The 57,671-nt window shown below is 48.1% G+C and carries 49 protein-coding genes and 1 pseudogene (2 of these 50 running past the window's edge); 25 read left to right on the top strand and 25 right to left on the bottom strand.

Annotation, left to right across the window (positions count from 1 at the left end; genetic code table 11):
* On the top strand, positions 1-504 hold the 3' portion of the coding sequence (locus ABWV76_RS05865) for a lipase family alpha/beta hydrolase (protein ID WP_353375517.1). 201 nt of this gene lie to the left of the window's left edge; only the last 504 of its 705 coding nucleotides appear in the window; its start codon lies beyond the left edge, outside the window; the stop codon is at positions 502-504.
* 37 nt (positions 505-541) lie between these two features.
* Positions 542-997 carry a phosphate-starvation-inducible PsiE family protein gene (locus ABWV76_RS05860; protein WP_020414208.1) on the top strand — a complete coding sequence of 152 codons (456 nt, stop codon included), beginning with the start codon at positions 542-544 and terminating at the stop codon, positions 995-997.
* Positions 998-1,089: 92 nt separating this feature from the next.
* Here the strand turns inward: ABWV76_RS05860 and ABWV76_RS05855 are convergent, their stop codons facing one another.
* The 6 genes from ABWV76_RS05855 to ABWV76_RS05830 all read right to left on the bottom strand — a co-directional run bounded on the left by ABWV76_RS05855 (position 1,090) and on the right by ABWV76_RS05830 (position 6,123).
* Complete coding sequence (locus tag ABWV76_RS05855; protein WP_020414207.1) at positions 1,090-1,851, bottom strand: TerC family protein; 762 nt, start codon at positions 1,849-1,851, stop codon at positions 1,090-1,092.
* A gap of 111 nt (positions 1,852-1,962) precedes the next feature.
* A complete protein-coding gene (locus tag ABWV76_RS05850) occupies positions 1,963-2,349 on the bottom strand; it encodes a SpoIIAA family protein (RefSeq protein WP_020414206.1) in 387 nt (128 codons plus the stop codon).
* 450 nt (positions 2,350-2,799) lie between these two features.
* Positions 2,800-3,108: a putative signal transducing protein gene (locus ABWV76_RS05845; RefSeq protein WP_026305182.1), complete on the bottom strand. Its 309-nt coding sequence runs from the start codon at positions 3,106-3,108 to the stop codon at positions 2,800-2,802.
* A gap of 71 nt (positions 3,109-3,179) precedes the next feature.
* On the bottom strand, positions 3,180-3,578 hold the full coding sequence (locus ABWV76_RS05840; RefSeq protein ID WP_020414204.1) for a hypothetical protein: 399 nt from the start codon (positions 3,576-3,578) through the stop codon (positions 3,180-3,182).
* 214 nt (positions 3,579-3,792) lie between these two features.
* Positions 3,793-5,301: an aldehyde dehydrogenase gene (locus ABWV76_RS05835; protein WP_020414203.1), complete on the bottom strand. Its 1,509-nt coding sequence runs from the start codon at positions 5,299-5,301 to the stop codon at positions 3,793-3,795.
* A 159-nt stretch (positions 5,302-5,460) separates the two neighbouring features.
* Positions 5,461-6,123, bottom strand: coding sequence for a fumarylacetoacetate hydrolase family protein (locus tag ABWV76_RS05830; RefSeq protein WP_020414202.1), 663 nt, complete (start codon positions 6,121-6,123; stop codon positions 5,461-5,463).
* Between the two features lie 160 nt (positions 6,124-6,283).
* Between ABWV76_RS05830 and serA the strand changes: the two genes are divergently transcribed.
* The 6 genes from serA (at position 6,284) to ABWV76_RS05800 (ending at position 10,512) form a co-directional block, all read left to right on the top strand.
* Positions 6,284-7,531, top strand: coding sequence for a phosphoglycerate dehydrogenase (gene serA, locus ABWV76_RS05825; protein WP_020414201.1), 1,248 nt, complete (start codon positions 6,284-6,286; stop codon positions 7,529-7,531).
* Between the two features lie 226 nt (positions 7,532-7,757).
* Complete coding sequence (gene rarD / locus ABWV76_RS05820; RefSeq protein WP_282952215.1) at positions 7,758-8,666, top strand: EamA family transporter RarD; 909 nt, start codon at positions 7,758-7,760, stop codon at positions 8,664-8,666.
* Between the two features lie 225 nt (positions 8,667-8,891).
* Positions 8,892-9,182, top strand: a complete 291-nt coding sequence (locus tag ABWV76_RS05815) for a hypothetical protein (RefSeq protein ID WP_353375516.1) — start codon at positions 8,892-8,894, stop codon at positions 9,180-9,182.
* A 49-nt stretch (positions 9,183-9,231) separates the two neighbouring features.
* A complete protein-coding gene (locus ABWV76_RS05810) occupies positions 9,232-9,315 on the top strand; it encodes a histidine kinase (protein ID WP_157533628.1) in 84 nt (27 codons plus the stop codon).
* A gap of 345 nt (positions 9,316-9,660) precedes the next feature.
* Complete coding sequence (locus ABWV76_RS05805; RefSeq protein ID WP_353375724.1) at positions 9,661-10,215, top strand: MBL fold metallo-hydrolase; 555 nt, start codon at positions 9,661-9,663, stop codon at positions 10,213-10,215.
* 108 nt (positions 10,216-10,323) lie between these two features.
* Positions 10,324-10,512, top strand: a complete 189-nt coding sequence (locus ABWV76_RS05800) for a hypothetical protein (RefSeq protein WP_353375515.1) — start codon at positions 10,324-10,326, stop codon at positions 10,510-10,512.
* A 260-nt stretch (positions 10,513-10,772) separates the two neighbouring features.
* On the opposite strand, the gene ABWV76_RS05795 is transcribed toward ABWV76_RS05800, so the two are convergent.
* The 5 genes from ABWV76_RS05795 to ABWV76_RS05775 all read right to left on the bottom strand — a co-directional run bounded on the left by ABWV76_RS05795 (position 10,773) and on the right by ABWV76_RS05775 (position 15,540).
* Positions 10,773-11,153, bottom strand: a complete 381-nt coding sequence (locus ABWV76_RS05795; RefSeq protein WP_020414195.1) for a VOC family protein — start codon at positions 11,151-11,153, stop codon at positions 10,773-10,775.
* Between the two features lie 323 nt (positions 11,154-11,476).
* On the bottom strand, positions 11,477-11,998 hold the full coding sequence (locus ABWV76_RS05790; protein ID WP_353375514.1) for a DUF4166 domain-containing protein: 522 nt from the start codon (positions 11,996-11,998) through the stop codon (positions 11,477-11,479).
* 120 nt (positions 11,999-12,118) lie between these two features.
* The gene (locus ABWV76_RS05785; RefSeq protein WP_020414193.1) at positions 12,119-13,099 is read right to left on the bottom strand and encodes an alpha/beta hydrolase; all 981 of its coding nucleotides are present in this window, start codon (positions 13,097-13,099) and stop codon (positions 12,119-12,121) included.
* A gap of 120 nt (positions 13,100-13,219) precedes the next feature.
* Positions 13,220-14,284 carry a class II fructose-bisphosphate aldolase gene (fba, locus tag ABWV76_RS05780; protein ID WP_020414192.1) on the bottom strand — a complete coding sequence of 355 codons (1,065 nt, stop codon included), beginning with the start codon at positions 14,282-14,284 and terminating at the stop codon, positions 13,220-13,222.
* A 92-nt stretch (positions 14,285-14,376) separates the two neighbouring features.
* Entirely contained in the window at positions 14,377-15,540 is a 1,164-nt protein-coding gene (locus tag ABWV76_RS05775) for a phosphoglycerate kinase (RefSeq protein WP_353375513.1), read from the bottom strand.
* 547 nt (positions 15,541-16,087) lie between these two features.
* Between ABWV76_RS05775 and ABWV76_RS05770 the strand changes: the two genes are divergently transcribed.
* From ABWV76_RS05770 to ABWV76_RS05755, 4 genes are all read left to right on the top strand, one after another.
* The gene (locus ABWV76_RS05770) at positions 16,088-16,486 is read left to right on the top strand and encodes a globin (RefSeq protein ID WP_353375512.1); all 399 of its coding nucleotides are present in this window, start codon (positions 16,088-16,090) and stop codon (positions 16,484-16,486) included.
* Between the two features lie 275 nt (positions 16,487-16,761).
* Positions 16,762-19,569 (top strand): M16 family metallopeptidase, encoded by a 2,808-nt coding sequence (locus ABWV76_RS05765; protein ID WP_353375511.1) that lies wholly within the window; start codon positions 16,762-16,764, stop codon positions 19,567-19,569.
* A 333-nt stretch (positions 19,570-19,902) separates the two neighbouring features.
* Complete coding sequence (locus ABWV76_RS05760; RefSeq protein WP_353375510.1) at positions 19,903-21,405, top strand: S8 family serine peptidase; 1,503 nt, start codon at positions 19,903-19,905, stop codon at positions 21,403-21,405.
* Positions 21,406-22,046: 641 nt separating this feature from the next.
* Positions 22,047-23,552: a S8 family serine peptidase gene (locus ABWV76_RS05755; RefSeq protein WP_353375509.1), complete on the top strand. Its 1,506-nt coding sequence runs from the start codon at positions 22,047-22,049 to the stop codon at positions 23,550-23,552.
* A 93-nt stretch (positions 23,553-23,645) separates the two neighbouring features.
* On the opposite strand, the gene ABWV76_RS05750 is transcribed toward ABWV76_RS05755, so the two are convergent.
* Complete coding sequence (locus tag ABWV76_RS05750) at positions 23,646-24,599, bottom strand: LysR family transcriptional regulator (RefSeq protein ID WP_353375508.1); 954 nt, start codon at positions 24,597-24,599, stop codon at positions 23,646-23,648.
* Between the two features lie 231 nt (positions 24,600-24,830).
* Here ABWV76_RS05750 and ABWV76_RS05745 point away from each other — a divergent pair, with 231 nt between their 5' ends.
* Positions 24,831-25,124: a putative quinol monooxygenase gene (locus tag ABWV76_RS05745; protein WP_353375507.1), complete on the top strand. Its 294-nt coding sequence runs from the start codon at positions 24,831-24,833 to the stop codon at positions 25,122-25,124.
* Positions 25,125-25,266: 142 nt separating this feature from the next.
* Here ABWV76_RS05745 and ABWV76_RS05740 read toward each other — a convergent pair whose 3' ends face one another.
* Positions 25,267-26,157, bottom strand: coding sequence for an SPFH domain-containing protein (locus tag ABWV76_RS05740; RefSeq protein WP_020414183.1), 891 nt, complete (start codon positions 26,155-26,157; stop codon positions 25,267-25,269).
* A 167-nt stretch (positions 26,158-26,324) separates the two neighbouring features.
* Here ABWV76_RS05740 and ABWV76_RS05735 point away from each other — a divergent pair, with 167 nt between their 5' ends.
* Complete coding sequence (locus ABWV76_RS05735; RefSeq protein WP_143730198.1) at positions 26,325-26,555, top strand: DUF350 domain-containing protein; 231 nt, start codon at positions 26,325-26,327, stop codon at positions 26,553-26,555.
* An 11-nt stretch (positions 26,556-26,566) separates the two neighbouring features.
* Positions 26,567-27,391 (top strand): transglutaminase domain-containing protein, encoded by an 825-nt coding sequence (locus ABWV76_RS05730; protein WP_020414181.1) that lies wholly within the window; start codon positions 26,567-26,569, stop codon positions 27,389-27,391.
* A gap of 75 nt (positions 27,392-27,466) precedes the next feature.
* On the opposite strand, the gene ABWV76_RS05725 is transcribed toward ABWV76_RS05730, so the two are convergent.
* Positions 27,467-29,860, bottom strand: a complete 2,394-nt coding sequence (locus ABWV76_RS05725) for a zinc-dependent metalloprotease (RefSeq protein ID WP_353375506.1) — start codon at positions 29,858-29,860, stop codon at positions 27,467-27,469.
* Between the two features lie 210 nt (positions 29,861-30,070).
* Between ABWV76_RS05725 and ABWV76_RS05720 the strand changes: the two genes are divergently transcribed.
* On the top strand, positions 30,071-30,841 hold the full coding sequence (locus tag ABWV76_RS05720; RefSeq protein ID WP_353375505.1) for a DUF2884 family protein: 771 nt from the start codon (positions 30,071-30,073) through the stop codon (positions 30,839-30,841).
* 678 nt (positions 30,842-31,519) lie between these two features.
* Here the strand turns inward: ABWV76_RS05720 and ABWV76_RS05715 are convergent.
* The 11 genes and pseudogenes from ABWV76_RS05715 to ABWV76_RS05665 all read right to left on the bottom strand — a co-directional run bounded on the left by ABWV76_RS05715 (position 31,520) and on the right by ABWV76_RS05665 (position 44,535).
* Positions 31,520-33,379 (bottom strand): VCBS domain-containing protein, encoded by a 1,860-nt coding sequence (locus tag ABWV76_RS05715; RefSeq protein WP_353375504.1) that lies wholly within the window; start codon positions 33,377-33,379, stop codon positions 31,520-31,522.
* A gap of 455 nt (positions 33,380-33,834) precedes the next feature.
* Positions 33,835-35,097 (bottom strand): CAP domain-containing protein, encoded by a 1,263-nt coding sequence (locus ABWV76_RS05710; protein WP_353375503.1) that lies wholly within the window; start codon positions 35,095-35,097, stop codon positions 33,835-33,837.
* A gap of 385 nt (positions 35,098-35,482) precedes the next feature.
* Positions 35,483-36,367 (bottom strand): alpha/beta fold hydrolase, encoded by an 885-nt coding sequence (locus ABWV76_RS05705; RefSeq protein WP_353375502.1) that lies wholly within the window; start codon positions 36,365-36,367, stop codon positions 35,483-35,485.
* A gap of 510 nt (positions 36,368-36,877) precedes the next feature.
* A pseudogene (locus ABWV76_RS05700) lies at positions 36,878-37,288 on the bottom strand (pyridoxal-dependent decarboxylase); the annotation flags it as partial.
* Between the two features lie 322 nt (positions 37,289-37,610).
* The gene (locus tag ABWV76_RS05695; RefSeq protein ID WP_353375501.1) at positions 37,611-38,234 is read right to left on the bottom strand and encodes a GDSL-type esterase/lipase family protein; all 624 of its coding nucleotides are present in this window, start codon (positions 38,232-38,234) and stop codon (positions 37,611-37,613) included.
* Positions 38,235-38,519: 285 nt separating this feature from the next.
* Positions 38,520-39,680, bottom strand: a complete 1,161-nt coding sequence (locus ABWV76_RS05690) for a DUF3570 domain-containing protein (protein ID WP_353375500.1) — start codon at positions 39,678-39,680, stop codon at positions 38,520-38,522.
* Positions 39,667-39,885: a DUF4266 domain-containing protein gene (locus tag ABWV76_RS05685; RefSeq protein WP_020414172.1), complete on the bottom strand. Its 219-nt coding sequence runs from the start codon at positions 39,883-39,885 to the stop codon at positions 39,667-39,669. The genes ABWV76_RS05690 and ABWV76_RS05685 overlap by 14 nt, the downstream gene beginning before the upstream one ends.
* Before the next feature lie 4 nt (positions 39,886-39,889).
* Positions 39,890-40,366 (bottom strand): TlpA family protein disulfide reductase, encoded by a 477-nt coding sequence (locus ABWV76_RS05680; protein ID WP_020414171.1) that lies wholly within the window; start codon positions 40,364-40,366, stop codon positions 39,890-39,892.
* Between the two features lie 33 nt (positions 40,367-40,399).
* A complete protein-coding gene (locus ABWV76_RS05675) occupies positions 40,400-41,053 on the bottom strand; it encodes an outer membrane beta-barrel domain-containing protein (RefSeq protein ID WP_020414170.1) in 654 nt (217 codons plus the stop codon).
* Complete coding sequence (locus tag ABWV76_RS05670; RefSeq protein WP_353375499.1) at positions 41,023-41,916, bottom strand: outer membrane beta-barrel protein; 894 nt, start codon at positions 41,914-41,916, stop codon at positions 41,023-41,025. The genes ABWV76_RS05675 and ABWV76_RS05670 overlap by 31 nt, the downstream gene beginning before the upstream one ends.
* Positions 41,917-41,919: 3 nt before the next feature.
* Positions 41,920-44,535 (bottom strand): HzsA-related protein, encoded by a 2,616-nt coding sequence (locus tag ABWV76_RS05665; protein ID WP_353375498.1) that lies wholly within the window; start codon positions 44,533-44,535, stop codon positions 41,920-41,922.
* A gap of 226 nt (positions 44,536-44,761) precedes the next feature.
* On the opposite strand from ABWV76_RS05665, the gene ABWV76_RS05660 reads away from it, so the two are divergent.
* From ABWV76_RS05660 to ABWV76_RS05620, 9 genes are all read left to right on the top strand, one after another.
* Positions 44,762-45,988 (top strand): hypothetical protein, encoded by a 1,227-nt coding sequence (locus ABWV76_RS05660; RefSeq protein ID WP_051089521.1) that lies wholly within the window; start codon positions 44,762-44,764, stop codon positions 45,986-45,988.
* Between the two features lie 5 nt (positions 45,989-45,993).
* On the top strand, positions 45,994-48,477 hold the full coding sequence (locus ABWV76_RS05655) for a LamG domain-containing protein (RefSeq protein ID WP_353375497.1): 2,484 nt from the start codon (positions 45,994-45,996) through the stop codon (positions 48,475-48,477).
* A gap of 157 nt (positions 48,478-48,634) precedes the next feature.
* Positions 48,635-50,206: a hypothetical protein gene (locus ABWV76_RS05650; RefSeq protein WP_020414165.1), complete on the top strand. Its 1,572-nt coding sequence runs from the start codon at positions 48,635-48,637 to the stop codon at positions 50,204-50,206.
* Between the two features lie 12 nt (positions 50,207-50,218).
* Positions 50,219-51,220: an FAD:protein FMN transferase gene (locus ABWV76_RS05645; RefSeq protein ID WP_353375496.1), complete on the top strand. Its 1,002-nt coding sequence runs from the start codon at positions 50,219-50,221 to the stop codon at positions 51,218-51,220.
* 111 nt (positions 51,221-51,331) lie between these two features.
* Complete coding sequence (locus tag ABWV76_RS05640; RefSeq protein WP_353375495.1) at positions 51,332-51,856, top strand: AraC family transcriptional regulator; 525 nt, start codon at positions 51,332-51,334, stop codon at positions 51,854-51,856.
* A gap of 6 nt (positions 51,857-51,862) precedes the next feature.
* The gene (locus tag ABWV76_RS05635) at positions 51,863-53,959 is read left to right on the top strand and encodes a hypothetical protein (protein WP_353375494.1); all 2,097 of its coding nucleotides are present in this window, start codon (positions 51,863-51,865) and stop codon (positions 53,957-53,959) included.
* Positions 53,952-56,819 carry a tetratricopeptide repeat protein gene (locus ABWV76_RS05630; protein ID WP_353375493.1) on the top strand — a complete coding sequence of 956 codons (2,868 nt, stop codon included), beginning with the start codon at positions 53,952-53,954 and terminating at the stop codon, positions 56,817-56,819. Before ABWV76_RS05635 ends, ABWV76_RS05630 begins: the two co-directional genes overlap by 8 nt.
* Positions 56,806-57,456 (top strand): tetratricopeptide repeat protein, encoded by a 651-nt coding sequence (locus ABWV76_RS05625; RefSeq protein ID WP_353375492.1) that lies wholly within the window; start codon positions 56,806-56,808, stop codon positions 57,454-57,456. Before ABWV76_RS05630 ends, ABWV76_RS05625 begins: the two co-directional genes overlap by 14 nt.
* On the top strand, positions 57,456-57,671 hold the 5' portion of the coding sequence (locus tag ABWV76_RS05620; RefSeq protein ID WP_020414159.1) for a hypothetical protein. The gene runs 63 nt beyond the window's last position; the window shows 216 of its 279 coding nt (coding positions 1-216); the start codon lies at positions 57,456-57,458; its stop codon lies beyond the right edge, outside the window. Before ABWV76_RS05625 ends, ABWV76_RS05620 begins: the two co-directional genes overlap by 1 nt.

Raw genomic sequence — 57,671 nt, 5'->3', positions numbered from 1 at the left:
GGATTCGACACCCATTACATTCACCTGCGTTATAACTCCGGCTGGCACGGTATGGAGCACCTTTCTTCACAGCTGATGGCGAAGATGGAAAAACTGGTAAAAAAAGGAGCTACCTGCACCTTGGTAGGATTCAGCATGGGAGGTATTGTTGCACGCTATTATCTTCAGTCGATGAATGGTATTGGCAGGGTACATAAATTTATTTCTATCGCTTCCCCTCATCATGGCAGCTATTGGGCCAATTTCCTACCCTACAAAGGTGGCAAGCAATTACGCGTCGGAAGTGAATTCCTGCGAGGGTTAAATCAGAGCATCCATATGCTGGAAACAACAGATCCAGTTTCCATCTGGACAAAATATGATGTCACCATTATGCCCCACAGTAGTGCCAAACTCGGAATAGGCACCTCCTATGAAGTCCCTGTAATTCTGCACCGATTAATGCCCATGAGCAGTAAGGTCATCTCGCTAATGAAGAAAGAGGTTATCAGCGGAATGGAATAACTTGTATTCCTCTGAACAATGACTGTGGGAGCCAGAGATGAGCGATCCAGAACAAAAACCTATTCGTCCGGAAAGTGCGATACATGGTTACTATCATAAGTTTGAGAGCCTGATCGCCCTAATCCTTACCTTTATTATTGTGATTATCATAATTGTCGCCATCAGCCGTCTGGCTTACTCGGTCTATTCCATGCTAATAGTAGGCATGAGAGACCCTCTGGATCACAAGGTATTCCAAACCATATTTGGCGAAATCATCACACTGCTGATCGCCCTTGAGTTTAGCCGTACGTTACAATATGTGGTCACACGTCAACAAAGCATTATTCAAACTACGGTTGTTGTATTGATTGCCATATTGGCACTTGCACGTAAATTTATAATCCTGGACCTGGATAAAGTCAGTGCTGGGGAGCTTTTAGGATTGGCTGCTGCAACTTTGGCTCTGGGGCTCACCTATCTGATATTAAAGGTCAGAAATAGAACTGTCTAAGGATCACTTGTCACTAAGAAATAGAAAATAAGCCAAGTCCTTTATCTTCTTGGCTTATTTTCCAATTTTTTAAGTGCTCACTTGAGAAATAATCACTGACTATCTTCACGCAGGGACTGGTGCAGTTTGACCGGTGGAGTCTGTCGCTCCTTTTTGCTCCGCAGACGTAAATTAAGCATTTCCACTGCCATGGAGAAGGCCATGGAAAAATAGATATAGCCCTTGGGCACATGCACATCAAAGCCCTCTACCACTAAGGTGAGCCCCACCATTATCAAGAATGCCAACGCCAGAATTTTTACCGTGGGATGGCGATCGACAAAGTCACCAATTGGTTTTGCCGCAATCAGCATAACAATTACCGCTAAGACAATAGCAATTGCCATAATGGAGATTTCATCCACCAGCCCCACCGCAGTAATTACTGAGTCGAGAGAGAAAACTATATCAAGTATTGCAATCTGTAGCAGGACCATACCAAAACCGGCTGTGCCCAAGCTTGACGCATCGGTTTCGGCACCCTCCAAGCTATTGTGTATTTCATGGGTGGCCTTACCAATCAAGAACAATCCACCCCCAACCAGAATGATGTCACGCCCGGAAATTTCCACTCCAAACGCACTAAATAGTGGCTCCACCAAGCCCATAATCCAGACAATAGAAAATAACAACCCCAGGCGGGTCACCATAGCAAGGGTCAGACCAATAAAACGGGCTGGTTCCCGCTGTTTGGGCGGTAAGCGCCCGACAAGAATGGAAATAAAAATAATATTGTCGATGCCCAATACGATTTCCAACGCTGCCAGTGTAGCCAGCGCAACCCAGGCCTCCGGGTTACTTACCCACTCGAACATGAAGCAATCCTTATTTGTGATTATTGTTGTTCTGCAGTAACACCCTGAGAAAATATTAAACTGCACTGCTCTACCTGAACACGCATTCTGCTGCGTGATGCAAAAGCTATTTTATTCCCCCTCACGTAACCAAGCCATGGCATCGGCTTCATTTTCAAAGACCTTGTATTCCCCTCCGATAAACCAGCTTCCTACCTTGCCTGCTACCTTCATCCAGCGCTTGTCTGAAATCACTGCAATTCGATTGAACTGGCGCCCATGGGCCATTCCCAGCTTGAAGTCATCCCAGGCGGCTCGCGGTTCCCAACCCTGTAACTCACTGGCATCCATTAAGCAATCGATTTTTGGATGCTCAACCCCCTCAAGAGCCGAGTTGAGCATCGGCACCATCGTCTGGTAATCCTCGTGGGTCAGCTTTCCGCGCGCTCGTAGGGTAAGAAAAAAATGGTTGCCGTTCTGCTCCAGACCAATCGAAATACCATGGGGTTGGTCACTCATAAGCTCCCCTTCTCTGCTTGGAGTCAATTTTTAAATTACCAGAGTCAAACCTAAGTAAATAATGGTAGTAGCCTCTAGAGACTGATTTCTTCATACCTCTTTTCCTGGAGATCCATTTCCAAGAGGGTCACAGAGTGATCTTGCTCCGATAAAACGGGCACGCCCCTCTCCGGCCTTCAAATTCTCTAAAACTAAGTCCATTAACGGTTATGATGACGAGAGTAAGCTTGCTATTGGCAGGCGTGGTACCGGAATTTTTTTGCTAATAAATCGGAGTGATACATGAATATCAATAACACCATTCATTTCTACCGTCCCTCACCTAGTTTACGCCCCTCCAATAAACCAAAGGCTTCACGATAGAGGTTAATCGCTCTCTCCAGATCGTCTGTATCAATATTGACTTGTACTACTTAGGTGAATCCATCTCCCGGCCCAAATTCCGACAATTCAACCCGCTACCGGTCGGGTCTTGCCACATTGCCAGCAATAATCGAATGCCGCACCATTTTCCTCCCCACACTGTGGACAAGGCCAGCTTGTTTGTTCTGCCTCTGCATCCTTTAATAGCTGGCATGCACGCTCGTAATCTCGATCCCGCTCCAACCAGAGTTCTGGCCAGGCCTGATTTGGTGCCAACTCCCCAGATGCCCCCTGGGCATATTCATTTTTCAGCTTTACTGGAATACCTGCCACCTCAAGCCGACTCTTAGCCAGCTCCACCAGCAGGCGATTTTCATGGGTATAAATTAATTTCATAACAGTAGAGGCCGCTAAAACGGCCCCCAGAGTAACCCCGCCAGACGGCTGAGCCAAATTAAAATAACCTGCTACTCCACAACTTCAAATGCACAGTTCACGACCTGACAGTACTCTTCGTGGGGCACAGTAATAATTTCCAAAACAGAGCCCAGGGAATTTAGAGCAGCCCTACCATTCACCAAAACCCGGCCAGAGCGACTGGCAATATACTCAAGCACAGTGCGCCCCCTGGCATTCCTGTATACCGCCAGGCGCTGGCCCTTTTCCACCACATCACCATGTCTAACGAATAATTGTACCCAGTCATTCGCACGGACACGCATGGGGCTGGAACCTGCTTGGTTCGCATATACCCGCTCAATACTGACTAGCCCCGTAACTTCTCCAGCGAGAGGGGCCTCCGCTGCCCATAAATGTGTCAGTCCGCTAACAGCCAGAATAACGATCAACAGGCAGACTCTTTTCAATACGATGCTCCTACACCTAGTTAACTCCACGGGCTCTGACCCACGCTATTACGCATGTCGTCAAAGCCTTTTTGAAAAGGACAATAATTTAGGTATAGCTGACTGGATAATTCACGCCAGAGTTAGCGTGGATGGGAAAAAGAAGAAATAAAAAAGGGCCGCAGTTAGTGGCCCTTTTCAAAATCTGTGCTACTGGAACCCTGCCAGATGGAACCTAGCCCAGATCAATCCAAGTGGATTTCAGTTCACAGTACTTATCCAACGCATGCAGCGATTTGTCACGGCCATTACCTGACTGCTTAAAACCGCCGAAGGGCACGGTGATATCCCCGCCAAAGTAATTGTTGACCCACACAGAGCCCGCATAGATCTCACGGGCCATACGATGGGCCCGGCCCAGGTTATTGGTCCAGATTCCCGCTGCCAGACCGTAAATGGAGTCATTAGCAATAGCGAGCGCTTCCTCTTCGCTCTCAAACTCAATAACCGACAAAACCGGCCCAAAGATTTCCTCGCGGGCGATCGTCATATCGCCGGTCACACCGCGGAATACGGTGGGCTCGTAATAATAACCACCGGCCACCTCGTCCACTGGTTTGCCGCCACATACCAGTTGGGCGCCCTGCTCCAAGCCTTTAGCGACATAAAATTCAACAGTATCAAACTGGCTGCGATCGATCAGTGCGCCCATTGCGGTATTTGGATCTTGAGGATGGCCAGGCTTAAAGCGTTCGGCGGCCTTACTCACTTTTTGAATGAACTCATCGGCGATGCTTTTTTCCACAAGCAGACGTGAGCCGGCGGTACAGGTTTCCCCCTGGTTGTAGAAAATAGCCAGCGCTGCAGCATCGGCAGCCTTATCCAGGTCTGCATCGGCGAAGACAATATTTGGGCTCTTTCCGCCCAGTTCCAAGAAAGTGCGCTTCAGGTTTGACTGACCGGAATACTCAGTGAGTGTCTTACCCACTTCAGTGGAACCAGTAAAGGTGAGGCAATCGATATCCATATGCAGGCCCAACGCCTTACCCAAGCTGCTGCCCGGCCCCGGCAACACATTCAGTACGCCATCAGGGAGACCCGCTTCCTTGGCCAGACAAGCCAATTTAATTGCAGTCAGCGGAGTATTGGAGGCCGGCTTCAGGATCACACTGTTACCGGTGGCCAGGGCTGGCCCCAACTTCCAAGCGGTCGTAGACAGTGGGAAATTCCAAGGCACAATTGCCGCCACCACCCCCAGGGGCATACGAGTTACCAGGCCAAGCTCGTCGGGGCCTGTGGGGGCGACTTCATCGTAGATCTTGTCGATAGCCTCACCACTCCAACGAATAGTGGTAGCTGCTCCGGGAACATCTACAGCTATGGTGTCGCCAATGGGTTTGCCTGCGTCCAGGCTTTCCAGCAAGGCAATTTCCAGCAAGTGCTCTTCGATCAATTCAGCGAAGCGCACCATGATTTTCTTGCGCTGCATCGGCGGCATTTTTGACCAGACACCGGAGCTAAACGCCTCGCGCGCCACACGCACCGCGTGGTCCGCATCTTCAGGGCCACAACTGGCTATCTGGGCAAGCTCTTCGCCATTAGCAGGGTTGTAGGTGGCACGGGTTTCACCGGAGAGGGCGTCTACATAATGCCCGTTGATAAAGGCTCGACCCTCGATCTTCAGTGAGGCCGCCAGGGCCTGCCATTCCTGCAGGTTTTCGGGGATTTTATTTTGCGCTGACATGGCACACCTCGTTTGGGACAGAAAATTTATCTGGGTTATATCGAAAATGTGATCACAAATCAAAGGTGATAATGGGCCTGGGGCCAGCCTTCCTTCAAATTGCGCTCACAGATCAGTGTGGTGAAGAGTAAAGCAGCTGAATGTAAGCAGCCTTTGGAGCTATGCCACCTGGGTTTCCACCTGCAGCCAGTCATCCTGTAACTGCATCATCAACTTGTCACCGTGCTGCAACTCACCAACTCCCGCGGGAGTACCAGTCAGAACGACATCGCCAGGTTCTAGGGTAAAGAAACTGCTGATATAGGCCACCAGATCGAGAATCGGAGTGAGCATATGCTCGGTCTTGCCCCGTTGGCGCAACTCACCATTTAGCCACAGGGAGTAACTGAGCTTGTCCCAATCCGGCAGCCAGTCCAGTTTTACAAATGGTGAAAGAGGACAGGAATTATCAAAGCCCTTGGCCTTCTCCCAGGGGTGTCCCGCCTTTTTGAGCGTCGCCTGCAAATCGCGCAGGGTTAGGTCCAATGAGAGGCCCAGCCCCGCGATTGCAGGCGATACTTCTACAGCATTGGCATTACACAACCTCTCACCAATCAGCAGCGACAACTCGCCTTCAAAATGACAGCTGCCACGCCCAACCGGCATATGAATAGGTTGGGTCATATCCACCGCTGCGGTAGCTGGCTTGATAAAAAGCAGCGGTTCATCTGGTACCGGATTATTGAGTTCTGCAGCGTGGTCTGCATAGTTACGCCCTATACAAACGATCTTTCCAAGCCGGAATGGGACATTGGTGCCACAGGTAAATTGGTGCTGATACATAAATAAACCAGATAGTTAGGATAGGTATTTCGAATAAAACGATATAACCAGCATGTGCTATGATCGCGCCTTCGCCTGTCTCCCGACACCCGAAGAAGTGACCCAACCGGAATAAACGCACCAGTTATTGCGTTACTCGCACTCAGTGAAGAGATAGTTTATGGCTCCGCACAATACCGATCAAAAAAAGTCCCTGCAAAAAGACAAAATTCGCATCCTGCTGCTGGAAGGCGTACATCAGTCGGCCATCGACCTGCTCGCCTCCCGTGGCTACACCAACGTGGAGTTCCTGAAAACTTCACTGCCCGAAGACCAGTTGGTTGAGAGGATCGCGGATGCCCACTTTATCGGTATTCGCTCGCGAACCCAGCTAACCCGTAAGGTACTGGAACACGCCTCCAAACTGATTGCGATCGGCTGCTTTTGTATCGGTACCAACCAAGTTGACTTAAAAGCGGCCACCGAGCTGGGTATCGCCGTATTTAATGCACCCTATTCCAACACCCGCAGTGTGGCAGAGCTGATCATCGCCGAGACGATCTTTATGCTACGCGGTATTCCAGAGAAAAATGCCATGTGCCATCGCGGCGGATGGCTCAAGTCCGCGGTTGGTTCCTTCGAAGCCCGTGGTAAAACCCTCGGGATTATCGGTTATGGTGCCATTGGCTCGCAGGTGTCGGTCATGGCAGAGGCCATCGGTATGCGAGTGAAATTTTATGATGTCGTCACCAAGTTGCCGTTGGGTAACGCCAGCCAGGTAGGCTCTTTGGGGGAATTGCTGCGCGAGTCCGATGTGGTTTCCCTGCATGTACCAGAGCTCCCTTCTACCAAAATGATGATGGGGGCTGCGCAAATCGCACAAATGAAGCCCGGCGCCATCCTGCTAAACGCCTCTCGCGGTACCGTGGTGGATATTGAAGCCCTGGCTGAAGCCCTCAACAGCAAGCACCTGGCCGGTGCCGCCATAGACGTATTCCCAGTAGAGCCCCGTGGCAATGACGATGAATTCCTCTCTCCGCTACGCGGTATCGACAATGCCCTGCTGACTCCCCACGTGGGCGGCTCCACCATGGAGGCCCAGGAGAATATCGGCACCGAGGTAGCGGAAAAGCTGGCACACTATTCCGATAACGGTACCACCACCAGCTCGGTCAACTTCCCTGAAGTGGCACTGCCGGGACATGTAGGCACTCACCGCCTACTGCATATTCATAAGAATGTGCCCGGTATAATGAGCGCGATCAACCAGGTATTTTCAGAGAATGCGATCAATATCTCCGCGCAGTTCCTGCAAACCAACGAAACCCTGGGCTACGTGGTTATCGACGTCGATGCAGAGTACTCCGACTTAGCCTTGGAAAAGCTGAAGAATATCCCCGGTACCCTGCGCTGCCGCGTACTCTTTTAACATCTGCCCCAGCCCCCACAGTTCCTGCGGGGGCTTGGTATCCGCATAGCTTGAGCCCGCCTACCACCTGTCTCTCAACGCCTTCAATTGACCGATAAAGGGATTGATCCCCACTGGCGGACACTTCTACAATAGAAGCCTCTATTCTGTTGGTTCGGCCTCTCACGAAACCCCTCGTGTATCCAGGTCTAACCCGATTTTTCGTTCTTCCACAGCAGGTGTCCCCTTGCGCAACAACGATACCGCCACTACCGGCTTGCTTGCCGGCATTGCCGCCTTTCTCATTTGGGGGCTGGCCCCAATTTACTTCAACCAGCTGCAAGGTATTCCCGCGGCTGAAATCCTCGCGCACCGCAGTATCTGGTCCCTTGCACTGGCGCTGCTGATTATGCTGCTGCTAGGCAAGCTTCCCGATCTCGTCCACACTCTGCGCGATGGTAAGAAAATGCGGGGGTTAGCTCTCACCACAGCGCTGATTAGCGGTAACTGGCTGGTATTTATCTGGGCCATTAACAATGGACACCTGCTGGAAAGCAGCCTCGGCTACTATATCAACCCCTTGATCAATATTGTCCTGGGTGTCTTATTCTTGGGAGAAAAATTGCGACGGCTGCAGTGGTTGGCGGTAGCGCTTGCAGCCATGGGGATTGTCCATGAGCTTTGGCAGTTCGGCCGCGTGCCGGTTATCGCCTTATTCCTGGCTGGATCTTTCGCCCTCTATGGCCTTGCACGTAAACGTGCACCGGTGGAGAGCCTTACCGGACTAGCTATAGAGACCCTGTATATGTTGCCGGTAGCGCTGATCTACCTGCTTTGGAGTGCCAGTCCCACCAGCAACCTGTTAAATAACGGCTGGGAACTGAATAGTCTGCTGTTGTTAGCCGGCCCCGTCACCCTGGTGCCACTGCTGCTTTTCACTATTGCAGCACGCAGGCTGAATCTTTCCACTGTGGGGTTCCTGCAATATATTGGGCCGTCACTAATGCTGGTGGTCGCCACCCAAATACTTGGTGAGCCATTTAGCGAGGGCAAGCTGACTACCTTTATGTTTGTGTGGCTGGGCCTTGCACTTTACTCAATTGACGCACTGGCACAGAGGCGCAAACTCCATTTACAGGGCAAGGCCACACTCTAGAGAGTGAGTGCGAGCAAGTTTCCCCACCGAAGTGTGTGAAAATGGCGGCTACCGATAAGGACTAAATGCCGCCATACAGCAAAGCCCAAACCTTTCGGCCTGCAAGCTGCCTCTACCGAGCCGGCAGCAATTACTCACTGTACTGACTGCGACGCTGGTCTGGACCCTATTGCTTGGACTCTACTGGGGAAGTACTTATGGAGAGGTACTTATGCGGAGTTACTGGTGCGTGCCAGCAGCTCGGCACTGGCAACACTCCTGTTTTTTACCTGTTGGAATACTGGCCAAAAAGTTACCCCAATCACTGGCCCGCTGGGCCATTCAGGTTATTGGAGTTTATCCATTCCCTTAGCCCTGCTCGCGGTCTATATAGGCACTACTGAGGAAGAGGCCCTCATTTTGGCAAAACCACAACCAGCATCTGAGGTTTCTTGTCATTATGGTGACCAGCAAGCTGTTTGCTCTCTGGATCGCCATGTCGGCCTTACTGCGCCAGCAGGATATAAAACTACGTGAACAAGCCAGGCAATTTGAACAAGAGAGGGGCGCCCTGGAGCGATAGACATTGGATAGCCGGTTGCGATTGTTACAATCCCAGGTAACACTGCACTTTCTTTTTAATACTCTCGCCAATATTCGCAAGCTATAAGAGTCAGCTTCTCCCCGGGTACCGGCACTGCTAGATAGCTTGATCAGCTATCTGCGCGCAACTATTCCACAACTGGATTCAATCAAGAGCGGTCCCTACTACAGACTTACTGGGCCCTTATGAAAATACGCATGCCCGATCGTCTGCAATTTTCCATAGTTAACGATAATAAGGTGCATCAACTACCCTGCCCGCCCCTGGCATTATTGACCCTAGTAGAAAAAGAATAAAAGATTTCTGAAGTGCTTACTTAAATACCGTTAGAGAATCTTGCGAATCCGCTGGATCCCAAACCATTCACACAGGTGCATCGCTCAGTGGTTAAGACACCCTGCCTGCCTGGCGGTGCGTAGCAGCGGCAAATTGTTCTTAATTGATGCAGGAGAAGGCGCCGCTGCTCGTATAGGGCAGTTAGATTTAAATCTCGCCCAAGTAGACCCCATATTTATCACCCACTGGCACTCCGATCATTTTGGTGGGCTTGCAATGGGAATCAATGAGTCCTGGTTTGTAGTAGCTAATTCACCTATTAATATATATGGCCCTTATGGTATCTATAATACTATGGAGGGCATCAGGAAAAGTTTTGGGCCCGATATATTATTCAGGTCATCCAATCGACAGGGAATTCTAGACCCCATATTAGCAGTCGCTACACCACATTTAGTAAACATTGCTGGGGAACAGACAGAAATTGTTCAGGATATTTGGCACCATGGAAATACTTACGTTTCGGTTTTCGCCGTACATCATGAACCGGTATTTCCCGCTTTCGGTTATGAAATCCGATTCGGCCCCTGCAAGGTAATTGTTACCGGGGATACCCATGTATTTGATACACTGGAATCAATCGAGCGCGATGCTGATCTTCTCATCTCCGAAGCGTTAAGTTATGAATAGTACATCAGTAAACTTAAGCAAACCGGGAATAATCGCAGGGCTCGCCTACGCTATGAGAAAGCCGATCAAATCATCCATTACCATTCTAATAAACTGGATATTGCCAAAATGGCAACTAAAACCGGGGTTAAATCCATCGCTCTCACCCACCTTATACCTCCCCCAGTGACCGAAGAAGATAAAAAGGGGTTTGTCACCGGTATGAGCAAATACTACTCTGGTCCAATCAGGGTAATGGATGATCTGGACGAAATAGTACTATCCGATAGTGGCCGCGGCCAAGGCAGAGTAGAGTAGAGTACCTTTCAGATGAAAATTAAATCAGGTCAACAAATGACGGAAATATACCGGTTACTATTATCTTATTTTATTCAGACCCTGAAGGTGAGCCCACAACTATCTTTAAAAATCCGGATGATAAGAGAGACTAAACCTGTAAATTCTAAACCAAGTAGAAGGGGGAGTTTCAGTCAATTTATTCACTTCGAAAATATCCATACTATAACCAACCGCTGCCATATTTAAGGTAAGCGATTGGTTATAACAGCTGGAAATTTTCATTCTACCCGATGGATCGCACAAATCTTGTTACCATCTGGGTCACGCAAGTAGGCAATATAAAGCTTTCCTGCCACCCCCTCTCTTACTCCCGGTGGATCCTCACAACGAACACCCCCATTTTCGAGCCCAGCCGAATGCCAAGCATCAGTCTGCTCAACACTAGTAGCAGTAAAACCTATAGTCCCGCCATTTGCATGACTAGCCGACTCACCATTGATCGGCTTGGAGATAGCAAAAACCCCAGTCTTAGTGAAATAAAAGCAACGCCCCTTCTCATCAATGATCCCAGGCTTATGGCCTAGTACTCCCAAAATTGCATCATAAAAAGCCTTGGCTTTCTGCATATCATTGGTACCAACCATAACATGACTAAACATTGCGCCCTCCTGTTTCTTACTAAGTGGCAAAGTCTTAGGCCGTATATATTTACAATTTATGTGCTGGGAAACAATAACCAAATCTACCGAAAAAACCTAACCCTTAAGTAGAATTGTCATTTATTTCTACCAATTAGCGGCCAACGCTTTATCCCTGTATATCGCCATCCACACCCCTAAATTTAGCTTCCTTGCATCTACTTAATTCAAGCGGCTAGAGGCAGAGTTATTACTCCCACCAGAACCAAACTGTAAAAAACATTTACTACCCTAATTTTTAACATCTTAAAATTATTAACGGACTAAATTTAACCCCTTGGAAATTAGACAGGAGAAAACTCCATACAACCACCATAAGCAAGGATTTTCCCTATAGCAAACATAGTCACCTTCACATTGAAATAATATTTCCCATCAAGCTCATACTCCACAGCAAATATTCTGGGACTAATTATTTTTGGCAGTGGAATACCAAAAATTCTTGTTTTTATAAATTCATAGGCCAATGTCCCACCTATCTCTACAGGGTAGAAATACATCCGTAAAGGCCCCATCTGTTCAACCAGCAAGTCTCCAGTGGATGCAAACTTAGAGTTCAATATTAATCCATCGAAATTACGCATCCACAAAATACCATCCGAAGTGTGCTGGCACTCTACACGAAGTGGACAACTGTGATTTTGTTTCGGAAACCTGAAAAGGGTGCAAATAAAATGCGCAAGTAGTCTCCCTCTCTCAACATTCACCTCCCCCTCAATTACTTTTTTTCCAGTATGAAGTTCTTTAATAAGTGGAGAAAGCCTATCGTAGGAAGGTCCCATTTTCTTTGAAAGAATATTTGTCATTACTATTACTTAGCAAGTCGATTAAAATTCTACTCAATAGAAAATCATTAGCTTTTTAAATACACAGTCGTGGCGGGTAATAATTGGCTAAAAATCTAAGCTAAAAGTCTCTAGAGTAATCTATTGATTCAACCAGTCATCCAGTGCCGCCAATATCTGGTGTCGATAAGGCTGGGTCTCATTGATCATTTGATGACGGGCCCCACGAATCAACACTCGATGGCAGTGGGGGAATCGGTCCCGGATTGCACGCATATCGTAGCGCCAATCAACAGTTCCATCTCCCGTACCCTGGACTACAAGAATTTTACGGGGGTTACGTGCAGTTTTGGGAAATGTTCTTATCCAGTCCACCATAGCACCAAGCCAACACATGGAGATCACCTGTGACTGCAGAGGATCGCGTAGTGCTTGGCGTCGAGAGAACTCCGCATCATGGGTATTGATATTAAACTCACGACTTGGCTCACTGATAAACAGGCGTCCTAAATAATACTTCCACTTTACAAAGTGCCAATTTGCAGGGCGCACAAGGGGAGCCAGCAGAAAAACTTTATCCAATGGCTGCCGACGACTGTACTGCAAATGTGCTAGTAAGGCCGCACCACCAGTGCTCTGCCCCAAGGCATGCCAAGGCTTGGGTAATTTCCCCTCAGCTACAGATAAAAGCTGATCAAATACCTGGCGATATTGTAAAAAAGTCTGGATAGCTACTCGCTCTCCGCTAGAGAGGCCATGGCCGGGAAAATCAAATATTACCACATTCAGATTTCGCTCAAGCCCGAAGCGAATGGCGGGCCCATAAATGCCAGTGTGATCAAAATAACCATGGCAAATAAATAAGGTGCCACGAGGGTTCTCAACTAACCAATACTGGGACACCAACTCAAAACCGGCGGCATTGAAAGTGCCAACTCCAGTTTTATGGGCAAGGGGAAAGTGTAAATCGTAAAAATTTCGGTAATCCTGCATTTCCGTCAGCAATGGTGCCGCATCATTGGCAAAGTCTAGGTGCGGCAACTTTTGACGCAGCGCCGTATAGTCCGGGCGCTTAATCACCGGGCTGCTTTCGTAGGTGCTGATGTCTTGCAAGGTTTCCATTGGACTAATGGTACTGCATTTTTGCCGGGGTGGAAGTGATGCTGTGAACGGACAGGGAGCTTAAATGCAAAAAGGCGGGCTTTAGGCCCGCCTTTCATCGCCTTCAGAGAGAGTAACTGCTTACTTAATTTGCGGTTCCAACTCACCGACAGCATAGCGTTGGCTCATAGCATCAAGGCTCAGCGGGCGAATCTTGCTTGCCTGGCCAGCGGTACCGAAAGCTTCATAACGCGCTACGCAAATGTCTTTCATCGCCTGCAAAGCGGCTTTGTAGAATTTACGTGGATCGAACTCGGATGGGTTCTCAGCCAGGAAGCGGCGGGTCGCACCTGTAGAAGCGAGACGTAAGTCGGTATCAATGTTGACCTTGCGTACGCCGTATTTGATGCCTTCACAAATCTGTTCAACCGGCACGCCGTAAGTTTCAGGGATTTCACCACCAAACTCATTGATCACCGCCAGCCATTCCTGGGGTACAGAAGAGGAGCCATGCATCACCAAATGGGTACCCGGGATACGCGCATGGATTTCCTTGATTCGATCGATAGCGAGAATATCCCCTGTGGGCGGACGAGTGAACTTATAAGCACCGTGGCTGGTACCACAGGCAATTGCCAGGGCATCCACTTTGGTTTTTTGCACAAAATCTGCCGCTTCTTCTGGATCAGTCAACAGCTGGTCATGAGACAGTTTACCTTCAGCACCGACACCGTCCTCTTCACCCGCCATACCGGTTTCCAGGGAACCCAGACAGCCCAACTCACCTTCAACAGAAACACCGCAAGCATGAGCCATATCAACCGCACGCTGTGTAACATCGACGTTGTATTCATATGAAGCTGGAGTTTTGCCATCTTCGCGCAGGGAACCGTCCATCATTACAGAGCTGAAGCCCAACTGGATAGAACGCTGACAAACCGCCGGGCTGGTACCGTGGTCTTGGTGCATTACCACCGGGATTTCCGGGAACTCTTCAATAGCGGCCAGGATCAAGTGGCGCAAGAAGGGTGCGCCAGCATATTTGCGCGCACCGGCAGAAGCCTGAACGATCACCGGAGAGTCGGTCTCTTTGGCCGCCTCCATAATCGCACGCATTTGCTCCAGGTTATTGACGTTAAATGCGGGTACGCCGTAACCGTGCTCAGCGGCATGGTCCAGCAATTGGCGCAGGCTGATAAGAGCCATAGTTAATTCCTTTCTCGTCTACTCGTAGTAATTTTAATTTTTTGCTTTTATCACCCACCGGTTAACTCAGGCAGGCATTATTCCGGTTTATCTCAGTCGTCAGCACGTGACTCAAGTATCGCCACTGCCGGAAGCTTCTTACCTTCTACATACTCCAGGAAGGCACCGCCGCCAGTGGAGATATAAGACACCTTATCGGCAATACCGTATTTATCCACTGCAGCCAATGTGTCACCACCACCGGCGATGGAGAAGGCACTGCTATCGGCGATGGCCTTGGACAAGTGCTCGGTACCAGCACCGAACTGGTCAAATTCGAACACACCTACGGGGCCGTTCCAAATAATCGTCTTGGCATCTTTAAGGATTTCTGCCAGCTTTCCAGAGGACTGGGGACCGATATCAAAGATCATATCGTCCTCAGCTACGGCATCGGCAGACTTCGTCTCAGCAGCAGCTGCTTCGCTAAACTCTTTGCCGGTGACAACATCCACAGGAACAGGGATATCGCACTTTTGCATCAGGGTTTTGGCTGTACCCACCAAATCATGCTCACATAGGGATTTACCTACTGGTTTACCGCTGGCAGCAAGGAAAGTATTGGCTATACCGCCACCAACAATCAGCTGGTCCACCTTGTCAGCCAAACTCTCCAGCACTGTGAGTTTGGTCGATACCTTGGAGCCACCAACGATTGCTACCAATGGGCGCGCCGGCTCGGCCAGGGTCTTTTCCAAGGCATCTAATTCAGCAGCAAGAAGGGGACCAGCGCATGCAATCGGGGCAAACTTGGCAACTCCATGGGTAGAGGCTTGGGCACGGTGGGCAGTGCCAAATGCATCCATAACAAAGACATCGCACAAAGCAGCATAAGCTTTGGCCAGCTCTTCACTGTCTTTCTTTTCACCCTCGTTAAAACGCACATTTTCCAACAGTGCGACCTCACCATCAGCCAGCTCAACACCTTCCCGCCACTCCTTGATCAGGGCCACTTTACGATCCAGCAGTTGACCAAGATGGGCGGCAACCGGGGCCAGGGAAAACTCCTCCGCATACTCGCCCTCAGTCGGGCGTCCAAGGTGAGACATCAGTAACACTTTGGCGCCAGCATCAATAGCGGCCTGGATCGTCGGGAGTGCCGCACGGATCCGAGCATCAGAAGTCACCTGACCGTCTTTTACAGGTACATTCAAGTCCTCGCGTATAAGTAGGCGCTTACCCGCCAGGTCCAGATCTGTCATCAGTTTGACCGCCATTCGCCAATCCTCTCCTACTTCGATTAACTGAAAATATGGGCGCGGAGTATATCAACAGCACTCCACCGTTGCCGACAGGAAAACCCGTAAAAGCGCCGTTAATTCACCAAGAATTCTGGCTTGGAGAGGTGCTGGTACAGTCTCCCGGTTCATAACAGGTAAAGACTCAGCCCATATCGATGCAATCCAGGGCATAAAAAACTCAAAAGGCTCTCTGATGCAGACACCATACGCCAAATAGGGCAGCTCGAAACGATGAGCTTGATGCACAACCCATACTCCGAGGTGTATCTAGTCAGGGGAAGTCAGCCAGCCCATTTTACCCTGCTGATTTGCCAAATCCTTTGCTGAATGGCCAAACTCAACTCTCGACTAACTAGTCAGATCTAGGGTCAAAGAACTTGTCGAGCAGTAACTAAATTATTGATACATCAATACTTTTCGCTTGGTAACGGTCCCGCTAGAATCGCTGCCCCCTAAAGCACTACTACACAAGATCCAGCCTGTGGTACGCCACCGGCGGAGAAACTATGGAGATCCAATAGGTATGGAACGATCGGACAGTGATATTGTTTTCCAAAGTTATGGACGTTGCTGTAATAACGAACAATTCTTTGTCGACTTTTACGACCGCTTCATGGGTAGCTCTGCTGATATTCGCAATCTGTTTGCCAATACCGATATGAAGGCGCAACGACACCTGCTACGCAATGGCATTATGCAGCTTGTCCTCTATTCCCGTGGAATGTCAGACACCAAACTGCGCGCACTGGGAAAAAGTCATGATCGCGATGGCTACAATATTCGCCCTGAGTGGTATCGGTTATGGCTGGATGCATTGATAGCTACACTGCGCCAACATGACAACGACTTTTCCCCGGAAGTTGAAGCCGCATGGAACCGGGCGATAACACCGGGTATCGATATCATCCGTCAAGCATACTAATACCGGTTTTCTAGCCAATCAAAGTATCTACTTTTCTACTACCAACCCACCAGGTTTGCCAACTCCCCCTCGAATAGATATAAAATCCTAATCGGAAGCCCCTTGCCATATGCAGGGGGTAGGGAGTGAACCAATTGGTTTGGCCCCTCCCAAAGATCATCACCAGAATAAAATATAAATAATAATTTCTGGTTTATTATTTCTAGAGCAGCCAATCTCACTAGTTCTCCACCATTGTTGGCAGCCACTTAGGATGATTCGACAAGGAAATTTCTATGAAAATTGTACGAAAGTACAGTGTGCCTTTAGCGTTATCACTTGCGATATCTGCTTGTGGTGAAGCCCCGAAAAATAATGAAAGTGCTCAATCCAAAGTTGAGTCAAGCATTACTGTGCCTAAGAGCACAATTACCCCCTTATATATCAAATATGAAAAATTTACCTTACCGAATGGCCTGCGCGTTATTGTTCATGAGGACCGAAAAGCACCGATTGTATCCGTGGGTGTCTGGTACCATGTAGGGTCTAAAGATGAAAAACCCGGGCGCACCGGTTTTGCCCACCTATTCGAACATTTAATGTTTAACGGCTCAGAAAATTACAACGACGAATACTTCAAACCTTTTGAGCTAGCAGGTGCTACCGGTATGAACGGTACCACTTGGCTAGACCGTACCAACTACTTTGAAACAGTACCAAGTAATGCCCTGGATATGGCTCTATGGATGGAGTCTGACCGTATGGGCCACTTGCTCGGAGTAATCACCCAGGAAAAACTTGACGAACAGCGCGGTGTGGTTCAAAACGAAAAACGCCAAGGGCAAAATCAACCTTATGGCAAAGTTTGGGAACGTATGCAAAAAGCAATATACCCAGCTGGCCACCCCTATTCCTGGACCACTATCGGCTCTATGGAAGACCTAAATGCGGCTACCCTGGATGATGTCCATGAATGGTTTAAGCAATATTACGGCGCAGCTAACACTGTACTGGTATTAGCCGGGGATATTGATGTCGAAACAGCTAAAGAAAAGGCCAGTAAATATTTTGGTGATATTCCTTCTGGCCCGCCATTAATCAAAAAGAAAGCGTGGATCGCTAAACGAGATCAGTCTAGCCGCGAGCAGATGTTTGATCGCGTTGCTCAACCGCGACTCTATAAGGTCTGGAATACACCTAACCTTGCTCATGAAGATGCCAATGCAATTGCACTTGCAGCAGCGGTACTTGGTGATGGGAAAAACTCACGGCTGTATAAACGATTGGTATACCAAGATCAAATTGCCACCGATGTCAGTGTTGGGGTACATGAGTTTGAACTGTCCTCAATTTTCCCAATTACTGCAAATGCAAAGCCCGGTATAGAGCTCTCAACAATTGAAAAAGCCATAGATGAAGAGTTGCAGCGCTTCCTAAAAGAGGGCCCGACTCCAGAAGAGCTGTCCCGCATTAATATGAGCGAGTACGCATCCTTCGCTCGCAACTTGGAACAGATAGGGGGCTGGAGTGGCAAAGGAGTTATTCTTGCACGCGGTGAACTCTATTTAAACAATCCCAATGCCTACCTAGAAGCACTGGGAGAAAAACAAAAAATCACTCCACAGCAGGTTCAGGTTGCCGCGCAAAAGTGGCTTTCTAGTGGCGACTACAATTTAGAAGTCCACCCATTCCCTGAATACACAACCGCAGAGACTGGCGCAGATAGGTCCAAGTTGCCTGAAACCGGCGACTTCCCCAGTGTCCCATTCCCCAAGTTGCAAACAGCCGAACTTCCCAACGGGCTCAAAATAGTGTTGGCTGAGCGTGACTCAGTACCAGTCGTAGACATGCGCCTTCAATTTGATGCCGGCTATGCCGCAGATCAAGGTAGTAAGCTTGGTACATCAAGTTATGCGATGTCTATGTTAAAAGAGGGTACAGGCAAACTAAACGCACTTGAAATCAGTGCAAAAGAGGAAATCCTTGGAGCACGTATTAGCTCATATGCAGCTATCGACACTTCAACTATTCGCTTGAATGCATTAAAAGTAAATATTGATGATTCCATGGATTTATTCGCCGACATAGTAATGAACCCTGCTTTCTCTGATGATGAAATTGAGAGAAAACGCACCCGCTGGATTGCTTCTATCCAGCAAGAGAAAACTCGCCCAATGGAAATGGCTCTACGTAGCCTGCCGCCGCTTCTCTATGGTAAAGATCACGCCTACAGCGCACCACTCACAGGCTCCGGTACAGAGGATTCGATCACGTCACTGAACCGGGATGACTTATTGAATTACCATCAAACCTGGTTACGCCCGGATAATGCCACTTTGATCGTTGTGGGTGATATTACTCTGGATGAATTAACCCAAAAGATGGAGCGGCACTTTGCTGATTGGCGCGCACCAGAAAACCCATTACCAGAGAAAAATCTATCTCAAACTGCACACCCAGAAAAATCTAGTATTTATATTATCGATAAACCTGGAGCCGAGCAGACAATTATCATTGGTGGCCTATTGGCCCCCTCTGAAAAAATAGCAGAACGCGAAGCGTTGCATGTGATGAATGATATCTTTGGTGGCACATTTACCGCACGTCTCAACATGAATTTGCGTGAAGACAAGCACTGGGCCTATGGTGCCTACTCCTTTATGACTGGCGCTAAGGGGCAGCAACCACTGATGGTTTACGCACCGGTCCAAACGGACAAAACCAGCGAGTCTCTCAAAGAACTTCAGAAGGAACTTTACGCTTATATCGGCGATAACCCTGCACGTGAGAAAGAACTTGAAAAGGTTAAAAGCAAGCGGGTAAATGAATTACCCGGGCGCTTTGAAACTATTAGAGCTGTATCTGGTGAGATTGTTAGTATAGTTACTTATGATCGCCCCTTGGATTACATGGATAGCTATGCAGCTAAAATTCGCGGTGTAGAGCTGGAATCTGTGCATAACCTTGCCAAGCAAACAATTAAACCAGATCAATTTACCTGGGTGATCGTTGGAGACAAGGAAAAGATAGAAAATGGTATTCGAGAACTTGATATTGGTCCAATTACCGAACTAGATAGTGATGGGATGCCTAAACTAAAGTAAGCAATTAGTATTAAAAATTAATTCAGACAGTCAGACTCCTGATTTAGAGGGGTCTGATTGCGTTAACAGCCCACCTCAAAGTAATCCATTCCCCCATAAGTTACCACTTCCTATAAGCCAATATACATAACGTTTTAGAACAAATAAATCTCAATGAATCTGGCGTCAAATCTCAATTTTTACTTTCAAGGAAAATTAAATTCAGAAAGTGTTGTTTTTTATTTCTCAAATAGGAAAAGGTTGTTATTTTCATAACTGGGAGGGGCGGGATTTACTTCCTTAAAGGATTTTACCCTTCCACTAAAAAAATAAATTCTGTTAAAGGAGTGACAAATGAAAAAATCCCTTCCAGCACTTGCCAGCAGCGTCCTGGCTTTATCCTTAGCAACCTCCGCTATGGCCGAAGAAAAACGCTATATCGTCACATTTAAAGACGGTAAAGAAGAAACGGTTAGGTCTCTGGTAAAAGAAAATGGCGGCCGTAAGGCTTTGGAATTAAACCGGCACAATGCCATGGCTGCTCATCTACCTGCCGAAGCTGTAATGGCTCTACGCAGAAATCCAAATATTGCATTTATTGAGGAAGACATAAAGCGTTATGCTTTATCCCAGGAAACCCCCTACGGTATTCCTATGGTACAAGCAGACCAGCTTACTGACCTACAGGCAGGTAATCGTACAGTCTGTATTATTGACTCAGGCTACGACCTGGCTCACGAGGATCTCTCTGGCAACGCGGTGAATGGTACCAATGATCCCGAAGGTACAGGTAACTGGTACGAAGACCAGAGTGGTCACGGCACACATGTGGCAGGCACTATCGCCGCTATGAATAACGACTCAGGTGTTGTAGGTGTTTTACCTAGTAGTAATATCAATCTACATATCGTTAAAGTTTTTGGGGCTGATGGCTGGGCCTATTCCTCTTCACTAATCGCCGCCGCAGAGGTATGTGCAGAGAATGGTGCAAACGTTATTAATATGAGCCTAGGCGGCGATAGACCCAATTTCTTTGAAAGACGTGGCTTTGACAGCCTCAACAAACGCGGCATTTTGTCTGTTGCTGCTGCAGGTAATGATGGAAATACTCGTCATAGTTACCCGGCATCCTATAGCTCAGTAGTTTCTGTAGCTGCAATCGACAGTAACAAGCAAATTGCTGGTTTTTCCCAACAGACCAATCAAGTTGAGCTTGCTGGCCCAGGGGTACAGGTTTTATCCTCTATTCCTACAGGTAGCGGCCAGGCTGCCTCACTAGAAGTATCTGGTGTTGAAGTAGAAGCTGCAGCTATGACAGGCACTCCCATTGCCACTATCAGCGGCGCACTAGAGAGTTGTGGCACTGCCGAATCAGCTTGCATCAGTGCAGCAGGTAAAATCTGTCTGATTCAGCGCGGCAATATTAGCTTTGCTGAAAAAGTCCTTAATTGCGAAGCTGGTGGAGGTATTGGAGCCGTCATCTACAACAATGAACCAGGGCTGCTATTTGGCACTCATGGAGGAGTTGAGACCCACATTCCTTCGGTGGGAATCTCTGACGCTGATGGGGCAGCACTGCTAACACAACTGGGGGCGAGCGCTACTATCGAAACCGAAGCGATGGACTATGCCTATTTTAATGGTACCTCCATGGCAACTCCCCATGTGGCCGGTGTTGCGGCTCTTGTTTGGAGCCACTTCCCAAGCTGTAGTAACTCCGAAATTCGTGCCGCGCTATGGGCAACAGCGGAGGATCTGGGTGAGTCCGGCCGGGACAATGCTTATGGCTATGGCTTGGTACAAGCCAAGGCAGCTTATAATTATTTACAAGCGAATGGTTGCGCTGGATCAATTTAATCTCGTCTAAAAATCTCAAAAAAAAGAGGGGGACTACTTCCCCCTCTATTCCGATCGTTAAAATATTTTCTAGAGTTTAAGAATTTTAAAATTTGGAGATTAGCCACCTTCAAACAACCACATTAAAACGCAAAAACTTAGCAACCTATTTTCTTACATGTCAATAAGATACAGACGTAAAAATAAAAATGGTTTTTAGCAAAAAAATTAACACACCTCTATTCTTTGCATAAGTATATAAAATGCATTTATAACTGAAAGATATAGATGCTTAACCAAGCTTTATATTTTATAGAAAAAACTTACGGACTGGAAAATAAGAATCAAAACATTGCCACGAATGAAAAACCGATATCCGCAACACCTAAAGATCTATCATGAGATTAATTATAAAAACAAGTAAGCACTTATTAACTCAACAGTAAAAGCTAGCGACTAGACGAATCAAACAGCAACTATCTCAATTATTTTTTCCAGAAAACCAAATTCAGTTTTTCACTTTGCAATACATTCATAAGCTGGCATACAATCACTTCACCAAAAACTAATATTTTTCTGAACCTCCAAAGATAAAAATAATTCTCACACAGATTAAATCATCGAGAAAATAACTAAAATAATTACTCATTCAGGAGCAAATAATGAAGAACATTGTATCACTGGTCGCTACAAGTGTATTGGCTATGTCCATAGCAAATCACGCGAATGCCGAAGACAAACGCTATATTATTACCTTTAAGCAAGGTAAAGGTGAAACAGTAAAGTCCCAAATGCGTGCGCGAGGTGGACGCAAAGCCCTGGATATCCGCAGGCAAAATGCCATGGCAGCACACCTTCCTGAGAAAGCACTGCAAGCCTTGCGAAAAAACCCAAATATCGAATTCATCGAGGAAGATGTCAAACGGTACCCAATGTCCCAGCAAGTACCCTTTGGCATACCCATGGTACAAGCAGATCAGCTCGGGGATACCCAAGCCGGCAACCGAACTGTCTGTATCATTGACTCTGGCTATGATATAGCGCATGAAGACCTTTCCGGTAATGCGGTAACCGGTAGCAGCGATCCAAGTGGCGCCGGGAACTGGTATGAAGATCAAAGTGGTCATGGCACTCATGTCGCCGGCACTATTGCAGCAATGAATAATGACACGGGTGTTGTTGGTGTCATGCCAAGCAGTAACATCAATCTTCACATTGTCAAAGTGTTTGGTGGTGATGGCTGGGCCTACTCATCCTCCCTGATGGCTGCAGCGGAAGTTTGTGCGGACAACGGTGCTAACGTTATTAATATGAGCCTTGGTGGAGAGCGATTTAATTTCTTCGAAAGGCGTACATTCAATAGCCTGAACAGCCGTGGCATTTTATCTGTTGCAGCAGCAGGCAATGACGGAAATACGCAGCACTCCTACCCTGCCTCTTATGATTCTGTAGTTTCTGTTGGCGCACTCGACAGCAATAAAGAGATCTGGGCATCATCCCAGCAAACCAACCAGGTAGAGCTCTCCGCACCTGGAGTACAGGTCCTCTCCTCAGTTCCGACCGGCACCGGAAGAGCCTCCTCTTTGAACGTGGCAGGTGTTGAGATCGAGGCTGCACCTATTTCAGGCTCCCCCTTGGGCGATATTACAAGTGCACTCGAAAATTGCGACACCGGTGAATCTGCCTGTAATAGCGCTTCAGGTAAGATATGTTTGATTGAGCGCGGTAATATCAGTTTTGCAGACAAAGTATTGAACTGTGAGGCCGGCGGTGGTATTGCCGCGGTGATCTACAATAATGAAGCCGGTTTACTCTCCAGCGCAACTCTGGGTGAAACCGTCACCAACATCCCATCTATAGGCATCTCTGATAGCGATGGCAACGCCCTACTGGGACAACTCGGAGCCAGCGCTAGTTTGGCTAACCAAGCCAGTGATTACGAGTACTTCAATGGCACTTCTATGGCAACTCCTCACGTTGCGGGTGTGGCCGCTCTTGTTTGGAGCCACTTTCCCAGCTGTAGTAATACCGAGATACGTACAGCCCTGACTGCAACTGCAGAAGATCTGGGGGACTCCGGTCGCGATAATGCTTATGGCTATGGATTAGTACAAGCCAAGGCGGCTTACGACTACTTGGCAACGAATGGCTGTACTGGTGCAATCTAGCTTAAAGCAATAAGCTCAGGAAATTGGAGAGAGAGGGGCAGCCCTCTCTCTAACAGACCAACAATAATTTCAACTCTAGAAAAACCCTATTATTTAATACGTTGAATCTATATTTTTAACAGCCCCTTCCGATAGAATTTTTTTACTAACCAGCTGCAACAAAATCCCAATACATTTTTCCCGAATGGTGTCCCTAATAATACGAACTGCAGGTGTAATTGATTGCCTGCCGGGGCAAACAAGCCATAATTCGGTAGACTTAGGTAAATAGTTGGCCATCAAAGGGACCACTTTTCCATCCAGTAAATCTGAAGACATATCCAGGCAGGATTTTATCGCCAGCCCCTTACCCGCTACACACCAGCGGCGAACCAAATCCCCATCATTGGAAGAGCAATTACCGCTCATTTGTACCTTGAATATCTTTTCTTTATGAGAAAACTCCCATTTATTATGAATGATCCCGTGTAATTGATAGAAAAGACCATTATGGCTAGTAAGCTCCCGGGGATGCTTAGGGATACTCTGCCGATCCAAATAATTGGGAGCTGCACACAGTAAGCGCGGCACATCACAAATTTTGAAACCATAAAGGTTTGCATCCCCCGGTGGTCCATAACGCAGGGCGATATCCACAGGGTCACGATAAAAGTCCACTTGGCTATCGCTGATATTCACTTTCAAGTTTATCCCCGGGTGCCTGTCCTGAAATTCATCAAGCCAGGGCGAAACCAGATTACGCCCAAAATCCGAGGAAACACCAATGCGCAGGTCACCGCTAACTTCCGCACTACCCTCCTTTAGATCTTGTTTGGCCAGATCAAGCATCAACAATGCTTCCTCACACTTCGGAATAAAGCGCTCTCCTGCACCCGAAAGCCTCAGCTGCCGGGTCGTCCGAATAAACAAGTCTGCCCCCAGGGCATTCTCGACACGCTTAACTGCTGCGCTCGCCGTTGCCGTACGCATATCGAGACTTGCCGCAGCGGCAGTAATACTGCGAAATTCAGCTACTTTAAGTATGACTTTTAAGTCTTCAATCAGCATATTATCAATTATTTTTTGATAAAGATTCAAAGATTGTAGCGTTTTCAAAGAGTAAAGCTACTTCTAAAATACACTCACTTCATCAATACAGCCGTAGTAGTCCGAGGCAAAACAAGACCTCTGAAGAGGTATTTGTATTGATATCAGGTAAAAACGATTGATAAAGATGGGGCTGCACTTAAGCAAGCAATCATTATAAATTTTATATCAAGAGGATTTCGGAGCTACATCATGAGCAGACTAACAATAGTTGCCAATATTAAAGCCAAAGCTGATCAGGTTGACCTGGTAAAATCTGAGCTTTTAAAGCTGATCAATACCACTCGAACAGAAGAAGGTTGTGTAAATTACAATTTACACCAGGATAATGACAATCCTGCTCATTTTCTTTTTTATGAAAATTGGCAAAGCCGCGATCTGTGGCAAATCCATATGAACAATACCCACTTACAGGAGTATATGGCTGCCACAAAAGGTGCTGTAGAAGAATTTACCCTGAATGAAATGACAGAAATAGATAATTAACAAAAAACTTCAGAATATATGGCACCGAGAATAACTTGGTGCCACTTTTACAATCTTTTATCTATACTCTTAGAGCAACTTTGAAGCTTAACTCGTGCCAACTGATAGAGAGCCAATCATAATTAATTAGCTAATTACCAGATCACTTATTTCCTGCCACCCGCTTTACCTGATCACTAAATACAGCATGCTGTAACCCAATCGTTCCCAGGGCTTCAACCGGCAAGAAAACCTTGTTGTTGGATGCCGCCATCTTATCCAGGACCTCCAGGGTCCGATAGGAGAGATATTTGTCAGTCACTGACTTAGCCAATAAATCATTTACTTCTTTCTGTCCGATCGCCTTCTCGCGGGCAATAGCTCGATTCATTTTCTCTCGCTCCAAATCCCGCTCCATTTGTATCTTCTGGATCTCAAACTGAGCCTTCTCCTGCTCAATCAATTCACGTCGTTCTGCTGCTCGCTCCTTGGCTTGGGTAATCACTTTGGGAAACTGTACATCAGCAATACCTAGGCGTTTAACGACAATTGGAGTGCCCTCCAATGCTTTAGAGACTTCATTGAAAAGCTCGTGGCTGAGAGATTCCCGGCTGGAAGCGATCTCATTAATAGAGTACTTGGCTACAACTGCACGTATCACATCTCTAATTACCGGTTGGGCATAGGTACCATATACATGGTTAACTGAAATGTTGCCATTCACTGGTGGAATTCGATCAAAAACATGATCAATCGCTGCATTATTAATAGCCCCGGTCATGCGGATATCAAAGCTCATATTGAGTTGATCTTTGGGCATAAAAACCTTGAATTTTTCCACATGCCCAAAATCTGCAATTGTCATGGTGACAAGCCTGTCGCAGTAAAAAATGCAAATATCTAAGCGAAACTTGGAAGGGGGTACCACCTCTGGTTTATAACCATTCTTAGTAAGAATTTTACCCACATGTGCTGGAGGTACCTCAACTCGATCCGCGCATGCCGCCAGAAGCAGCAATGATGCTATTAGTCCCAGTACAGATAAGTAACGCATATTTATTCCAAAAACACATCAACAAAATAATTAAGATATTGCAATCAGATAAAAACAGCAAGACGCACTAGAAAACAAAAATATGATATTATCCATCAAAATAGAAATATGGGTCAGTCCCATTTTGATTTGGTACGCTATAAAATTACTGTTTACTTGGTGGGCAAATGCAGCTGGAATTTATCACTGCCACTTTTTTTAATCTTGGCATAAATCTGATCTACACCTTACTCGCGCTATTTATCGGCATTGCCGCGCTAATTACTATCGATAAGAAACTCTTGCGTACCGTAGATATAGAGGGTGAACTCAAGAATGGTAATATCGCTGTATCCATTTTCGCTTCTACAATTTTAATCTTTGTGGCCATCATCATCTCCTTTGGCCTGAAAGGGTAGGAGAAAGCTCCATGCGCAAGTGGATAGCTCCGCTATTGATTGTTTCAACACTGTTAATGTTGCCGGAGGTGTTACGCAATACAGTGCAGGGCCAGAAGATAAAAGGTGTTCCAGGTGAGCCACTTGCCTCTAATGGTAGAACTTATGGTGTAAATACCAGCCTTATTGAGGATCGCCAGTATGGGGTTGTAAAGGTTACTGGGACCAGCTACCCGCTGGCAGAAGAGACAATCCAGAAAGTAGTCGCCAGGCGAACACTGGAAGAAAGCGCCCATGTTTCCATTTGGAACTGGCAGGGACTCGAAGCGGTAACTGCATCAGCCAGGGGCCTGGATCAGCAACACCACTTTGCCAACAGCTACCTCGTGGGTTTTAAACCCTTTAAAACCCGACAACTATGGGTACCCCTGTATACGCTGGCTATGAATAAACAATACCAGTATGACCATCAACAATACGCCGGACTGTCTGATATCTGGCAGACATCCCGCCAGGCCTATTACCAGAAACGCGGAGACTGTGAAGACCATGCCATTTTACTCGCCGACTGGCTGATTGAATTGGGTGTGGATGCAAGGGTAGCGCTGGGTACCCACAATGGCCAGGGGCATGCCTGGGTGGTTGCCATCGTAGATGGCCAGGAGTATCTACTGGAGGCAACCAGCAAGCGCCGTCAGACCAGCTGGCAGGCAATGCCATTGGCTGCTTTGGCGGAAGGTTATGAAGTGGAATTTCAATTCAACCGCAACTTCTTCTGGGCAAAGAAAACCACAGCCCCCACCCGAAAATATCGCGGCAATCACTGGATCAGGAAATCTCAGTTTGTACGTAGTTGAGAAGTGAGAAATAAAAGCCCCCCAATGAGTATTGGGGGGCTTTTTCAAACACTTTTTTATTTCCCACTATCTCAATTAAATTGGCGAACCCGGTGGCATCGCCTTGATATCTTCAGCTTTTACTTCCAGCTCACCACGCATAAAAGCCTCGATACGTTTTGCCTGGAAATAGTAGTGGGCACTGTATCCTTGCGGATCCTCACCAAAGAGCTTTTTCTGACCCAGAGCCTGCTGAAAAGTGGCCAGCTCAAGCTGGGCCTTGGCTCGCACAGATTCGGCTGCTTTCCTGTCACTGGCAAGCAACATTAAGCGCTGTATATAGACATGGTTCACTCGCTGGTGAATAACTGCCTGCAGGCCCGAATACTGCTCACTCTGCAGTGCCATAGAAGTGAGCTGATTCAACACCTGTGTAAAGCCTGGAATTTCGCTGCTACGGGCGCTTTGCTGATTCATTCGCGCAGCCCGCTGAGGATCCATAAGAATTGAGAGGGTATGGCCAGCTGCCGCTTCACCGAGTGCCACCGTATCAAAGGCAACACCGGTATAAGAAGGGAAGCTCTCCGCAGTGCGCTCATAGCCATAAGATTTGGGCGGAATTAATTGTAATACCTGCTCCGGCAATGCCAGGAACTCAGGGGAGAGAGTCCCCAGTAAAGTATCAATAGCCTGCTGCTGACGCTCTGCCGGCACCAGGGTATAGCTATTTTGTTCAGCATCGTTATAGAGGTAATCGTAATCCAGGCCACCAATCAATTTACCCACGGCTTCTGCCTGATAGCGATGCCCGTAATAAACCGGCACCAGTGTTTCCTCCAGATCAGAGCGGGGAGCAGATTTCGGATTGGCTGCAGTAGAAAAGTTGTTCAGGGTATGGCGGCGCAACTCCACCATACGGTCAAACTCAACCAGTGGATCATTACCATTATCCCAAAGATGGGATACCGCATGCGCATTGTTGATTGCACGGGAATCCGGATCTGAAATAAAGCGCAATTTTTGCTCCTTCGCCTCTCGGATCACTGAATCCAGGAAATCCTGTTCATCTTTGCCAGTGCCATAACCATAGCGAACTGCCAGCTTATCCCAAACACCGATTCCAGTGGCATAAGCCTTATCCAAATCCATATCAGTGTGTACCAGAGACACCAATGGTGCCGGGTAGTCCATCACCGATGCACGCCCCTTAGTGCTGGCAGCAAAGTTGTGAGCCAAACCCAGCGTATGGCCAACCTCGTGGGCAGACAACTGACGTATACGCGCCAGAGCCATGGCCTTGAGGGCCTCCGTATCTGCAGATTCGCCGACATAGGGTTGCAGTAACCCCTGGGCTATCAGGAAGTCCTGGCGCACACGCAAAGAGCCCAGGGTGACATTGCCTTTGAGAATCTCTCCGCTACGAGGATCAAAAACCGAGTACCCATAAGACCAGCCTCGGGTAGAGCGGTGCACCCAATTGATGACGTTGTAGCGTACATCCAACGGATCTACATCCTCGGGCAAAATCTCGACCCGGAAAGCATCTTTATAGCCCGCCGCGGTAAAGGCCTGATTCCACCAGCTCGCACCTTCGACGAGAGCACTGCGCACGGGCTCTGGCACCCCCGAATCCACGTAGTACACAATCGGTTCGACTACCTCATTACTACCCGGCTTCTTCTCCAGGCGATGACGATAGATAAAGCGCTGGTCCAAGGGTTGGTCAATAGCGCTGGCGTAATCCCGATATGCAAAGGGAAAGTAGCCACTACGGCTATGGAATTGGCGAGGTTGGTATTTCTTGTCCGGCAATTCAATCAACGAAATATGTTGGCGCAGGGTTACCAGGGTTGGAGTTGGTACCACTTCGCGCAGATATTTACCTGGTTTGGCACCGGTAAAAGTCAGCTGCACTTCAAATTCGCTGTTCTTGGGAAAATTCTTTGTGCGCGGAAGGTAAACGGCGGACTTTGACTTATCCACAGAGTAATTACCCTGCTCAGCCTGCCGGAGGCGCACAGCAATACCATGCTGATCGCTCAGCAGGAAAGGGGTAAAGTCAATCAGAACACCATCACTGCCCTGCGCCATCACCTCAAAGCCCCACAGCACCGAGGAGGCAAAAGCCTCCTCCACTGCACGACGCTCGGCAGGATTACTAGAGGTGGCACGATAGCGGGCATTTAGCTGGTGCAGCAGCACCTTGTTGCCAACTCGCTGGAATTTTACCAGGCGGCTCTCGCCAATCTGGTTGCGATCCAATCCTACCGGGTTCGAACCAAGCCCCTGGGCCAAGCCAGTGAGGAGTAAAAACTCGCGCTCAAACTCCTCCACTTGTAACAGTACACGACCAGTACTTACATCCCAATAGAAGTCATGATATCCACCGTATTTACGCATATCCGCTGTGTAATCGACAATATCCTTCGCCTGTACAGTTGTGCCACACAACACCAGATACAATGCCACCAAGAGCCTACCTAACGACATTTCCTACCCCCATTTTTATTGAATTTTATAGAGTGCCTCTGCGGCGACACAGCGGACACCTGGACCGCCGGCAAGGTTATCACTTAATTCCAAAGCGATAACTCCCAATATCGCTTGAAAACCAATCAGATTATTTTTTCAGCGTACCGCATCTGTTCCCCACAGAAGCAGCGTCAAAGGGTGAAAGGTTAAATAACAGAGGCACTTGATATGTGGAAACCGCTCGCAATCTCGGCTCTTATCGGCCTGGGCACAGCTGCCCAGGCGCATGACAATATTGAAATCCATACCGATGACTGCAATGTATCACTGGACTACTCAGTAAGTGTCGGCCCAGATTTCTTTATAGTGACGCCGGAGGATGACGACCAGCAGCTGGTGTACTTCAACTCTCCAGATCGGCTTCTGGTGGATGGCAATCAAACCTCTCTCACTCCCCAGCAGCAACTCCTGATGCAGGAATACCGGCAACAGTTGCATGTGGCCGGGCGTGATACCCTGTTGATTACCCTGGAGGCGGTAGATATCGCCATGAATGGTTTATCCATCGCAATTACCGCCCTAGCAGGCCCAAATCACCCGGATACCCTGGAACTCCAGCAGTTTTCTGCAGACCTGTTGCAGCGTACCGAAGAGCGCTTAAACCGCGAAGGAGAAATATACCAGCTGGGGGCTTCCGAAATCGGAAATTTTGTCGACGAGACTATTTCAACGGAATTTGAACCTCGTATAGAACGATTGGCCAAGGAGTCCGCTGGAACCATTGCCTGGCATGCCCTGAAAGCGGTATTCACCGGAGGTCACAGCATCGAAGAACAAGTGACAAAAGACGCAGAACGAATGGTAGAACAGCGTGCAGATGTGATTGAGCAGAAAGCAGAACAACTTTGCACGTCACTGGAGACTATCGATCAATTAGAGACAGAAATACATAAAGCTATCCCAGCTCTAAGTAACTACGATTTGGTGCAGACAAAATAAGCTTCATCCCCCAACTGGGCCGCTCTGCGGCCTTTTTTTATCTATTACAAATCCTATCGATTGCCTTTTAAAGGAAAACTAACCCTTATCAAGTGATAAAGCAATTGAAATTATATTTCAAAATATAACCCCAAAGCCTCATAATCTTAGTCCAACTAATATTCTTGTTCTTTAGCTAGCGAATTTTCATTTCAAGAGGTGATGACAATTAGGGGTACTAAAGATATTTTAGCTAGCAGGGCTTTAAAACTGCAACAGTTACCAGTGTACGCTTTCTCGGCAGCTATTCTCGGCCATAGGGAAAAGTTAATGTTAGGGAAAAGTGGATTTTTTAGCCTAATACCAACTCGATTGAAAGCTTCAAAAGCTTGCAAACGATTAAAGTGGGTTATGATAAGAAATCAGAAAGGCGAATATTCTGCAAATAAATACACATTGAATATTTCATTAGAATCAAAAATAATTTCTTATACAACAAGCAGCCAATACCCTATAGCAAAGTAATTTTTATCCAGCAGAATTTATGAGAAAGTCTTGATTCAGGATTCCACAGTAAAAAGGCACAAACAATATTCGGCTAGTATAATTTCCAATCAATTATGAATTGAGAGCTTGAACTCGACCACATATTGGCTTCCCCCAGCTCTCAAATCATATTATTTTTACTCTTTACTAATTTTAATTAGCACTTACATCTAAATAGGCGGGTAAGCCTTCTTGGCCAGCATGGTCTATCGCAATAATTTTATATCGATAATTAGCACCCTGCTCCACATCAGAATCCTTATAGGATAATTGACGTGTTTTATCTATAAGCTTCTCGCCACGAAAGAGCTTATAATGATGCACACCGCCATTTCTAATGGTTTCATTCCAGGATAAATTTACCTGCCGATCAGAGACCGTATATTTAAAACCCGTAACTTGAGGGGGCGGAGGGTGGTTACCAAAACTACACGGCACTATATCCCTACCTAAACCATCGGTACATTGATCAATATTCTTGTTTTTCTTCTCAGAAGCATTCCAGTTTTTGGCTATTCCTCCAGTACACATATTGTCTACACAAAAAGGAAGGTCATAATTAAGACACGTCCTGCAAGTTTTAAATCCATATCCATCAGTGAAGGGAATGTCACCTTTATTCAACGAAGGAAAGTAATTACAGACCAGTACATGGGCGCCATCGTTGTAGGCAGGATTATTAGAACCAACAATACTATCGCATTCCGCTACAGCACAGCCTACATAGCGGGTCTCTCCATGGCATACCTGGGCCCAATGTCCGCATGTTTCATCATGACAGAATTTCATATCCCAATCATAGGAATTACTTTCAGCGTACCAGGATTTCACTGAACCAGCCCATGTTTCAGCACCATATTGCGATGCCGGCGGATTGAAAATATAAATTGAAATATTTTCTCCAATTTCAATATTGCCAGCCGGCAATACAAAAGATACTTCATCTTTAACTTTATCAAAAGATTGCCTGATTCCTTCCGCTTCATTGAAGTGTCCAAAATAACACGCAGAAGCCCTCTCCTTCGCCATCTTGGCCAAAGCATCATCCCAGAAGAGCGTCTGCATATTACCGGAACTCTCTGGGCCGTTACCCTCTCCAGCTTCTCCCATGGCACACCTTTGGCGATACTCATTGTGGGTATCCAGCATTACGCGCTTTTGTTCTATTGAGAGTTCAAAGGATCCATTGCCATTAGGGTCAACAGTAACAACAGAAAAAACAACGGATTGTTCCGCGCCATCAGTTAATGTGAAAGTGATGGTATCTGTGACTGCATCCCCTGCACTGAGACTATGTGCTTTGTCATTTAGGGTATATTCCCAGTCACCAACACCGGTAATCCTAAAATCACCGTAATTCCCAGCACTGCTACTCTCAACAAATCCCGGGGTATTGCCGTCGACATCTATGATTGTCAGAGTACCCTTGGCATCTGCACTGCTCCCCACGAGCAAAGTGGCAAGAGGGGATTCGGGGCTAAAAGTGTAAGCATCATCAGCACCTGTCACCTGAATAGTAATTAATGTGATGTCATCACCTGTTCCAACACCAACCATAAATTCATCAATTGCCAATTCATCAGCACTCAAGGGGTCAGCCAGGCCCGCATCCAGGGTATAGCTCCAGGTACCATCAAGAGAAACATCAAGCAGACCGTATTTTCCCCATTCATTAAGCTTTTCAAAAGTTTGCTCGGCATCAACACTATCAATCAACTTGCCAGAGGTAGAAGTCTCATTATCCTCGCTAACGCTACCTTCACCGCCACTAACGGTATCGGGACTAGGATCGGGATCAGGATCAGGATCGGGACTAGGATCGGGATCAGGATCAGGATCAGGATCAGGATCAGGATCAGGATCAGGATCGGGATCAGGGCTGCCACCGCCATTATTATCAATTACCCCAGGATTATTATCATCCTCACTATCAGAACTGCCTCCACCTCCCCCACAGGCAGCCAGGAATGCGGACAAAGAAATAGCTGTTATCAGCTTAAATAGCTCACTCATATCAGTCTCAGTGAATTTAGTTGTGCATGGTAGAAATCCCGGCGGATTATATTAATGATCATTCCCTATTCTGTGAAATCTATTAGATATTATTGTTTCAATATTGGTTTAACTATGTTTCCAATTAACGAACAATAGAAAATGATAAATTACGAACACTAGTAAAAAGAGCGCTAATTAACAAAGATTTCACCTACACAACTTAATCATCAAACGCACCCTTTTAACAGATTAAAATATAAACAAACAGAAAGGCGTTTAGATTTATAAATTATATTTTTCATCTCACAAAATAAGCCGGCAAATAACCGCCATTTAAATTTCAAAAAATTTATTTATAAACTGTAAATCAAACCAATGTACGCTCATATTAGAAAGAGAGCTTAGACTTTACCAAGAGCTGGCACCTCTTTACTCTCTTAATTTACTTAATCTAAGGCAAGAAATTGTCCAGCTTAATTAGCAATTACATCCAGATAAGCAGGCGGCCCCTCTTGTCCGGCATGGTCTACAGCAATTATTTTATAGCGATAATTTTTATTTTTTTCTAGTTCTGAATCACTGTAATTTAGACGACGAGTTTTACCTAGGAAGTCTTCATCTCGAAATATCTTATAGTGATGTACACCACCATTTTTGATAGCTTCACTCCAGGATAAAATTACCTGGTTATCAGTAAAATTATATTTAAATCCAGTCACTTGAGGTGGAGCTCCCCCATTATCATAAAAACTACAAGGTACAATATCTCTACCCAAACCATCGCTACATTGATCTACGACTTTATTTCTTTTTTCTGAAGCATTCCAATCTTTGGCTCTCCCCCCCGTGCACATATTGTCAACGCAATAGGGGATATCATAATTCTGGCAGGTTCTACAAGTTTCATATCCCCAGCCATTGGTGAATGGAATACGGCGGCTTTTATCTAATGAGGGAAAATAATTACACACCACAACATGCGCGCCATCGTTATAGGCAGGATTACTAGAACCAATAATACTATCGCATTCCGCCACAGCACATCCCACGTAGCGGGTTTCCCCATGACAAACCTGAGCCCAATGACCACATGTCTCCGCATGACAAAATTCACTATCCCAGTCATATCCATAGCTTTCATCGTACCAGGACTTTACTGAGCCAGCCCAAGTCTCGGCACCATATTGCGATGCAGGAGGATTAAAAATATTAATTGAAACATTTTCTCCGATTTCAATATTGCCAGCGGGCAGTACAAAAGAGACTTCACCTTTAACTTTTTCAAATGCTTCCCTAATGCCGGTCGCATCATTCAAGTGACCAAAATAGCACGCCGATGCCCTTTCTTTAGCCATTTTGGCCAAGGCATTGTCCCAGAAGAGGGTTTGCATATTACCGGCACTTTCTGGCCCGCTCCCCTCACCAGATTCACCCTTGGCGCATTTCTCTCGATACTCATTATGAGTGTCTAACATAATGCGTTTTTGTTCCAAAGAGAGCTCAAAAGGACCGTTTCCATTGGGATCGGGATCGGGATCGGGATCGGGATCGGGATCGGGATCGGGATCGGGATCGGGATCAGGATCGGGATCGGGATCGGGCGTGCCGCCGCCATTACTACCAATGATGCCAGGATTATTATCTTTCTCACTATCAGAACCGCCTCCGCCGCCCCCGCAGGCAGTCAAGAGAACGGACAAACAGATAGCTGTTATTAGCTTGAAGGAATCATTCATGTCAGCCCCAATAACCTGTTGTACTTTTTAGAAAATTGGGGCGAATTATAGAGGGGCGTTTTCGGCATTCTGTGAAGCATGGCTTATATTTTATAGCAGCCCAATCAGAAACCATCTGATCGTGCAGAAAGCTGTTTAATTAATGAAAATATAATTTTTTATTCATTTATTCTTATCAGGACTTGATTTTCAAAAAGCAAACAAAGCGCTCACCTTAAAGTTAACTACATGAATATTAAAAGCAATTTATACTCAACAGATCAGATGTTTACTGGCCTCTATTAGACAAACAACCCAAATACGATTTCAATCTACCATCAAAATAAAAAATGAACTCAAGACAGGCATCCACTGAATTTTTAGTTGGTTTCTAATTCAACACAAATCATTGCAACCCTTTAATAAATTTAATTGCATCATCGGCACTGATTTTTGCATTTTCAACATGGGCCATATGCCCGATATTTTCATAAGTTATCAATTGGCTGCCAGGTATTTTGTCTGAAAAATAATGACCCACTTCCAAGGGAATAATTTGATCATCTGCGCCCCAAATGAATAGAGTGGGAGTTTTTATATTTTCAAGACCGTTAAGCGGTTGAAAATTTACACTGGCATTAGCCACCAAATTAAGAGCTGTTCCCCGGTTTTTTTCATAACGGGAAAGTAGATATATGCGCTCTACCAATGTCTCTGACAAAGCGTGCGGATCGTAAAACATCTTGGACTGCAGTATTCTACGTATCAGACCACGGCTACCCAGATGTGAGACCAAGTGTCGCCCCCAGTGACTGATAACAAAACGAGCCATACCGGTTGGCATCTCCAGTCCCTTATCACACCTATAGCCTCCAGGCGACACAAGGATTGCAGCCTCAACAGTGTCTGGATGTTCGATCAGATAACGTAAAACACTATTGCCTCCGAACGAGTGACCAATCATCACGAACTTCTCGAGTTTCATTGCCTCGATAAATTTCGCAATAAAATCAGCAAAATGCTTTGGTGTATAAGTTCCGCCCGGAAGAGGGTCAGTCAAGCCGTGTCCGGGTAAGTCCACCAGAATTAAATGATAATCTTCAGAGAGAATCTTAACCCAATCATTCCAGGCACTAAGCGAATCCCCACCACCGTGAAAGCATAAAAGTACCGGATGTCTCTCTGGTCCTATTTCTCGATAATTTACTGAGAATCCATTTTCCAGTGATAACTGATTAAAGGAGTATTCGGATAACTCATTTCGGCTCAGGCTGGGACTAAAAAATGCCATCCAGACAAGCCAGATCAAAATCAACAGGAGTATCAGAACAAGCCAGAATATCATAGTTCGCCAGGGCCTCCCTGGCCCGCAACAGTGCAATCTATATACAGAAAAACCATGTCAGATGGAATGTCAAAAGGAGATTTTTAGTGCTATCTTAGTCATCTTAAATAAAGTCGTCTGCCCTGTATTTCATCTGGAGCCAAACATAATCTCCAAGGACCCCAAATAACCTCAAATCCATATCGTGTTGATCTATTTCTACAGTTCCTATCTATAGCTATAGTTCTTTATATAAGAATAGACCGCAGGCTGGGATAAGCTTCCTTATCGCTTTGGGAGATCAGGCGAACTCCATTAGAAGTTCCATTTTGCGCCTATAGTCTCCCTGGTTACCTCGCGAATGGACTCCAGTGATAAGGCAATATCCCTCTTATTTATTGCCCATGAAGAGACACTAAGGCGCAGTGCCAATTTTCCCTGCCAGACTGTGGTGGCAAACCAACATACTCCCTCATCTTATATTCTTTGCACGATACGATGCATGTCGTCCTCACCTCCAATTGTGGCCACAACCTGATTCAAAACGACATCATTGAGCAGCTCATAACCCATTTCCATTAATCCTTGTGCCAAATGTTGAGCATAGGAACAGCAGCGCTCAACCAGATCTCCCACACGATTACTTCCCATCTCCCGGATCGCAGCCCAAACCTCAACACCGCGCGCACGGCGAAAAGATTCCGGTACCATATCCTTGGGCGGTGGTTCTGTACCAGCTTGTAAGTAAGGCGCCCGAGTTGTCATAACCCGGTTTACAGCCCCTGCATCACGACAAATTGCCACGCCACAATCGTATGGCGTGTTCAGCCACTTGTGACCATACACCGCCCATGAATCCGCCAGTTCGATATCGGCGGTCAAATTAGCTTTAGCAGGAGAAGCCGCCGCTCATAAAGCAAAAGCGCCATCCATATGTATCCAGGCTACAGCTTCACGAGAAGGACTGACTCACCTTTCACGAATTTTTGATAGATACTCTTCAGCACATTGAATTGCCTAAGATAAAGCATTTAGGGATTCTTGGTTATCAGTAGTTTTATTGCTATCCATACTATCGTCACACAGTATTTCAATAATTTTCTTCGGCTATTTTTAGCATACGAAGAAAAACTGCAATTGAGTACTTATATAATCCAGTACTTGTAGAAAAGGATGGGAACTTTAAAAAAGATAAGAGTGGACAGAAAAGCTAAAGATAATTTTTGCAGACAAAGTCCCAGGTTTGCTCATAAAGTAACTGATGACCGCTGGGGTTTGCGTGAAGACCATCCTCAGAAAGTAGCTTATACAGTGGCCTGTTACGCCATAATTTATCGAAATCCAATATTGGAATCATTTCTATAGCCGCCACTTCTCTCACAACCTGAGTATAAAGCTTGGCATCAGATCTAAAAAAATAGCTATCACTATTGTGAAAGGGCGTAGTCCGGAGTTCATTAAACGGAATACCGGTCATTACAAAGGTTGGAGCGATCATTTTGGAGGTTTGCAAAAGCTGCAACATAGCTTGGCGATATGAGTCCAGAGCTACGGCAGTCTCTTCCATTACTCCTCCTACCCGGCAGATATCATTGAACCCGGGATATATTCCAATTAAATGGGGCCTCCTCAGAGGCAGCTCGTGGGAAGCCCTAACAATAAGCGAGGCCACCGCCTCACCAAACACACCGAGAGAATAAACAAGATTCTTGGGGTTTAAATCTTCAAAGCGAAGGCGAAATCTCTGTACAAAACCACCCAGTTCTGAATCTCCTCTTCCATAGACAGAACTGGAACCAATAAAGATAATTTTTCTAGGTATCTTTCTCGCCATATAAGCCACAAAACTGACTCTATGTTTTAATTTGTTGTCCGCATCACATAATGCTCCAGAATTACTCTGTGGGCACATTTAGCATATGAAAAGATAATGTCAAAACGCAAAGAAACCAAGAGTATGAAAACACCGAAAAAACAATCATATGCTTTGAGCTATATGATATGAATTTTAAGTGATTGAGAAAAATGATATCAATGGAAAAAGAGGCCCCATACTTAATACATTTAAATGGTGATGAAGTTCTATTTAAATGTCACACTTAGTTGAGGGCCTTTAATATCAGATACGTACCGTCCAGAACAGGCGGATTACATTGGCTGAAAAGCTATAGGCAGGTTCACTTCCCGGAGTAATAGCCGTACTATCACCATGCACCGTAACATCGAGGAAATCCTCGTAGTCAAACAGGATATGATCCCAATATAAGTTTATAGTATTCCTGCGATTTAGCAGGGACCAGCGTTGTGGCAATTCATAAGATACACCTACGCCTAGTGCTAGCGTGGTATAGTTACTCAATTCTTTGTCACGTGCTCGGAAATTGGTAGCATTCGAATAGGGAAACAAGTCGCTATAAAAATCAGCGCTGGTTTGCTGGTAATAGCGTATCTTACCTTCAAGGATCCATTCATCCTGCTCTTCCAGCGGGTGAGTGTAACGAAACTCGACATTATCCGCAGTTATTCCCCAGCTATCCGCATAACGGCGATACTCACCTTTTATTGATGCACGGTAAGGTAATCGATATTTTAACCTAATAGCTGCCGCATCACTATTTCTGGTCCTTGGATAGTTTTCAGGTTGATAACTAAATCCCTGTGAAACTGTTGGATCAAGAAAACGCACCGTTCTGTAAGGATTATTAAGATAACCTTCATCGGTGACCGTCTCTACGCTTAATTCAGCAATTAATTTTTGTGTAAGAATCTGATTCCAGCTCACCCCATAGCGACGGTGTTGGGCTTCATCAGAAAAATACTCATCATCATTGCGAAATACTTCATCACTACCATAGCTGACACGCAGATCAATAGTACTCAAGTCTCCAAAGAATCCCTGACTAATACCAAAGCCAACTGTTTGCGCCTCATAATCACTCTCCGAGCTATTGGTATAGCCGAAATTAATGGTGGTTTTATCCACCAAATAGTCCACCCCGAGAGAGTACTGATCACGCCTTTCAGTATATTCACTAGCAGTTGCCTCAACATCAATTGAGGCCCCGGAAATCATATCCACATAGTAATTTGCGGAAAAGGAGACATTGTTGCCAATATTTTTACGAATCAACACCGAGGGGCCATCTATGGTAACCCCCCCGCCACTATAGGCATGATACAGGTTATCAGCTCGCTCCTCAGGTAACACAGCAGCAGAAGCATAAACGGGGAAAATTAACCCTAAAGCAAGGCAATAACGCAACAATTTAGTTACAACCACATCCGCCTCCACTACCACCTTCCGCTCCCCTAGCCGCTTCCCGGGCTTCATACACATGGTTCATGTAGCTGGCGGCAACTGGATCTCTCTCAAAACCCATAATTGGATCCGCCAGGTACTGACGCTCGTAAGGAGCCACCCAGGGCGTTACTGTGCAACCACTGAATAGCGATACCGCCAACAGCGGCAACAAGTAGCGCAACATGATATTACTCCCGGATTAATTCCTTAATGATTTTCTTATATGCCGCTTCATCGCCATCACGATAGCCTTTATGGATATGACGAACATTCCCATCTCGATCTATAAAAACCGTGCTCGGCATAGCGTCAATACCATACATTTTGCTCACCTCACTGGTACTATCGAATAAAATGGGGAAATCCACCGGTATTTTTCCCAATAACTTCTCTGCATCAGATCGGTGTGCATCCACATTTACACCCCAGACTTGGAATCCAGCCGCGGAATAACGCTCGTGCAACTGGTCCAGCAAAGGCATCTCCTGACGGCAGGGCCCACACCAGGATGCCCAGAAATTCAGCATAATCACCTCACCACGCTGCTCCGCCAAACGCAGGTTCGCACCTTGATTAGAAGCTAAAGTAAAGTCTTTAGAAGGCTCAGAAGCACTGGCGCCTGTCGAAAATACAAGCAGCGCAAATACAGCAACAATTCGTAACATATAAAAAATCCTTATTGTTAATTTTTAAAACAATCAGAAAAATACAGTAAGTCCCAATTGGGTAGACAGGTTATGAGTAGTTTGCGCCTCACCAAATAATTCGTGTTCAAATACGTGATCACGCACATCAAAGCGTAATGCCAACCAATCATTTGCCAATAAGCGCACTCCGGCACCGAAGTTATAAGTAAAGTGCTCTTCATCGGCAAAAGAGGTATTACCGGCACCACTCACCAGATAAAAATCAGTATTAAATGCCCAGTCATCAGAAATAAAGTATTCCCCTTGAAAAATATTCCAACCTAAAGAAAAGTTGTAATAGCTCAGCTCCCGTTGTTCATCGGTCAACAAAGGAGCGGCACCACTTAAACGCTCAAAGCTGGATTCACCCAACTCAGTCTGCGCATAAGTGCCTTCCATAAAGAAATCTTCAGTAATATGGTAAGAAACTGACGTGCCATAGAGGGCATTGGAGCCAAAATCTTCTACATTGATAACCCCGGCAAAGACACCCAGTTCAATATTCTCACTGTCTATCAGTGCATCACGTACCTCGCGACGCTCCAAATCTGGAGAGACAATATCTGTTATAACTTCCTCACCTTGTTGGGCAACACAGGCATGAGCACTGAATAGTGCGGATAGGGTTGCTGTGCCTACAGATATACGTCGAAACCAAGTTTCCACTCGACTATCTCCTGATTATTTTCCCGCGAGGTGAGCAGGTAGTGATTCGTGTATTCCGCCTTAACGGCAAAGCGGCGCGATAGATAAGTTTTTATCCCTATGCCCGCCAGCATTACTGTGTCCTGGCGATCTTCAGTTGCGATAATAGTCGCGTTGGGTGATGTGATATTCAGGCCGGCACCAAGCAAAAAATAAGGAGATAGTCGCCAGCGTGGGAACGGCTGGTGTAGTACTGCCATTTGATACACTTGGCTATCAGAAAATTTACCAACTGCTTGAGTAGCACGCAATTCAGTAGCCAAATTAGAGGTAAACTGGTAGCCGAGTGTTGTTCCCAAGGAGTTGGCACCTGCAAAATCGCCGTAGGAAAAACCCAAATAAAAGTAACCCGCTTCCACATCCCTGAAATCTGGCAGGGGAACCCGTACCAACTCACCCTCCTCACCATAAATTTCCTGCAGATCCGCAACTCGTACCCAACCGGTTTTATTGCGCGACGCCAATACTTTTACCCAGTCGGTACGGCGCTTAAGCAGCCAGATTTTTTCACCATATTCAGCTACATGAAAAATCGGATAGCCTCGGCCAGGCCCTCGATAAACATTGATAAACGCATTACCAACGGTAACCCGTTCAGCGTCATCAGGTATATCGCCCATCACATCAATAGCAACGGGAATTATCGGCTCCGGGTTTTCTTCTTCTGCCGGGAATTCCTCAGGTACCTTTCCCGAAGATATTTCCACCTCCACACCCTCGACCACTTGCGCCACTTCACTCCCTTCTGCAAACGCGAAAATTGAAAGTAAGTTGGCTCCCAATAGTAGAGAGAAAATAAAAAAGTATTTCTTAATAATGGACATGGATCAGTCAGCCGGTGCAGCAAAAGGATCGTTATAGTACTGAGCGCCGATATCCAACCATTCAGCAATCAGGCGTAATTCTGCCGGCTGCAAGTAACCTGCGTGCGCCCCCCCGGAGGAGAACACTGTGAAAAACGTACTTTCTGCTGCAGTATCAGCCAGAACTGAAGTACTTGTTACAACGACCATCACCGGAATAGGATCACCATTGGCATCAAGTATTAAATTGCCATCTTCATCAGTTTCAAATACCGGATTACCCTGATTATCCGTCTCCTGTCTCAGCCGCGGAGTTAAAATTCCATCGACAAGATCCAAGATAGGACTATCAACCAGCAGTTCGGCATAGGAGGTAAACCAAGCATCGTTCACAATGGATGCACTGGCGGTCAGATCCAGTTGCGCAGCAGGAACTCGCGTAGCGCCAGCGGCATCTACTGGTGAGTGACAGGCAGTACAGGTGTTATCACTAATCACCGTGCCGACATTATCTACAACTTGGCGTGGCAGCTCCCAGATTGGCTGGATATGCTGTTCGTAGTGAATAACACTACGACAACTGCTATCCCAATTATCCAGGCAGGCCAGCGGTGCAGGGATTTCAGTCAATAAATCAGCGTAAGCCAGAGAAACATCAGTATCTTTGGCACGAACTGCTGGATCGGTCCACACGTCAGAAAACTGTACGTCTCCCGTTAATCCAGCCTCTCCAATAACCCGAGCCAATAACTGCGCCATGGTTTCACCCATTTCCGCTTGTAGCGCAGGCTCAGTATTAGCGAAAGGCGCCGCAGAGGTTGGTGCCCCACTCCAGGCAGATTCCAGCTGCATATCCACGCGACCATGAGCATTTTCACTCTCACTGGTATGGCAGCCCACACAGCTGCGTACCTCACCGGACCGTAACTGCAACCAGTTATTGTGCTGCTCAAAAATTCTCCTGCCCTCGGCATCTACCACTGAAATTGCAAAGGGAATATCGGCAGGTATTTTGACTCGTACCGAACCATCCGGTTGGATAGGCGTATACCCCAGGATTTCGCGCATACCCTGGCTACGGTTACGACCAAATGCCGAGCCATCAAAATCCAGAATGTCATCATCTGGAATCGCTACAGCTTTTACAATACGCAGGAAACGCGCGGGACGTTCATCAGCGCTGGTCAAAGCCGGATCAGCGAGCACTTCTATTCCGGCTATATCCTCACCATCAAAATCGTAGACGCTACGGATATCCAAAATACCCACAGATTCCTGCACCAGATCGCCATCCACATCCACCCCGGGAATTGGGTCAGGAATATAAGCTGGCTCTGTACGGGGCTCCAAAGTCACCCCCTCGGAGATCATTATGCCTTCTTCTGCGACAATAATTGGCAATTGGGTACCGGCCTCATAATCATAGATCCACAAGCCGTAAAGAGGATCAGCTAATACCAGCTCCTCTTCACCCTCCAAACTTTCCGGACAAGGACGCAGCAGCTCCGTCTCTTCCTCCACAATGCGACATTCGCTCCAAGATACCAACAGTCTGCTGGTACCATCGTAGAAAGGCCAAGCTGTGGAGAATGTGCCATGGGGAGAGAGTGTCCCATCAGTAACAACCTCAGCAAATGAGACAGAGGACTGGCCAACCAGCTCACCCTCACCACCGGCTTCACTGTAGGCTTCGCTGTAATTTACCCCATCGATAGCTACCAGATCGCCGCCGTAACTTATTCCTGCGGGCGAACGCAGGTTTACCAGTAAACGTCCATCTGGCATCTCACGCGGCCTGGAGAAAGTGGCAGTAGAATTTTCGGTGCCGGTTTCCTGGCTGTGATAACCATAATGGAAAGACAGATCACTACCATCTGGTTTAATGGTATAGAGACTTAAACGGTCTACACCGGCGGCATTATCCCAGCGATTAAACAGGATACGCCCATTGTTCAGTACTGTGGGATTAAGATCGTGGCTTTGATTGAAAGAGATCTGACGAATATCACTGCCATCTGCCTCCATCACATGTAAAACAAAAGCAGGCTCATCCTGATCATCTGTCAAAGCAGAAAATTGCGGCTTGTTATCATCCAATAACAAAGCGCGGGCACGACGTTGGCGACTAGATGAAAATACAATACGCCCATCTGGCAGAAAAGCCGGGGCAACATCCTGCCCTTCCTCAGCAATAAGGTCGGACTGTATGACTCTTTTCAGCTCTTTGGTCTCAAGGTCATATAACCAAATATTCCAGGTGGGCTGCTCATCGTCATCAACATTCTCCAATTCAGGTGCGCGCATTGCGAATATCAGGCGCTGCCCATCGGCGGAGGTATTCAAATCTTTAACATCGTAATCGCCGATAAAAATCTCTGCGGTAATTACCGTCTCAGCAGCACTCGCTGTAGCGCGATCCTTCAGGACCAGCTCAGCACCGGGGAAAAAATCCTGGGGTTGGTATACGCTGTCTGGCTCCAGAGCCCCTTCATCATCCTTATTAAGTTGACGACGCACAAAGGCAATAGGGTAATCCACCACTACTGGATCTTCCGCCTGTTCTCCACCACTTGAGGAGTTGCCACCACCACTACAAGCGGCCACGAACAGCAATAGTGGCACTGCACGCAAAAATTTCATTATTTTTTATCCACCCGGCATAGGCACCAGCAATATGCCGGTAATATTTGCTGAAGGCCCTACATTATTTTGTGTGCGGTTTTTACCGCTAAGGGTAATTCTCGCAAGTTGCGCACAAAAAGTTTGCCAACTGGGACGCAAATATTGAAAGTCATTCTGACAGTGTTGAAATTCGCTTTTAGTATGCCTTGCTATACCCCACTGACCCCATCAATAAAATAATCCAATGAAAAATAATTCGTCTCGAGCGCATGTGATCCAGCTCACAGTGGTAGGCGCAATAATCGGGGCCGGCCTTTGGAGTGGCTCCGCTCTCGCCGCTTCCCAGGATCAGGCCCTACAAATTCACAGCCGTATCACCGGCACAATTCCCTCTGAAAGTGTATTACTGGATATGGCTGAGGATATTGCTAATGGCAATCCTACTAGCGCTGCCTATACAGCCATGCAACACGAAGATTTTTACAATGTGACCCTGAAAAATCTCGCCACACCCTGGACTAACGAAGAGCAGGATGTGTTTGCGCCATTAAACGATTACAGCGCAACCGTTATCGGTATGGTGCGGGACGATATGGATTTTCGCCAATTGTTGTCGGCAAATATCCTGTATACCGGGAATGTTTCCGGACTGCCGGGTTACAGCACCAGTAATAACGATCACTATGAAGCTCTTGAAGCTGGAGGTTATTCCCTAAAAGATAATCTCGCACAACAGAGCCAGTCTTCTCTCAATGGACTTCCTGCCGATGCCACCGCAGGGGTGATCACAAGTCGCGCCGCAGCAAAAGCCTTTTTTAGTGCTGGCACCAACCGCGCCATGTTCCGTTTTACCATGCTCAACCACATGTGTCGGGATATGGAGCAGGTGCAAGACAGCACACGTCCACCAGATCGGGTTCGCCAGGATGTGAGTCGCAGCCCCGGAGGTGACAGTCGGGTATTCCAGAACAACTGCGTTAGCTGTCACAGCGGAATGGACCCTATGGCCCAAGCGTTCGCCTACTACGATTATGTCTACGATGCGGACAATGATCCGGAGGGGGATAACGGAGCACTCGACTACAACACCGCAGGGGATACAGATCCCGAAACCGGCAGTCGTGTGAAAGCCAAAAACCATATTAATGCAGCAAACTTTCCCCACGGATACCAGCTTCCCGACGATCGCTGGGACAACTATTGGCGTGAGGGGCCCAATCTTCACCTGGGGTGGAGTAGCGCCCTCCCCGGTAGCGGTAACGGAGCAAAATCTCTCGGTGAGGAGTTGGCCAACAGCCGTGCTTTCGCCACCTGCCAAGTCACCAAAGTTTTTCGCCAGGTGTGCTTACGTGAGCCCGAAGATGCCAGTGATCGCGCACGCATAGAATCCATCACTGACGATTTCAGCAGCTCCGGTTACAAACTGAAGCAGGTGTACGCCGATGCTGCAGTTTATTGCGCGGGGGACTAATAACAATGAAAACTTTAAAGAGCCTGCAAATATCAACCCTTTTATACACAGCGGCATTTGTTGTCGCTTGTAGTGGCGGCAGTGGCCAGGACACAGAGGAACAGCCAAATACCAACCAATCCAATAATGGCGTCAACTATTCAGGGCCAGCACCTGAAACTGATGACGTCAATCAGTACAAGCGCTATATCTGGGATAACCTGGTCGCACAGAATCGCTGTGGTAGTTGCCATATTGAAGGTGCACAGAGCCCTCATTTCGTACGCGGTGACGATATTAATGCAGCCTACGATGACGGGCGCGAACTGGTAAACCTAAGCCTACCGGAAGAGTCGCGCCTGGTGACCAAAGTGGGCGGCGGACACAACTGTTGGCTTTCCAGCGACGACGCCTGCGCTGAAATTATTACCAATTATATTGAAGAGTGGGCCCAAGCCAGCGGCGGCCTCAGTAATACAGTCACACTAACCCCTCCTATAGAACGCGATGTGGGCGCGAGCAAGAGCTTCCCGGTCTCAAGTAGTAACTTCGGTACTACCGTTTACCCGGTATTACGTAACTACTGTGCCAGCTGCCACAGTGAGGATGCCGCACTCGCACAAAAACCTTACTTTGCCAGCTCCGATGTCGACCTCGCCTATGAGTCAGCAAAGAGCAAGATGAATCTGGATACCCCTGCGGATTCACGCTTCTCCGTGCGCCTGGGAAGTGAATTCCACAATTGCTGGGATGACTGCTCCGATAACGAAGCGGAAATGACTGCAGCCATCCAAGCCTTTGCGGACAGCATCGCACCTACCCAGGTAAACCAGGACTGGGTTATCAGTAAGGCTCTGCGCCTCACCGATGGCATTGTCGCCAGCAGTGGTGGACGCGTGGAAAATAATGCGATTGCCCTGTACGAATTTAAAACCGGCAGCGGCACTACGGCCTATGACACCTCCGGCGTAAACCCGGCTATTGATTTAGCTCTTTCAGGCGATGTGGAGTGGATTGAGTCCTGGGGTTTGCAGCTGAAAGGTGGTAAAGCCCAGGGGGCGACAGCGACCAGCCGCAAGTTATACGAAACCCTCACCGCCACCGGCGAATATTCCATTGAGGTTTGGGCCGCACCGGCCAATGTAACCCAGGAAGGTCCCGCACGTCTGGTGACCTATTCCGGCGGTGACGATATTCGCAACTTCACCCTAGGCCAGGCGCAGTACAGTTACACATTCCAGAACCGCAGCGACAGTACCGATGCGGACGGTATGCCAGCTCTGATGACTGATGATGCCGACCAGCAAGTACAGGCGAGTTTGCAGCACGTGGTCGCCACTTTTGACCCGATCAACGGCCGCAAACTCTTTGTAAACGGCGCTGATACCGGGGAGATGGACCCCACCGAAGCGGGACTCTTGAGCACTTGGGACGACACCTTTGCCCTAGCTGTTGGTAGTGAAGTAAGTAACGGAAATAGCTGGCAGGGCTCTATCCGCATGCTGGCAATTCACTCTCGCGCGCTCTCTGCCGAGGACGTTGCCACCAACTATGAAGTAGGTGTGGGAGAGAAATACTTCCTGTTATTTAAAGTTGAAGAGCACACCGGCATCGCCGAGAGCTACGTGATGTTTACCGTTCAGCAGTTCGATAACTACGCCTATCTGTTCAGTGAACCTACTTTTATCAGCCTGGACGAAAGCGTAGATCCGAAAGGTATCGCTATCGAAGGCATGCGTATTGGTATTAATGGTCGCGAAGCGGAAGTGGGCCAGTCCTGGGCCGAGTTCTCCACAGAAATTGATGATAGCTATGTACCGCTCCAAGGCCAGCAACTGTCCAGATTGGGCACCATTATCACCCTTGATAAAGGCCCACTATCGGACGAGTTCTTTCTCACTTTTGAGCGTATCGGCAACGCCAGCTTTACTCGTGTAGAGCCCACCCCTGCAGCGCCACCGGAACCGGCAGACCTCGAGGCTCAACCACGTATTGGCCTGCGCCGCTTCGAGCAGATTAATGCCAGCCTGTCTCGCGCTACCGGTATTTCCAGTGCCCACCCGGATGTGATGGAAACCTGGGAAACCGTGAAGCGCCAGCTTCCAGTCTCCAGTGACATCACCGGATTCCTGGCGGCTCAGCAAATGGGTATCACCCAGCTTGCTGTGAAGTACTGCAGCACCCTGGTGGATTCCAATGAACGCAGCAGCTATTTCCCTGGTTTTGATTTTAGCGCTTCCGCTGGTACTGCTTTCGACAGCGCCGACAAACGAGCACTGGTGATTAATCCATTAATGGAGAGCCTGCTGGGCCACGAAATGAACTGGCACGACGGCAGCCACTCACAGCTGTCTAGCGCACCAGATCTAAGCACCGTGGAAGCGGAATTAAACAGCCTGATCAATACCATGACCGCCTGTGGCAATGGTTGTGAAGCGGGGCGGACCGAGACCACGGTCAAGGCCGTATGCGCAGCCGCCATGGGCAGCGCCATGATCCTGATTCACTGATTAAAAAACGGGCTGTCGCCCAGGTACGGTTTTAAACGCTGTACCTGGGAGGATCAATCACAGCCTAGACCAGATTGTCGAAAGAAAATTTTTAACAATCTGCTAAAAATTTAAAAAATAATTTACCGGCACATCGGATAAAAAATCCGGAAAGACTATGAGCAAGAAAAAATATTTTGAGCTGGACCAGCCCCTACGCCACCCGGACCACCACCGCCCGGTAACCCGTCGTGATTTTCTAGCCCAGGGCTTCCGCGCGGGCATGGCGACAGTATTAGGTGGCTCGGTATTCAGTATGTTTGCCAACCCGCATAACGCCCACGCAGCTCTGTCCTCCGATCTGGAAGACCTGCGCAAGAGTAACGGCGGCCCCTGTGATGTAAGCGCTTTCGGCGCCGGTAAAATTCCGTTTATCTGTTTCGACCTCGCCGGTGGAGCCAATATCGCCGGCTCCAATGTATTGGTAGGCAAACAGGGTGGCCAGATGGATTTTCTCGGCACGGCCGGCTACAACAAGCAGGGTCTGCCGGGCGATATGATCCCCTCTGCCGGAGAAGGGTTTGTTAACAACGACCTGGGCCTCGCCTTCCATAGCGACAGCGGTTTGCTACGCGGAATTTTGGAAAAAGTGGGCTCTGGCACTGCCGCGGCTACCAACGGTGCAGTAATCCCGGCACGCTCGGAAAACGATACCGGCAACAACCCCCACAACCCCATGTACGGTATCAATCAGGCCGGCGCCAATGGTTCCCTGTTGGCCCTGATCGGCTCCCGCTCCAGTGATTCCGGTGGTAACTCCATGTCTCCGTCGGCAATGATCAATCCAGAGGTACGCCCCACCAAAGTGGACAGGCCTTCTGATGTTACCGGCCTCGTGGATGTGGGCGATCTGGTGGGACTGCTCAGCCAGGAAGACACGGTTGCAGTGATGGAATCCATGTACCGTATTTCTGATGCCAAGTTGGGTAAGGTAAACACCCGCGTGGGGGCCGATGCCATTATCAAGGACATGGTGCGCTGCGGTTATATGAAGAGCGCCGATCTGGCGGACCGCTTCGGTAATCCCGCCGATCTGAACCCCGAAGCCGATCCGGATATTGTCGGTCCCTCCGGCATTTTTACCAGCGCTGAACTGAGTGGGGATGGGGAATTCCGCAAAACTGCCTCAGCAATGAAACTTGTGGTGAATGGCTATGCCGGTGCCGGCACTATCACCATGGGTGGCTACGACTACCATACCGGCGACCGTGCCACCGGCGAGATGCGCGACCTGCGTGCCGGCCGCTGTATTGGCGCCTGCCTGGAGTATGCTGCACGTCGCAACCAGCCACTGATGATTTATGTCTTCAGCGATGGTTCGGTATTCTCCAACGGAATGATCGACGACTCTGTCGAAGGTCGTGGCAAGGGGGTGTGGACCGGAGACGATCAGCAAACCGCTGCTTCCTTCTTCCTGGTATACAACCCTGCGGGGCGTCCGCAATTACTCGGTGGTAGCGCCGATGAACAGGCAAGGCACCAGCAGCTGGGTTATATGCGTTCCTCCGGGGATGTGGAAACGTCCTCAAGCCCCGCCGCCAACAACGTCAACCTATTGGTAGAAACTGTAGTGTTGAACTACCTGGCCCTACATGGTGAACAAGGTAATTTTGCCAGCCTATTCCCCAATCATGGGCTCGGTAACAGTACTCTCATGGACAGCCTGACCGCTTTTGCCCCCATAAGATAATGTGATGCCGAGATGTTGCGTTTTATTCGATCTCTCCTGTTTGGTGGTGCCGCCCTTTGTGCGGCACCGGTATTGGCCGAGTGGCACTATGCCGAGCGTGCAATCATGGGCACTGAAGTCCGCCTTCAGCTCTGGCACGAGAATGCCAGTGAGGCTGAATACCTGATCGAAGAGGTGATGACGGAATTCCATCGTCTGGATAACCAGTTGTCACCTTACAAAGCAGAAAGTGAACTATCCCTCGTCAATCGCGAGGCAGGTAGAATAGCGGTCAATATTTCCGATGAGCTGCTTTCTCTGGTGGATAAGTCTCTCTGGTTCAGCCACCTGACCGATGGAGCCTTTGATATCAGCTACGCTACTCTCGGCAAACACTATGATTTCCGCAACGGGAAACAGGCAGACTCCGCCCTTACCGATTCTCTAATCGAGGCGCTGAACTACCGCCACTTATATTTGAATAAAAAATCCAAAACCCTGCGCTTTGGTCACAGTGAAACAAAAATTGACCTGGGTGGAATTGCCAAGGGGTATGCGGTGGATCAAGCCATTCAAATTCTCGAACAGGCTGAAGTCTGCTGTGCCAGTGTCAGCGCCGGTGGCGATGCACGTATGCTAGGCGATAAACGCGGCGAACCTTGGCTGGTAGGCATTCGTCACCCACGAGAAAAAAGCAAAAGTGCCGCAGTAATTCCCCTGCGTGACATTGCCATTTCAACTTCCGGTGACTACGAGCGCTTTTTTATCGATGAACAGCAAGAGCGTATTCATCATATTTTCAATCCAAATACCGGGAAACCCGCAGATACAGCAGTTGGAGACAGCGATAAGTTAATCAGTGTCAGTATTATCGGCCCAAGGGGTTTTGATACCGATCCACTTTCCACCAGTGTATTTGTGCTGGGTAAGAAAAAGGGACTGGCGCTCATTGATCGCCTGCCCCAATTTGAAGCAGTGGTTATCGACAGTAACAAACGTCTGTTCTTCAGTCAGGGACTGGCAAACCCACAATAATCGTTTCAACGTCGTAAAAAATTTGCCAACGGGATCACACCAGATAGCTGCGCCCCTGACATAATTTGCGCCCATTACACAATAAAGCCAAAAGCAAGCGAAAGGCCTTCCATGGGACGCGTTCTCCAGTTGTTTATTTTCTCACTCGCTCTCTTCACAGGCGCAGCGTCTCAGGCTCAGCAAGAGTCTTTTTCCGCTGAAAAGCTGGAAAATCTAAAGCGCGATGTTATTAAGTTAAACCGGGATTTGTTAATCCTGGAAGAGGACCTGCTCTACCCCGCACAAAGCCAAGTAGCTTTTTATGTTTCTGTGGATATCGGTCACTATTTTCAGTTGGACGCTGTTAAATTACATATTGACAATAAACTCACAGCTAGCCACCTGTATACCGATCATCAGCGCAGTGCCCTTGTGCGCGGTGGTATCCAACCCCTACACAAAGGCAACCTAAAATCTGGTAACTACACCATTTCCGCTTTCTTCACCGGTCTTGGACCAGAGGGACGCGAGTATAAGCGGGGCGCGACTCTAGAGTTGGAAAAGACCGATGAGCCCGTTGTTATCGAATTGCGCATCTCAGATAAAATCGGCAAACAACAGCCGGACTTTGAACTCATTCAATGGCCCACGCCCTGATTACCCATGAGCTACCGGCCCCTCTCCCGCATAATATCCCTCAGTGTCGCTTTGCTAGGTGTCAGTTTGCCTGCTTATGGCACCGAGACCGAAGTTACCTCGGAAGAAATACCGCCTCAGGAAAAGACGCAATCCGAAGACAAAAAGTATCGCCAAGCTCAGGATATGTCCTACGGGGCAACCCTGTATGAGTACTTTCAAGGCAATAATTTCGATGCCCTCAGCACCCTGCTTGTCGCCAAGCAACGTGATTCAATTAAAGTTCACCGCGACAGTGCCGCATTGATCGAAGGGGGAATCAGCCTCAGTTTTGGTCTGCATCGACACGCTGCCGAACTTTTCGAGCTACAGCTTCATACCGGCAATCAAAATACAGATCCCAAACTTCGCCAGGCTGCCTGGCTGAAGCTGGCAGAGCTGAACTATTTGCAGGGTGACTTTTCCTTGGCGGCAAAAAATCTGGAAAAGTCTGGAGCCATAGATTCCTCCACCCTTCCCCTTAACCTGGCCTTGCGCAGTGAAGAAATCTCCACAGCCCAGGAATTCCTTAAAAGCGCCGATCTGCCGCTGTCAGAGCGCCTACTCGGACACATCAATCTAGGCGCAGCCTTAGCCCGAAGAGGAGAGTTAGTTGCCGCCGCCGAGGAATATCGCTTCGCAAGCACACTGGCAACTGAGCAGGATGAACCCTCAGAGGATATCCTGATACTCGCGGACAAAGCGCATATCGGCGCTGGCTACGCTATGGCATTGTCAGAGCAGTTTTCCCAGGCCCAAGCTGAATTTTCCCAAGTGCGCCTACACACCCCCTGGGCAACCAAAGCTCTGCTCGGGCTCGCTTGGTCTTCGATCAACAGCGAGCAATACCAGGAGGGGGTAGATGCCCTGCGTTTTTTATTGGCAGAACACCAACACAGTCCCGCCGCACGGGAGGCAAGGGTCGCCCTGCCCTATGCCTATGAAAAGCAGGCTGAACGCAATAAAGCTCTAAGCGCCTATAGTGATGCAGCCACATATTTCGAGAGCACATTGCAGCAGCTGCAGCACTTACAGCGGAAGCTGTCTTCAGAACCGCTGGCGGATGCCAGCCAATTTAGTCAGTCACAACGCTACGGCTGGCTACAACTGGCTCAAGCCGCACCCTTACTGCGGGACAACCAGCATTTTCTCTTACCCATTTTACAGAGCGATCAATTCCAACTGCGCCTGTCGGAGCTGCGCGACCTGCAGCAGATGGATAGGGTACTCAATGACTGGTCACAAAAAATTCCACAATTGCATTCATTGATCGAAGAGCGTCACCAAAGGCGCTCCGGCATCATCGGGCAGTACCAGAGCGCAGAGTTTGACCAGCAACTGCAAATCGCCAAGCAACACTACCGCAATCTCAACGATGCCCTGGCCCAAATAGAAGGGGAGCGTGACGCACTGACTCTGCTCGAAGCTACCAGCAACGGGGAGGGTGGAAATAACAGTGAGATATTCGAGATGCTGGAGATACTCCAGGGCGCTGAGCATCGCTATCAACTACTGCGCAGTAACGGTAAGGGGGCCGACTACCAGGGCGAGACCCTGGCTAAAGCCCGTGGCATTTTATTATGGCAAGCCAGCGAACAGTATCATCACCGCTTGTGGCAACAGCGCAAAACTCTGCAACTACTCGAATCCAGCTTACGCGATGGTGAGAAGCAACTAGGTAAAACCTCTGTAGAAGTGGGCCGCGCACCGCAATTGACCCAGCTAACAGAGCGTCTGGCTAGCACTGCGGCGCAATTATCCGGCCAACGCGCAGCCATAGCCAAAACGGCTTCAAAGGTTGAGGCTGCCCTACGCCGGGATATTATTGCTGAGCTGGAGCGAGAGCAGTCGCGGATTCACAGTTACCAGGCCCACACCCGCCTCGCTATCGCGCGCTTACAGGATGCCTCCATGCTAGAGGCCGCCAGCCAGCCTCCGCCAAAAAACCCTGAGAAAAATACTCAGGTGGAAACGCAAGATGGCGAAAATACTCACGAAAAAGGCAAAGCCACAGTAGAGAAAATAACTGAGGAAAAGACCGCAGAAGCTCTATTGCCCGATAATGAAGGGGGACAGAGTGAATAGGTTTGGTTCCAGAAGCTTTTCCCTGCGCCTGCTCACTGCCGCTATCTGCTGTATCAGTACCGCCTGCAGCAATCAGTCCGCACTGACACTTGCAGATCTGCCCACGGCCACGGTTGCTTCCACTGAAGAACCTGTATCAGCTCCCCCTGAGTTGATATCGGTTGATCTCGCCACTCTCGTGCAGAGCTATCAACAAGCACTGGCCAGCCAGCCAGACCCGCAGATTCGCGCACAGATTCGTTTGCGCCTGGCCGATCTGGAAATGGAGCGACTGGAGCAACATCAGGCGGATAACCCGGAAGTTTCAGTCGGTTTTGCCAGTGCGGTGCAGCACTACCAGACACTCGCCAAAGAGAGCCCCCGAGACGACTATATTCTCTATCGTCTGGCGCGAGCTCGTGCTATGGATGGCGAAATGCCAGGCGCACTGCAAGCACTGGAGCGCATCGCCCAGGGCGCACCTGAGTCACCGTTTATGGGGGAGGTTTTATTCCGCCGAGGCGAAGCGGCTTTCAATCGCAAGGAATATTCGGCAGCGGCACAGGACTTCCGCGCATTGCTGGAGAAGGGCGAAAGTCCATTTTCCGATAATGCCCGCTATATGCTCGCCTGGTCAGAGTTTAAATCCAGCGATTACCGCCGTTCCACGGAGATATTTCTCGAGTCTCTGGATATTCTGCAGCAGCGTGCCAGCGAAGCAGAGTTACCTCTGGGCCAGAAGCGCCTGCGCGAGGATAGCCTTCGTGGCCTGGCCCTGAATTTTAGTTACCTGGGCGGTGCCGAAGCTATCGAGTCCTTTAATCCCGATGGCAAACCACGAGGTTATCAGCACCTGCTGTACAGCGCTCTGGGCAATTGGTATCGAGAAAAAGAGTTATTCCGCAACAGCGCGGATACCTATCTGGCTTTTGTTAAGCACTACCCCAATAGCACTGAAGCGCCATCATTACATTTGCAAGCTATTGAAACACTGCAAAATGGCGGCTTACACGATGAGGTGCTTCCAACCAAGCGGGAATTTGTACAACGCTATGGTATTCGCAGTGAGTATTGGCAGCAGGCAGAGACAAGTCAGCGCGAAGCCCTGGCACAGTCACTGCGCCCCTGGCTTGAGGAGTTAGCCCAATTTGACCACGCGCGCGCGCAGGAACTTGCTCAGTTAGCGACCAAGGCACCGGCTAATAAAAGTAAACAAAAACAGCAGCTCAAAGCTCAGTCTCGCAAAGCTTACCTAGCGGCAGCGGAACTCTACCGGCAGTTTTCACAGACTTTTCCACAGGACCCCCGCACTCCACCAATGGTCTTCCTGATGGCCGAATGTCTTGAGCAGGCTGGCGACTACGCTGGAGCCTGGCGCGCATACAGCCAGGTAGCCTGGGAATATCAAGACAAGAAGCATGGTGCGGAGGCTGGTTATGCAGCCATTCTTAGCTCGGCACAAGTGCATAAAGAAACACCGGGGCAGGATGCCGAGCAAAAAATCCTGTGGCTGGATCGCAACATTGAGGCCAGCCTTAAATTTGCCCAGAGCTGGCCGCAGGATAAAAGGGCCTTACCAGTACAACTATCTGCCGCAGATAAGCTGCTACAACAGTCACGTTTTGCCGAGGCCATTGCCGCCGCACAAGCTGCAGATCAGTGGCAGCCACCAGCGAATAAGGCTCAGCAATTAAATATCGCGATGATCCTGGCTCACAGTCACTTTTCATTGAAAGATTATATGGCTGCGGAAGAAGCCTATACCCGTGCGTTGAATATACAGCCTAAGGATAGCCATTTGCGCGAGGACACACGCAAGCAACTTCAACTTTCCATCTATCGGCAGGCAGAGTTGGCACTTGCGCAACCAGCACTCACCGAGGATGGCAGAGAGATTCCCAGTGAGGAGGCGTTGCGCCACCTGCTGCGAATCAGGGAGAGTGGACGCAGCGAAATTGCAGCCACCGCCCAGTATGACGCGATCAATTACCTGATGGAATTACAGCAGTGGCAGCGTGCCAGTGCTGAACTTGCAGACTTCCGGAGTTTCTATCCTGCACATCAGCTGGCACCTACCCTCGCCGCCAAGGCGGTAGTTATTTTTGAAGCCTTGAAAATGCCTGCCGCTGCGGCCGGCGAATTACTGCAACTTGCACAAAATGACCCCGACCGAGAAGTACGTCGCCAATCCTTATTCCTCGCGGCGGAAAGCCTGCAAAAAGCAGGTGAGCATCAAGGTGCCATTGAGAGTTACCGTAACTACAACAAGCTCTGGCCAAAGCCTGTTGAACAACGTCTGGAAGCGCAATATCAGTTAGTGCAACTGTACGCGCAAACCAATCAACCTAATAAACAGAATTATTGGCTACAGCAATTAGCAAAAAATTCAGAAAAATCCCCTCGGGGCCGCTACCTGTCCGCCTATTCCCAAAGCGCATTGGCAGAGCAGAGCTATGAAAAATTCGCTTCATTAAAATTGTACTTGCCGCTAAAAACCAGTCTCGCCAATAAAAAGCGCGCGATGAAAACCACCGTGGCCGATTATCGCAAGGTTCTCGAGCTGGAAATTGCGGAATTCACCACCCAGGCCAATTTCCGTTTAGCTGAAGTTTATCGACAGCTCAGCCATGACCTGATGGAATCTCAACGCCCCAAAAACCTGAATGACCTTGAGTTGGAGCAGTACGAAATCCTACTGGAAGAGCAGGCCTTCCCCTTCGAGGAAAAGGCTATAGAGCTGCATCAGGCCAATATTCAGCGCACCAGTGATGGAATTTACGACGACTGGGTCAAACGTAGTTTTGCCTCACTCGGCGAACTGTTACCCGCACGCTATAAAAAATCGGAAGCAACCCTGGAGTGGAGCCATGCACTGCATTGATTTGCGCAATTGCCCCAGTGGTATTTTTCGCCTCACAGCAACACTACTGATTCTGGCGACACTCAGCGCCTGTGGCAGCCTTCCACTTGGTAAAAATGCTCAACAGAAGGACGCCTCAATTGAGCATGTAATTACCGAAAACCCCTATTTGGCGGATGCCAAGCGGGTTCCCAAAGAGGCCAGCGTCGCTATGGCTCAGGCACACGAGAGCTTTAAAAACGGAGATAGCTCAACCGCAGTGCAGCAGCTACAGCAGGTCATTGAACGCTGGCCAGAGCTCTCTGGCCCCTGGCTAAACCTCGGGATAGTACAGCAGAAAAGTGAACAGGCCGAGAATGCGGAAAATAGCTTTCGCAAGGCGATTGAGGTCAATGACGGTAATGTATTTGCCTGGAATCAGTTGGCTGCACTACTACGCGACGCTGGCCGTTTCGAAGAGGCCGAACAGTGCTACCTGCAGGCGCTGAACCTTTGGCCCGACTTTAGCGATGCGCACCGCAATCTGGGTATTCTCTATGACCTCTATCTAAACAGGCCGGAAGAGGCATTACAGCAATACCGTTTGGCCCAGAGCAGTCGAGAACAAGAAGACAAATTACTCGGCGCTTGGATACTGGAACTGGAGCGTAGACTCTGATGCGAGATAAATTAATCATTCTAATGTCCGTAATATGCACCTGCTTCACCGCCCGTGCCGAAGAAATCACCACATTGGAATCCACGGTAATCGGCAGCCAGGAACAGCCCAAGGTGCTGTATATCATCCCTTGGAAGCAAGCCGACAGCCTGCAGCGCCTTGATAGTTCTCTGGCTCAAAATTTTAATACCGTTTTCAAGCACCAGGAGTTCTCA

Origin of the sequence: Microbulbifer sp. NBRC 101763 (assembly GCF_040371615.1) — a bacterium.
GTDB classification, from domain to species: Bacteria; Pseudomonadota; Gammaproteobacteria; order Pseudomonadales; family Cellvibrionaceae; genus Microbulbifer; species Microbulbifer variabilis.
This window is presented reverse-complemented; position numbering and strand designations above follow the sequence as displayed.

What these genes read in the sequence shown, in the direction of transcription:
- ABWV76_RS05860 (WP_020414208.1), top strand. Translation starts at nt 542, where the DNA reads ATGAGCGATCCAGAACAAAAACCTATTCGTCCGGAAAGTGCGATACAT.
- ABWV76_RS05855 (WP_020414207.1), bottom strand. Translation starts at nt 1,851, where the DNA reads ATGTTCGAGTGGGTAAGTAACCCGGAGGCCTGGGTTGCGCTGGCTACA.
- ABWV76_RS05850 (WP_020414206.1), bottom strand. Translation starts at nt 2,349, where the DNA reads ATGAGTGACCAACCCCATGGTATTTCGATTGGTCTGGAGCAGAACGGC.
- ABWV76_RS05845 (WP_026305182.1), bottom strand. Translation starts at nt 3,108, where the DNA reads ATGAAATTAATTTATACCCATGAAAATCGCCTGCTGGTGGAGCTGGCT.
- ABWV76_RS05835 (WP_020414203.1), bottom strand. Translation starts at nt 5,301, where the DNA reads ATGTCAGCGCAAAATAAAATCCCCGAAAACCTGCAGGAATGGCAGGCC.
- ABWV76_RS05830 (WP_020414202.1), bottom strand. Translation starts at nt 6,123, where the DNA reads ATGTATCAGCACCAATTTACCTGTGGCACCAATGTCCCATTCCGGCTT.
- serA (WP_020414201.1), top strand. Translation starts at nt 6,284, where the DNA reads ATGGCTCCGCACAATACCGATCAAAAAAAGTCCCTGCAAAAAGACAAA.
- ABWV76_RS05800 (WP_353375515.1), top strand. Translation starts at nt 10,324, where the DNA reads ATGGCAACTAAAACCGGGGTTAAATCCATCGCTCTCACCCACCTTATA.
- ABWV76_RS05795 (WP_020414195.1), bottom strand. Translation starts at nt 11,153, where the DNA reads ATGTTTAGTCATGTTATGGTTGGTACCAATGATATGCAGAAAGCCAAG.
- ABWV76_RS05790 (WP_353375514.1), bottom strand. Translation starts at nt 11,998, where the DNA reads ATGACAAATATTCTTTCAAAGAAAATGGGACCTTCCTACGATAGGCTT.
- ABWV76_RS05785 (WP_020414193.1), bottom strand. Translation starts at nt 13,099, where the DNA reads ATGGAAACCTTGCAAGACATCAGCACCTACGAAAGCAGCCCGGTGATT.
- fba (WP_020414192.1), bottom strand. Translation starts at nt 14,284, where the DNA reads ATGGCTCTTATCAGCCTGCGCCAATTGCTGGACCATGCCGCTGAGCAC.
- ABWV76_RS05775 (WP_353375513.1), bottom strand. Translation starts at nt 15,540, where the DNA reads ATGGCGGTCAAACTGATGACAGATCTGGACCTGGCGGGTAAGCGCCTA.
- ABWV76_RS05770 (WP_353375512.1), top strand. Translation starts at nt 16,088, where the DNA reads ATGGAACGATCGGACAGTGATATTGTTTTCCAAAGTTATGGACGTTGC.
- ABWV76_RS05765 (WP_353375511.1), top strand. Translation starts at nt 16,762, where the DNA reads ATGAAAATTGTACGAAAGTACAGTGTGCCTTTAGCGTTATCACTTGCG.
- ABWV76_RS05760 (WP_353375510.1), top strand. Translation starts at nt 19,903, where the DNA reads ATGAAAAAATCCCTTCCAGCACTTGCCAGCAGCGTCCTGGCTTTATCC.
- ABWV76_RS05755 (WP_353375509.1), top strand. Translation starts at nt 22,047, where the DNA reads ATGAAGAACATTGTATCACTGGTCGCTACAAGTGTATTGGCTATGTCC.
- ABWV76_RS05750 (WP_353375508.1), bottom strand. Translation starts at nt 24,599, where the DNA reads ATGCTGATTGAAGACTTAAAAGTCATACTTAAAGTAGCTGAATTTCGC.
- ABWV76_RS05745 (WP_353375507.1), top strand. Translation starts at nt 24,831, where the DNA reads ATGAGCAGACTAACAATAGTTGCCAATATTAAAGCCAAAGCTGATCAG.
- ABWV76_RS05740 (WP_020414183.1), bottom strand. Translation starts at nt 26,157, where the DNA reads ATGCGTTACTTATCTGTACTGGGACTAATAGCATCATTGCTGCTTCTG.
- ABWV76_RS05735 (WP_143730198.1), top strand. Translation starts at nt 26,325, where the DNA reads ATGCAGCTGGAATTTATCACTGCCACTTTTTTTAATCTTGGCATAAAT.
- ABWV76_RS05730 (WP_020414181.1), top strand. Translation starts at nt 26,567, where the DNA reads ATGCGCAAGTGGATAGCTCCGCTATTGATTGTTTCAACACTGTTAATG.
- ABWV76_RS05725 (WP_353375506.1), bottom strand. Translation starts at nt 29,860, where the DNA reads ATGTCGTTAGGTAGGCTCTTGGTGGCATTGTATCTGGTGTTGTGTGGC.
- ABWV76_RS05720 (WP_353375505.1), top strand. Translation starts at nt 30,071, where the DNA reads ATGTGGAAACCGCTCGCAATCTCGGCTCTTATCGGCCTGGGCACAGCT.
- ABWV76_RS05715 (WP_353375504.1), bottom strand. Translation starts at nt 33,379, where the DNA reads ATGAGTGAGCTATTTAAGCTGATAACAGCTATTTCTTTGTCCGCATTC.
- ABWV76_RS05710 (WP_353375503.1), bottom strand. Translation starts at nt 35,097, where the DNA reads ATGAATGATTCCTTCAAGCTAATAACAGCTATCTGTTTGTCCGTTCTC.
- ABWV76_RS05705 (WP_353375502.1), bottom strand. Translation starts at nt 36,367, where the DNA reads ATGGCATTTTTTAGTCCCAGCCTGAGCCGAAATGAGTTATCCGAATAC.
- ABWV76_RS05695 (WP_353375501.1), bottom strand. Translation starts at nt 38,234, where the DNA reads ATGGCGAGAAAGATACCTAGAAAAATTATCTTTATTGGTTCCAGTTCT.
- ABWV76_RS05685 (WP_020414172.1), bottom strand. Translation starts at nt 39,885, where the DNA reads ATGTTGCGCTACTTGTTGCCGCTGTTGGCGGTATCGCTATTCAGTGGT.
- ABWV76_RS05680 (WP_020414171.1), bottom strand. Translation starts at nt 40,366, where the DNA reads ATGTTACGAATTGTTGCTGTATTTGCGCTGCTTGTATTTTCGACAGGC.
- ABWV76_RS05670 (WP_353375499.1), bottom strand. Translation starts at nt 41,916, where the DNA reads ATGTCCATTATTAAGAAATACTTTTTTATTTTCTCTCTACTATTGGGA.
- ABWV76_RS05665 (WP_353375498.1), bottom strand. Translation starts at nt 44,535, where the DNA reads ATGAAATTTTTGCGTGCAGTGCCACTATTGCTGTTCGTGGCCGCTTGT.
- ABWV76_RS05660 (WP_051089521.1), top strand. Translation starts at nt 44,762, where the DNA reads ATGAAAAATAATTCGTCTCGAGCGCATGTGATCCAGCTCACAGTGGTA.
- ABWV76_RS05655 (WP_353375497.1), top strand. Translation starts at nt 45,994, where the DNA reads ATGAAAACTTTAAAGAGCCTGCAAATATCAACCCTTTTATACACAGCG.
- ABWV76_RS05650 (WP_020414165.1), top strand. Translation starts at nt 48,635, where the DNA reads ATGAGCAAGAAAAAATATTTTGAGCTGGACCAGCCCCTACGCCACCCG.
- ABWV76_RS05645 (WP_353375496.1), top strand. Translation starts at nt 50,219, where the DNA reads ATGTTGCGTTTTATTCGATCTCTCCTGTTTGGTGGTGCCGCCCTTTGT.
- ABWV76_RS05640 (WP_353375495.1), top strand. Translation starts at nt 51,332, where the DNA reads ATGGGACGCGTTCTCCAGTTGTTTATTTTCTCACTCGCTCTCTTCACA.
- ABWV76_RS05635 (WP_353375494.1), top strand. Translation starts at nt 51,863, where the DNA reads ATGAGCTACCGGCCCCTCTCCCGCATAATATCCCTCAGTGTCGCTTTG.
- ABWV76_RS05625 (WP_353375492.1), top strand. Translation starts at nt 56,806, where the DNA reads ATGCACTGCATTGATTTGCGCAATTGCCCCAGTGGTATTTTTCGCCTC.